55 protein-coding genes (2 of these 55 running past the window's edge) are annotated in these 55,541 nt (G+C 68.7%); 32 read left to right on the top strand and 23 right to left on the bottom strand.

Annotated elements, in window-relative coordinates:
• Positions 1-630 carry the 3' portion of a sensor histidine kinase gene (locus AMYAL_RS0112575; RefSeq protein ID WP_020631660.1) on the top strand. The gene continues 420 nt to the left of window position 1, outside the view, so only the last 630 of its 1,050 coding nucleotides appear in the window; its start codon lies off the left edge, out of view; it ends in the stop codon at positions 628-630.
• A gap of 54 nt (positions 631-684) precedes the next feature.
• On the top strand, positions 685-1,827 hold the full coding sequence (locus AMYAL_RS0112570) for a serine hydrolase domain-containing protein (protein ID WP_026467006.1): 1,143 nt from the start codon (positions 685-687) through the stop codon (positions 1,825-1,827).
• Here the strand turns inward: AMYAL_RS0112570 and AMYAL_RS0112565 are convergent, their stop codons facing one another.
• Together AMYAL_RS0112565 and AMYAL_RS0112560 are read right to left on the bottom strand one after the other, a co-directional pair.
• Positions 1,828-2,631, bottom strand: a complete 804-nt coding sequence (locus AMYAL_RS0112565; protein WP_020631658.1) for an MBL fold metallo-hydrolase — start codon at positions 2,629-2,631, stop codon at positions 1,828-1,830.
• Between the two features lie 71 nt (positions 2,632-2,702).
• Positions 2,703-3,764, bottom strand: a complete 1,062-nt coding sequence (locus AMYAL_RS0112560) for an NAD-dependent epimerase/dehydratase family protein (protein ID WP_020631657.1) — start codon at positions 3,762-3,764, stop codon at positions 2,703-2,705.
• 139 nt (positions 3,765-3,903) lie between these two features.
• Between AMYAL_RS0112560 and AMYAL_RS0112555 the strand changes: the two genes are divergently transcribed.
• A complete protein-coding gene (locus AMYAL_RS0112555) occupies positions 3,904-4,404 on the top strand; it encodes a MogA/MoaB family molybdenum cofactor biosynthesis protein (protein ID WP_005155592.1) in 501 nt (166 codons plus the stop codon).
• On the opposite strand, the gene AMYAL_RS0112550 is transcribed toward AMYAL_RS0112555, so the two are convergent.
• Complete coding sequence (locus tag AMYAL_RS0112550) at positions 4,401-4,679, bottom strand: Rv0909 family putative TA system antitoxin (RefSeq protein ID WP_039795439.1); 279 nt, start codon at positions 4,677-4,679, stop codon at positions 4,401-4,403. The two genes, AMYAL_RS0112555 and AMYAL_RS0112550, sit on opposite strands and share 4 nt — an antisense overlap.
• 55 nt (positions 4,680-4,734) lie before the next feature.
• On the opposite strand from AMYAL_RS0112550, the gene AMYAL_RS0112545 reads away from it, so the two are divergent.
• Positions 4,735-4,917: a hypothetical protein gene (locus tag AMYAL_RS0112545; RefSeq protein ID WP_020631655.1), complete on the top strand. Its 183-nt coding sequence runs from the start codon at positions 4,735-4,737 to the stop codon at positions 4,915-4,917.
• Between the two features lie 6 nt (positions 4,918-4,923).
• On the opposite strand, the gene mscL is transcribed toward AMYAL_RS0112545, so the two are convergent.
• From mscL to AMYAL_RS0112530, 3 genes are all read right to left on the bottom strand, one after another.
• On the bottom strand, positions 4,924-5,328 hold the full coding sequence (gene mscL, locus AMYAL_RS0112540) for a large-conductance mechanosensitive channel protein MscL (RefSeq protein WP_005155596.1): 405 nt from the start codon (positions 5,326-5,328) through the stop codon (positions 4,924-4,926).
• Positions 5,329-5,421: 93 nt separating this feature from the next.
• Positions 5,422-6,063 (bottom strand): SAF domain-containing protein, encoded by a 642-nt coding sequence (locus AMYAL_RS0112535; RefSeq protein WP_020631654.1) that lies wholly within the window; start codon positions 6,061-6,063, stop codon positions 5,422-5,424.
• 116 nt (positions 6,064-6,179) lie between these two features.
• Positions 6,180-6,521 carry an FmdB family zinc ribbon protein gene (locus AMYAL_RS0112530; protein ID WP_020631653.1) on the bottom strand — a complete coding sequence of 114 codons (342 nt, stop codon included), beginning with the start codon at positions 6,519-6,521 and terminating at the stop codon, positions 6,180-6,182.
• Between the two features lie 246 nt (positions 6,522-6,767).
• Between AMYAL_RS0112530 and AMYAL_RS48390 the strand changes: the two genes are divergently transcribed.
• Genes AMYAL_RS48390 through AMYAL_RS0112515 form a run of 4 tightly spaced genes read left to right on the top strand, consistent with a single transcriptional unit; the run spans position 6,768 to position 9,376 of the window.
• Positions 6,768-6,965, top strand: a complete 198-nt coding sequence (locus AMYAL_RS48390; RefSeq protein WP_245193382.1) for a type II toxin-antitoxin system HicA family toxin — start codon at positions 6,768-6,770, stop codon at positions 6,963-6,965.
• Positions 6,962-7,366 (top strand): hypothetical protein, encoded by a 405-nt coding sequence (locus tag AMYAL_RS0112525; RefSeq protein WP_020631652.1) that lies wholly within the window; start codon positions 6,962-6,964, stop codon positions 7,364-7,366. The genes AMYAL_RS48390 and AMYAL_RS0112525 overlap by 4 nt, the downstream gene beginning before the upstream one ends.
• Before the next feature lie 17 nt (positions 7,367-7,383).
• Positions 7,384-8,016: a class I SAM-dependent methyltransferase gene (locus tag AMYAL_RS0112520; RefSeq protein ID WP_020631651.1), complete on the top strand. Its 633-nt coding sequence runs from the start codon at positions 7,384-7,386 to the stop codon at positions 8,014-8,016.
• Entirely contained in the window at positions 8,009-9,376 is a 1,368-nt protein-coding gene (locus AMYAL_RS0112515; RefSeq protein ID WP_020631650.1) for a pyridoxal phosphate-dependent decarboxylase family protein, read from the top strand. The genes AMYAL_RS0112520 and AMYAL_RS0112515 overlap by 8 nt, the downstream gene beginning before the upstream one ends.
• On the opposite strand, the gene AMYAL_RS0112510 is transcribed toward AMYAL_RS0112515, so the two are convergent.
• Positions 9,340-10,602, bottom strand: coding sequence for an FAD-binding protein (locus AMYAL_RS0112510; RefSeq protein ID WP_020631649.1), 1,263 nt, complete (start codon positions 10,600-10,602; stop codon positions 9,340-9,342). The genes AMYAL_RS0112515 and AMYAL_RS0112510 overlap by 37 nt on opposite strands.
• A gap of 157 nt (positions 10,603-10,759) precedes the next feature.
• On the opposite strand from AMYAL_RS0112510, the gene AMYAL_RS0112505 reads away from it, so the two are divergent.
• Complete coding sequence (locus AMYAL_RS0112505) at positions 10,760-11,773, top strand: methyltransferase (protein ID WP_020631648.1); 1,014 nt, start codon at positions 10,760-10,762, stop codon at positions 11,771-11,773.
• A gap of 61 nt (positions 11,774-11,834) precedes the next feature.
• On the opposite strand, the gene AMYAL_RS0112500 is transcribed toward AMYAL_RS0112505, so the two are convergent.
• Positions 11,835-13,481, bottom strand: a complete 1,647-nt coding sequence (locus AMYAL_RS0112500; RefSeq protein WP_020631647.1) for a (2,3-dihydroxybenzoyl)adenylate synthase — start codon at positions 13,479-13,481, stop codon at positions 11,835-11,837.
• 176 nt (positions 13,482-13,657) lie between these two features.
• On the opposite strand from AMYAL_RS0112500, the gene AMYAL_RS45860 reads away from it, so the two are divergent.
• The 5 genes from AMYAL_RS45860 to AMYAL_RS0112475 all read left to right on the top strand — a co-directional run bounded on the left by AMYAL_RS45860 (position 13,658) and on the right by AMYAL_RS0112475 (position 24,305).
• Positions 13,658-18,991, top strand: coding sequence for a type I polyketide synthase (locus AMYAL_RS45860; protein WP_425332190.1), 5,334 nt, complete (start codon positions 13,658-13,660; stop codon positions 18,989-18,991).
• 68 nt (positions 18,992-19,059) lie between these two features.
• The gene (locus tag AMYAL_RS0112490) at positions 19,060-20,334 is read left to right on the top strand and encodes a cation:proton antiporter (RefSeq protein ID WP_020631645.1); all 1,275 of its coding nucleotides are present in this window, start codon (positions 19,060-19,062) and stop codon (positions 20,332-20,334) included.
• Between the two features lie 70 nt (positions 20,335-20,404).
• Positions 20,405-21,649: a glycosyltransferase family 2 protein gene (locus tag AMYAL_RS0112485; protein ID WP_245192899.1), complete on the top strand. Its 1,245-nt coding sequence runs from the start codon at positions 20,405-20,407 to the stop codon at positions 21,647-21,649.
• The gene (locus AMYAL_RS0112480; RefSeq protein ID WP_051137525.1) at positions 21,642-22,883 is read left to right on the top strand and encodes an MFS transporter; all 1,242 of its coding nucleotides are present in this window, start codon (positions 21,642-21,644) and stop codon (positions 22,881-22,883) included. Before AMYAL_RS0112485 ends, AMYAL_RS0112480 begins: the two co-directional genes overlap by 8 nt.
• A 180-nt stretch (positions 22,884-23,063) precedes the next feature.
• Entirely contained in the window at positions 23,064-24,305 is a 1,242-nt protein-coding gene (locus tag AMYAL_RS0112475; protein WP_020631642.1) for an HNH endonuclease signature motif containing protein, read from the top strand.
• A 65-nt stretch (positions 24,306-24,370) separates the two neighbouring features.
• On the opposite strand, the gene AMYAL_RS0112470 is transcribed toward AMYAL_RS0112475, so the two are convergent.
• Entirely contained in the window at positions 24,371-24,934 is a 564-nt protein-coding gene (locus AMYAL_RS0112470; RefSeq protein ID WP_020631641.1) for a carboxymuconolactone decarboxylase family protein, read from the bottom strand.
• 123 nt (positions 24,935-25,057) lie between these two features.
• Here AMYAL_RS0112470 and AMYAL_RS0112465 point away from each other — a divergent pair, with 123 nt between their 5' ends.
• From AMYAL_RS0112465 to AMYAL_RS0112455, 3 genes are read left to right on the top strand one after another with little or no spacing between them, the layout of a single operon-like run.
• The gene (locus tag AMYAL_RS0112465) at positions 25,058-26,041 is read left to right on the top strand and encodes a PDR/VanB family oxidoreductase (protein ID WP_020631640.1); all 984 of its coding nucleotides are present in this window, start codon (positions 25,058-25,060) and stop codon (positions 26,039-26,041) included.
• Between the two features lie 18 nt (positions 26,042-26,059).
• A complete protein-coding gene (locus AMYAL_RS0112460) occupies positions 26,060-27,265 on the top strand; it encodes a cytochrome P450 (protein WP_020631639.1) in 1,206 nt (401 codons plus the stop codon).
• 14 nt (positions 27,266-27,279) lie between these two features.
• Positions 27,280-28,551 carry an aminotransferase family protein gene (locus AMYAL_RS0112455; RefSeq protein WP_020631638.1) on the top strand — a complete coding sequence of 424 codons (1,272 nt, stop codon included), beginning with the start codon at positions 27,280-27,282 and terminating at the stop codon, positions 28,549-28,551.
• An 18-nt stretch (positions 28,552-28,569) separates the two neighbouring features.
• Here the strand turns inward: AMYAL_RS0112455 and AMYAL_RS0112450 are convergent, their stop codons facing one another.
• From AMYAL_RS0112450 to AMYAL_RS0112435, 4 genes are all read right to left on the bottom strand, one after another.
• Positions 28,570-29,367 carry an alpha/beta fold hydrolase gene (locus AMYAL_RS0112450; RefSeq protein ID WP_020631637.1) on the bottom strand — a complete coding sequence of 266 codons (798 nt, stop codon included), beginning with the start codon at positions 29,365-29,367 and terminating at the stop codon, positions 28,570-28,572.
• A 118-nt stretch (positions 29,368-29,485) separates the two neighbouring features.
• On the bottom strand, positions 29,486-30,268 hold the full coding sequence (locus AMYAL_RS0112445; RefSeq protein ID WP_020631636.1) for an SDR family NAD(P)-dependent oxidoreductase: 783 nt from the start codon (positions 30,266-30,268) through the stop codon (positions 29,486-29,488).
• On the bottom strand, positions 30,265-31,503 hold the full coding sequence (locus tag AMYAL_RS0112440) for a cytochrome P450 family protein (protein WP_020631635.1): 1,239 nt from the start codon (positions 31,501-31,503) through the stop codon (positions 30,265-30,267). The genes AMYAL_RS0112445 and AMYAL_RS0112440 overlap by 4 nt, the downstream gene beginning before the upstream one ends.
• Positions 31,504-31,538: 35 nt before the next feature.
• Positions 31,539-32,381, bottom strand: a complete 843-nt coding sequence (locus tag AMYAL_RS0112435; RefSeq protein WP_020631634.1) for an alpha/beta fold hydrolase — start codon at positions 32,379-32,381, stop codon at positions 31,539-31,541.
• Positions 32,382-32,677: 296 nt separating this feature from the next.
• Here AMYAL_RS0112435 and AMYAL_RS0112430 point away from each other — a divergent pair, with 296 nt between their 5' ends.
• Together AMYAL_RS0112430 and AMYAL_RS0112425 are read left to right on the top strand one after the other, a co-directional pair.
• Positions 32,678-33,106, top strand: coding sequence for an enediyne antibiotic chromoprotein (locus tag AMYAL_RS0112430; RefSeq protein WP_020631633.1), 429 nt, complete (start codon positions 32,678-32,680; stop codon positions 33,104-33,106).
• A 193-nt stretch (positions 33,107-33,299) separates the two neighbouring features.
• Positions 33,300-34,871, top strand: coding sequence for a tryptophan halogenase family protein (locus AMYAL_RS0112425; RefSeq protein ID WP_039793944.1), 1,572 nt, complete (start codon positions 33,300-33,302; stop codon positions 34,869-34,871).
• Positions 34,872-34,934: 63 nt separating this feature from the next.
• Here the strand turns inward: AMYAL_RS0112425 and AMYAL_RS45855 are convergent, their stop codons facing one another.
• Both AMYAL_RS45855 and AMYAL_RS0112415 read right to left on the bottom strand, forming a co-directional pair.
• Positions 34,935-36,389, bottom strand: coding sequence for an MFS transporter (locus tag AMYAL_RS45855; RefSeq protein WP_020631631.1), 1,455 nt, complete (start codon positions 36,387-36,389; stop codon positions 34,935-34,937).
• 29 nt (positions 36,390-36,418) lie between these two features.
• A complete protein-coding gene (locus AMYAL_RS0112415) occupies positions 36,419-37,822 on the bottom strand; it encodes an FAD-dependent oxidoreductase (RefSeq protein ID WP_020631630.1) in 1,404 nt (467 codons plus the stop codon).
• 191 nt (positions 37,823-38,013) lie between these two features.
• Here AMYAL_RS0112415 and AMYAL_RS0112410 point away from each other — a divergent pair, with 191 nt between their 5' ends.
• Both AMYAL_RS0112410 and AMYAL_RS0112405 read left to right on the top strand, forming a co-directional pair.
• Positions 38,014-38,352: a hypothetical protein gene (locus tag AMYAL_RS0112410; RefSeq protein ID WP_020631629.1), complete on the top strand. Its 339-nt coding sequence runs from the start codon at positions 38,014-38,016 to the stop codon at positions 38,350-38,352.
• On the top strand, positions 38,349-38,744 hold the full coding sequence (locus AMYAL_RS0112405; protein ID WP_020631628.1) for an SgcJ/EcaC family oxidoreductase: 396 nt from the start codon (positions 38,349-38,351) through the stop codon (positions 38,742-38,744). Before AMYAL_RS0112410 ends, AMYAL_RS0112405 begins: the two co-directional genes overlap by 4 nt.
• 341 nt (positions 38,745-39,085) lie before the next feature.
• On the opposite strand, the gene AMYAL_RS0112400 is transcribed toward AMYAL_RS0112405, so the two are convergent.
• The 3 genes from AMYAL_RS0112400 to AMYAL_RS0112390 are packed head-to-tail and all read right to left on the bottom strand — an operon-like array spanning position 39,086 to position 42,469.
• On the bottom strand, positions 39,086-39,910 hold the full coding sequence (locus AMYAL_RS0112400; protein WP_020631627.1) for an alpha/beta fold hydrolase: 825 nt from the start codon (positions 39,908-39,910) through the stop codon (positions 39,086-39,088).
• A complete protein-coding gene (locus AMYAL_RS0112395) occupies positions 39,903-41,117 on the bottom strand; it encodes an epoxide hydrolase family protein (protein ID WP_020631626.1) in 1,215 nt (404 codons plus the stop codon). Before AMYAL_RS0112395 ends, AMYAL_RS0112400 begins: the two co-directional genes overlap by 8 nt.
• Positions 41,114-42,469 (bottom strand): aminotransferase family protein, encoded by a 1,356-nt coding sequence (locus tag AMYAL_RS0112390; protein WP_020631625.1) that lies wholly within the window; start codon positions 42,467-42,469, stop codon positions 41,114-41,116. The genes AMYAL_RS0112395 and AMYAL_RS0112390 overlap by 4 nt, the downstream gene beginning before the upstream one ends.
• A 154-nt stretch (positions 42,470-42,623) precedes the next feature.
• Here AMYAL_RS0112390 and AMYAL_RS0112385 point away from each other — a divergent pair, with 154 nt between their 5' ends.
• Together AMYAL_RS0112385 and AMYAL_RS0112380 are read left to right on the top strand one after the other, a co-directional pair.
• Positions 42,624-44,165 carry a GMC family oxidoreductase gene (locus tag AMYAL_RS0112385; RefSeq protein WP_020631624.1) on the top strand — a complete coding sequence of 514 codons (1,542 nt, stop codon included), beginning with the start codon at positions 42,624-42,626 and terminating at the stop codon, positions 44,163-44,165.
• 25 nt (positions 44,166-44,190) lie between these two features.
• Entirely contained in the window at positions 44,191-44,481 is a 291-nt protein-coding gene (locus AMYAL_RS0112380) for a DUF1905 domain-containing protein (RefSeq protein ID WP_020631623.1), read from the top strand.
• Between the two features lie 57 nt (positions 44,482-44,538).
• On the opposite strand, the gene AMYAL_RS0112375 is transcribed toward AMYAL_RS0112380, so the two are convergent.
• The 3 genes from AMYAL_RS0112375 to AMYAL_RS0112365 are packed head-to-tail and all read right to left on the bottom strand — an operon-like array spanning position 44,539 to position 46,806.
• Positions 44,539-44,925, bottom strand: a complete 387-nt coding sequence (locus AMYAL_RS0112375; protein ID WP_020631622.1) for a YciI family protein — start codon at positions 44,923-44,925, stop codon at positions 44,539-44,541.
• A gap of 13 nt (positions 44,926-44,938) precedes the next feature.
• Positions 44,939-45,799, bottom strand: coding sequence for an ABC transporter permease (locus AMYAL_RS0112370; RefSeq protein ID WP_020631621.1), 861 nt, complete (start codon positions 45,797-45,799; stop codon positions 44,939-44,941).
• Positions 45,796-46,806 (bottom strand): daunorubicin resistance protein DrrA family ABC transporter ATP-binding protein, encoded by a 1,011-nt coding sequence (locus tag AMYAL_RS0112365; RefSeq protein ID WP_039795429.1) that lies wholly within the window; start codon positions 46,804-46,806, stop codon positions 45,796-45,798. The genes AMYAL_RS0112370 and AMYAL_RS0112365 overlap by 4 nt, the downstream gene beginning before the upstream one ends.
• A gap of 185 nt (positions 46,807-46,991) precedes the next feature.
• Between AMYAL_RS0112365 and AMYAL_RS0112360 the strand changes: the two genes are divergently transcribed.
• The gene (locus AMYAL_RS0112360; RefSeq protein ID WP_020631619.1) at positions 46,992-47,729 is read left to right on the top strand and encodes a class I SAM-dependent methyltransferase; all 738 of its coding nucleotides are present in this window, start codon (positions 46,992-46,994) and stop codon (positions 47,727-47,729) included.
• Between the two features lie 49 nt (positions 47,730-47,778).
• Here AMYAL_RS0112360 and AMYAL_RS0112355 read toward each other — a convergent pair whose 3' ends face one another.
• Positions 47,779-48,183: an arsenate-mycothiol transferase ArsC gene (locus AMYAL_RS0112355; protein ID WP_020631618.1), complete on the bottom strand. Its 405-nt coding sequence runs from the start codon at positions 48,181-48,183 to the stop codon at positions 47,779-47,781.
• A 198-nt stretch (positions 48,184-48,381) separates the two neighbouring features.
• Here AMYAL_RS0112355 and AMYAL_RS47785 point away from each other — a divergent pair, with 198 nt between their 5' ends.
• From AMYAL_RS47785 to AMYAL_RS0112325, 6 genes are read left to right on the top strand one after another with little or no spacing between them, the layout of a single operon-like run.
• On the top strand, positions 48,382-50,013 hold the full coding sequence (locus AMYAL_RS47785) for an NAD-dependent epimerase/dehydratase family protein (RefSeq protein ID WP_020631617.1): 1,632 nt from the start codon (positions 48,382-48,384) through the stop codon (positions 50,011-50,013).
• Positions 50,010-50,981: a selenoneine biosynthesis selenosugar synthase SenB gene (senB, locus tag AMYAL_RS0112345; protein ID WP_020631616.1), complete on the top strand. Its 972-nt coding sequence runs from the start codon at positions 50,010-50,012 to the stop codon at positions 50,979-50,981. The genes AMYAL_RS47785 and senB overlap by 4 nt, the downstream gene beginning before the upstream one ends.
• Positions 50,978-52,330, top strand: a complete 1,353-nt coding sequence (locus tag AMYAL_RS0112340; RefSeq protein ID WP_020631615.1) for a YcaO-like family protein — start codon at positions 50,978-50,980, stop codon at positions 52,328-52,330. Before senB ends, AMYAL_RS0112340 begins: the two co-directional genes overlap by 4 nt.
• 9 nt (positions 52,331-52,339) lie before the next feature.
• Positions 52,340-53,035 (top strand): TfuA-like protein, encoded by a 696-nt coding sequence (locus AMYAL_RS0112335; protein ID WP_020631614.1) that lies wholly within the window; start codon positions 52,340-52,342, stop codon positions 53,033-53,035.
• Complete coding sequence (locus AMYAL_RS49220; protein WP_020631613.1) at positions 53,032-53,178, top strand: hypothetical protein; 147 nt, start codon at positions 53,032-53,034, stop codon at positions 53,176-53,178. Before AMYAL_RS0112335 ends, AMYAL_RS49220 begins: the two co-directional genes overlap by 4 nt.
• A 58-nt stretch (positions 53,179-53,236) precedes the next feature.
• Positions 53,237-53,644 carry a VOC family protein gene (locus AMYAL_RS0112325; protein ID WP_020631612.1) on the top strand — a complete coding sequence of 136 codons (408 nt, stop codon included), beginning with the start codon at positions 53,237-53,239 and terminating at the stop codon, positions 53,642-53,644.
• A gap of 2 nt (positions 53,645-53,646) precedes the next feature.
• Here the strand turns inward: AMYAL_RS0112325 and AMYAL_RS0112320 are convergent, their stop codons facing one another.
• Positions 53,647-54,204, bottom strand: coding sequence for a helix-turn-helix domain-containing protein (locus AMYAL_RS0112320; RefSeq protein WP_020631611.1), 558 nt, complete (start codon positions 54,202-54,204; stop codon positions 53,647-53,649).
• A 77-nt stretch (positions 54,205-54,281) separates the two neighbouring features.
• Here AMYAL_RS0112320 and AMYAL_RS0112315 point away from each other — a divergent pair, with 77 nt between their 5' ends.
• Positions 54,282-55,415, top strand: a complete 1,134-nt coding sequence (locus AMYAL_RS0112315) for an MFS transporter (RefSeq protein ID WP_020631610.1) — start codon at positions 54,282-54,284, stop codon at positions 55,413-55,415.
• Between the two features lie 9 nt (positions 55,416-55,424).
• Positions 55,425-55,541: the 5' portion of a hypothetical protein gene (locus tag AMYAL_RS0112310; RefSeq protein ID WP_020631609.1), read on the top strand. 42 nt of this gene lie beyond the right edge of the window; only the first 117 of its 159 coding nucleotides appear in the window; the start codon lies at positions 55,425-55,427; the stop codon falls past the right edge of the window.

Below are 55,541 nucleotides of genomic sequence, written 5' to 3'. Positions count from 1 at the left end.
CAGGCGATGGCCGAGGCCGTCGCGGACGGCGTCGTCGCCGAACCCGTCGAGATCACCGGCTACGCGCGGCGGATCAGCGGCGAGACCACGCGGCTGTCCGGCATGGTCGGCGACCTGTTCGAGCTGTCGCGGATCACCGCGGGCGCGCTGGAACTGACCATGGCCGCCGTGCCGCTGCGCGACGTCGTGAGCGACGCCGTCGCCGCGCAAGCGCCGCTCGCGGAACAGAAACGCGTGCGGATGGTCGAGGACGCAGACGTCTGGCCGGTCGTTTCCGGCAGTGACCCGGAGCTGGCGCGGATCGTGCGCAACCTGGTGTCCAACGCCGTGCGGCACACCCCGCCGGACGGGACGGTCGCGGTGCAGATCGGCATCGAAGGCGGTGAGGCGCTGCTGGCGGTGTCCGACGGCTGCGGCGGGATCCCCGACGACGAGATCGGGCGTGTCTTCGACGTCGCGTTCCGCGGGACACCGGCGCGGACACCCGAACGAGGCGGTTTGGCGAGCGGCGGCGGACTCGGCCTGGCGATCGCGAAAGGCCTTGTCGAGGCCCATCGCGGCCGGATCGGCGTCCGCAACCACGGTCCTGGCTGCCGGTTCGAGGTCCGGCTGCCGTTGGCGATGCCCTGACCGTGTCAGTGCCGTGTCACCGCTGTGTCAGCGGGGATCGCGATCGTTGCTCCCATGACGACTTCAGCGAGCACAGCCAAGAAGATGTTCCGGCGGGCGGGGGTCACCGCCTTGGCGGCCGCGTTGCTGGCCGGGGTGGCCCTGCCCGGAGTGGCCGCCGCCGACGGACAGGACCGCCCGGACCTGCGGGCGATGGTCCAGGAGATCGCCGCTTCCGGATTCGCCGGGGCACAACTGCGCGTGCACGACCGGCGGGGCGAGTGGACCGGCAGCGCCGGGGTGCGTGAACTGGGCTCGGCCGCGAAGCCGCCGACGAACGGGCGGTTCCGGATCGGCAGCAACACCAAGACCTTCGTGTCCACCGTCGTGCTGCAGCTCGTCGGGGAAGGCAGGCTGGGCCTGGACTCCCCCGTGACCGGCTACCTGCCCGAGTTCGGCCTCGACCCGCGGATCACCGTGCGGATGCTGCTGCAGCACACCAGCGGGATCGCCGACTACACCGGCTCGATCCCCTTGGGCGGTCAGGAATTCCTGGACAACCGGTTCCACACCTACCGGCCGGAGGAGCTGGTGCGGTTCGGCCTCGCGCTGCCGCCGCTGTTCGCGCCGGGAACGGACTGGTCCTACACGAACATCAACTACGTCCTGGCCGGGCTGCTGATCAAGAAGGTCACCGGACGTTCCTACGGCGAAGAGATCGACCGGCGGATCTTGAAGCCGCTCAAACTGTGGGAAACCGAGGCGCCGGGCACACGACCGGGCATCTCCGGGCCGCACGCCCACGGCTACTACCGGTATGAGGTGGCCGGACAGTGGAAGACGGTCGACATCACCCGGCAGAACCCGTCCTGGGCGTCCAGCGCCGGTGACCTGATCTCGACCACCGAGGACCTCCACACGTTCTTCTCCGCGCTGCTGGGCGGAAAGCTCCTGCCCGCCCCGCTGCTCGCCGAAATGCGCAAGCCGCACCCGAAGGGCGCCTACGGTCTCGGGCTGTACGTCCAGGAAACGAGCTGCGGCACCGTCTTGAAGGGCATGGGCGGTTTCCACGGCTACGGGACACTGATGGCCAGCACCCCGGACGGCAGCAGGACCTACGAGCTGTCCATGACCTACGGCGACTCCGACGCGGACCTGGGAAAGGCGTACTACGCGGCGGACGGGATGCTCACCGACAAGGTGCTCTGCGGCAAGTAGTCACAGCCGCAGGAAACCCATGTCCGGGAAGTGGGCCGGCGCGATGATCGCGCCGGTCTCTTCGGCTTCGGCGAGAAAACGCAGCCGGGTGCGGAGCGCGAGATCCGGGTCGATGTCGCCGAGGAAACCCACCCGCGTGTCCGTCAGCTGCGCGGGCATGTGCAGCACGTCGCCGAGCAGCAGCAGGCGTTCGTCGTCCGCGGTGATGTCGAGGACGTAGTGGCCCGGCGTGTGGCCGGGGGCGTGCCGCGCCACGATGCCCGGCGCGATCTCGACGTCGTCGCCGCTGATCGCCTCGGTCAGGCCCGCGCCGCGCGCGGTCTCCATGCCGACGCGAGGCCAATCGCCCGTCCCGGCGGGCTCGATCAGGGCTTCCCAGTCGAGCTGCCCGAAGACGACCTGAGCACCAGGGAAGGTCAGGTCGCCTTCGGGCGCGATCCAGCCGATGTGGTCGTTGTGCAGGTGGGTGAGGAAGACGGTGTCGATCTCGTCGATCGGGCAGCCCGCCTTGTCCAGCGCGGCCGCGAGGTCACCGCCCGTGCCCATCGGCGGGGTCGGGTCGCCCTTGGCGGGCGTCATTCCCTTGGGGAAGGCGAACTCGCGCGGGCCGAGACCGGTGTCGACGAGGATCGTGCGGCCGTTGCCGCGGATCAGGTACGCGCCGGTCGGGACGTGCACGGTGCCGTCCTCGTCGAAGACATCCGGGTGGGCTTCGGGGTCGAGACCGGGGAAGAACGCGAGCGGCAGCCGGATCAGGCCGTCCCCGAGCGCTTCGATCTCGATGTCTCCGACGGTGATGCCCACCAAAACCCCCAAAAAAGTCGATTCCTCTGCCGGGAACGACAACCGGGCGGGGGCGCGGTCTGTTCCCGGTTTCAGGAAGCGACCGGTTCCCGCAGCTCAGCGGTGGCGAACCCGGCGATGCCCTCGGCGAAACCGGTTCGCGCGGTGAAGCCGAGCAGCCGTTCGGCGCGGGCGGGGTCGGCGACGACGTGCCGGACGTCGGCGGGACGCGCGCCGCCGGTGATCCTCGGAGCCGGGCCGTCACAGGCCTTCGCGAGTTCCACGGCGAGCTCGCCGACGGAGTGCGGTTGCCCGGAACAGATGTTGAGCGGGGTCAGGTCGCCTTCGGGGCCGTCGGTGGTCAGGGCAAGGACGTTCGCCCTCGCGACGTCGTGGACGTGCACGAAGTCGCGCTGCTGCCTGCCGTCCTCCAGCACTGTCGGCGCCTCGCCGCGCAGCAGCGAGGACCGGAACAGCGACGCGACGCCCGCGTACGGGGTGTTCTGCGGCATCCGGGGCCCGTACACGTTGTGGTATCGCATGGCCCAGACCGTCCCGCCCGTCTGTCGCGCCCACGCCGCCGCCAGATGCTCCTGCGCGAGCTTGGTGGCCGCGTAGGTGCTTCGCGGCTGAAGCGGCGCGCCCTCGGGGACCAGCCTCCAGTCGAGTTCGGCGCCGCAAGCCGGGCACGTGGGCTCGAAGCATCCGGCGTCCACATCGGACTGTTTCCGCGGCGACGGCGGGACGAGCCCGTGGATGGGGCATTCGTAGCGGCCTTCGCCGTAGACGACCATCGACGAGGCGAGCACCAGCTTCCGGACCCTGGCCCGGTGCATCGCGGCGAGCAGCACCGCGGTCCCGTAGTCGTTGTTCAGCGCGTACGACGGCGCGTCGGACGGATCGACGCCGTGGCCGACGACGGCGGCCTGGTGGCAGACCGCGTCGACCCCGTCCAGCAGTTCGGCGACCAGTTCGGCGTCGGTGACGTCGCCACGCAGGAACCGGTGGCGCCCGGTGTATCCGGGCGGGCGCGGCGAACCGTGGGCGGTGCGCAGGAGGTTGTCGAGGACGACGACCTCGTGACCCTGATCGGACAGCAGATCGGCGATGTGGGAGCCGATGAACCCGGCCCCGCCGGTTACCAGTGTTCGCACCTTCCCGACGCTAGGGGCGATCCTCGCCGCCTGCCCCGGATCGGCAGCTCATGTCAGAGAATCGTCACAACTGCGCCGTGCCTGGTGTCCCGCGGCACCACGGGAGCGAAGATCACCCGAAACCGGATACGGTGTGCCTATGGAACGGAGCGCACAACGGCTGGGCCGCGCACTGGTGGTCATCGTGGACGACAGGGTCGCCCACGGCGAACACGAGGACAACACGGGACCGCTGGTCACGGAGCTGCTCGAAGAGGCGGGGTTCATCGTCGACGGTGTCGTCGTGGTCGAGGCCGAGACGGCCGCGATCCGCAACGCGCTCAACACCGCGGTGATCGGCGGCGCCGACCTGGTGATCACCGTCGGCGGCACCGGGGTCTCCCCGCGCGACCGCACGCCCGACGCGACGGCCGGTGTCCTCGACCGCCCGATCCCTGGCATCGGCGAGGCACTGCGCGCGTCCGGCCTGGCCGCGGGCGCGGTGGACGCGGGTATCTCCCGCGGGCTCGTCGGCGTCTCCGGCAGCACGCTGGTGGTCAACCTCGCGGGTTCCCGCGCGGCCGTCCGCGACGGCATGGCGACACTCTCGTCGCTCGTACCGTACGTGATCGACGAGCTTTCCGGGCTCGAAGAGGCCTAACTCTTGGCGGCGGGTCCGGGCTCTGTTCCGGGCTCGCCCTTTTTGTCCTGGTGCAACACTCCTTCCACCTTCTCGGTGACCTGGCCGATCTTGTCCTCGAAGCGGCCGCCGGTGACCTTGTTCGCCCCGGCCGACGCGGCCGTGACGCCCTTGGCCGCGACGTCGCCCGCCTTCTCGGCCAGCGGCCCGGCCTTCTCGCGGACTTCACCCGCGACCTCTTCCGCCTTGTGGATGGCCTGCGCGGCCAGCCCCTTCGCTTTGTCGACAATGCTCATACGCTGATGGTCCCACCGCTCGGCGGACCCCGCGACCGGTGCGAAAATGGACGTCATGCCAGCTGAAGACAAGGACAAGCGCCCCTCTCCATCGACTCCGTCGACGCGGCGCCGGGTCGACGAGATCTTCGGCGACGTCCTGCCGGACACGACCTCCGACGAGCGAGAGCCGGGGCAGCGCACCCCGGACTCCGACTCGTGGTACCTGGAGAACCGGCCGCCTCATCACGACCGGTGATCCGGGTCAGCCCTGGCGGTTCTGCTGCGCGCGAAGCAGGTCGCGGATCTCGGTGAGCAGCTCGACGTCGGTCGGCTCCGCCGGGCCCGCCTCCTCACCGCGCTTGCGCCGCTCCTGGACGTGCTTCACCGGCAGCACGATCACGAAGTAGACGACAGCCGCGACCAGCACGAAGTTGATCGCCGCGTTGATCACGCCGCCGAAGTCGAGGAACGTGGCGTCGTTCTCGGCGAGGATGTTGAATCCCAGCCCCTTGGCCGCGTCCGAACCGCCGATGGTGTTGATCAGCGGTTTGATCAGGCCGTTCGTGAAAGCCGTGACGATCGCCGTGAACGCGGCGCCGATGACCACCGCGACCGCGAGGTCGACGACGTTCCCGCGCATCAGGAAGTCCTTGAAACCCTTGAGCAAAACGCTCTCCTCTTCACCGGGGACGGTTCGCCGACCGCCCCTCATCCGTACCGGGGGGACGCAGGCGCCCGCCGCCACCGTGGCAGGCGCGAGCTAGCGGAGGGTAACCGCTAGAGACCGTTCCAGCGAAGTGGCCGCCACCCGTGTCGCGATCGCGGAGGGCAGGGAAAGCAGCACCAAAGGTCCCTTGCTCCCGGCGCCGGGAGCTTTCGGATCGCGGGTGCCCTGCTCGCCGACGGCCGCCACGACGGCCATGCTGGCCAGCACAGACGCCTCTCGCCCGGCCTCGGCGGCCGCGACGACGTCGACCCGCTGGCCCGGCCTGAGCAGCTCGGCGACACCGGCGTCGCCGAGCCTCACCGGGACGGTCGAGCTCTCGGGATCACCCGATCCGGGGATGGCCGTGTTCACCAGGCGGACGTCGGTCAGCGGCTCGCCCGCCCGCGCGGCTCCGACGAGCATCCGGCCCTCGACCGAGGACTGGCTGCCGGTGGCGCCCTGTGGACGGACCTCGTCCGGGAGGTCGACGAGTTTGAGGTCCCCGGCACGCAGCACGGACCCGGCCGGGAGGTCACGCGCGGAGACCACGGTCGCGGTGCCGGGCGCACCACGCGCGGAGGCGGGCAGGAAGAGCGCGACCAGGCCGCTGAGCAGCAGGGAAAGGGCGAGCCAGCGGCGGAGCAGCCGCGCGGGCCTGCCGTGGAGTCTTCGCAGGACGGGCAGATCGTGGAACACGGGATTCCCCCTCGTCGATCGGTGATGATCTCGACGCTAGGGGCCGGTGCGCTGCCGGGGAAAGTACGAAAACCCCCGGCTGTGGATAACCGGGGGCTTGTGGACAACTCGAGACGTCAGGAAGCGGCGGCGGCCGTTTTCGTCGTACCCGTGGAGGAGGATGCCGAGCTCTTCGACTCGCTCTTGGTCTCCGACTTCGACTCGGTCTTCGACTCCGACTTGCTCTCGGACTTGGTCTCGGTCTTGGACGACGACGAGCCCGAGGTCGTGTTGGCCTTCGAGTCACGCGAATCGTTGCGGTAGAACCCGCTGCCCTTGAAGACCACGCCGACCGAGCTGAAGACCTTGCGAAGCGGGCCCGAGCACTGCGGGCACACGGTCAAGCTCGCGTCGGAGAACGACTGCACGGCCTCGAAAGCGTGGTCGCATTCCTTGCAGGCGTATTGGTAGGTGGGCACTGCTGCTCCTTCGTGCATTGGCACTCAGCCGACAAGAGTGCTAACGCCACACGGTACCGGGGCATTCCGACGCAGGTCAAACAAGGTTTCCCAAGGTCACATGAGGACCTGGTCACGCCCCCTCTCGCGTGCGGGATCGAGACCGGTTTCCGCCCGGATGACCTTCACCTGATCAGGCAAGACGTATCCAGTCCCTCTAGATCTTGAAAATCAAGGGGGGCTAGATTATCCTGCGTGGTAAAGGCGATGAAGTATCGAGATGTGCGGCGGGCACTCCTCGACGAGGGCTGCGCTCACAAATCGACTCGGGGAAGTCATGAGAAGTGGGTGTGTCCCTGCGGACGACATCAAGCGATCGTGCCCAACCACAAGAACGTCTCACCCGGAGTCGTGGACGACGTCATCAAAAAGCTCACGTGTCTCTCGAAGGGGTGGTTGCAGTGACCGACACCTACGTCGTCGTGGCCAAGCGATGGAAGCGCGGCTGGGAACTTCATGTCGACGGCGTCGGGGTCACGCAGGCAAGCACCCTGTCCAAGGCGGAGGCCGTCGCGCGTGAGTACATCACGTTCGCTCTCGACCTCGACGACGAGAATTCCTTCGAGGTTGATGTCGTACCTCAGCTCGACGCCAAGCTCGCGGAGCAGGTCAGGTCGGCTCGCGCCGACGTGCGGGACGCGGAGCGCAGGCAACGCGAGGCCGCGGCGAAGCAGCGCGACGTGGCGAAGCAACTCGGAACATCCGGCCTGTCCGGGCGGGAGATCGCCGCGGTGCTGGGTTTGACGCCTCAGCGGGTGAGTCAGCTGATCGGCGGCAAAGGGAAGGGCGCGACCGCGGGCGGTTGAGCCGAACGGAGGCAACCATGCCGGAAGATCCCTTCGGCGGCAGAAAACCGACCAGTCATGAGCGGATGACCGGCCTGCCCTGGGACGCGTCGTATCACGAAGGCCCCGCTCCCTGGGACTTCGGCGGTCCCCAGCCCGCCGTGGTCAGGGCGGCCGGAAGGTTCACCGGCACGGTGCTCGACGCGGGCTGCGGATCCGGTGAGAACGCCCTCCACCTCGTCTCCAGAGGACTCCCAGTGCTCGGCGTCGACGTCGCCGAGACAGCTCTCGAAACCGCACGCGAGAAGAACCGGGAACGCGGGCTCGACGCCGAGTTCGCCACGGCCGACGCGCTCCACCTGGAGCGGCTCCAGTGCAGGTTCGACACGGTGCTCGACTGCGGCCTCTTCCACGCTTTCGACGCCGACGAGCGCGTGGCGTACGTCAAAAGCCTCGAAGCGGTCACCAAGGGGACGCTGTACATCCTGTGCTTCAGCGAGGGCGAGAGCGCCGGGCCGCATCCCGTAAAACGTGAAGCGCTGACAAAGCCCTTCGGTGCAGGATGGCGCGTGAAAAGCATCGAGGTGGAGCGCGTCCAGACCAGGTTCCATGACGAGAGTGGCGCTCCCGCCTGGTTCGCGACGATCGAAAGAGAGCCCGCGCGTGAGTGACCTCAGAGATCTCCTGGCCGACGTCGCCGCCCGCGTGGCCGGCTACCGCGAGAGCGTGGCCGACGCGCCGGTCTTCCCTGACGACACGGCCGGTGTCCGCGAAAAGCTCGGCGACCTGCCCGAGAAACCCGTCCCGCCCGCCGACGTGGTCCGGCGGCTGGCGGACGCCGTCGAGCCGGCGTTGGTGGCGAGCACCGGGCCGAGGTACTTCGGCTTCGTGACCGGTGGGGCGCTCGACGCGGCGACGGCGGCCGACCTGCTCGCGACCGGCTGGGACCAGCCCGCGTTCAACAAGGTCACTTCGCCTGCGGCGGCGATTGTCGAGGACGTGGCGGGCGAGTGGCTCAAGGACGTTCTCGGCCTGCCGTCGCACGCCTCGTTCGGGTTCGTGACCGGCGGACAGGGCGCGAACACGGTCGGCCTCGCCGCCGCCCGGCATCACGTGCTGGCGCAGGCGGGCTGGGACGTCGAGCGCCGCGGGCTGCACGGGGCACCGCCGTTGCGGGTCATCGCCAACGAGGAGCGGCACGCGACGATCGACCGCTCCCTGCGTCTCCTCGGCTTGGGCACCGACGCTGTCACGCCGGTGCGAGCGGACGACCAGGGCGCCATCGACATCGCGGCTCTCGAAAAGGCGCTCGACGGGCCCGCAATCGTTTGCCTTCAGGCCGGGAACGTGAACACAGGCGCGTTCGACGACTTCGCCGCGGCGACGGAGATCGCCCACCGGCACGGTTCCTGGGTCCACGTCGACGGCGCTTTCGGGCTCTGGGCGGCCGTCGCGCCGGCGCTCAGGCGGCTGACCGCGGGGCTGGAAACGGCTGACTCCTGGGCGGTCGACGGCCACAAGTGGCTCAACGTCCCGTACGACAGCGGCTATGTCTTCTGCGCCCATCCCGAGTCGCATGTGGCCGCGATGTCGCTCACCGCCGCGTACCTGACCGGCCAGGGGGACGGCGGCGTGCGGGCGCCGAGCGACTTCGTCCCGGAGTCGTCCCGCCGGGCGCGGGGGTTCGCCACCTGGGCGGCGCTCAGCGAACTGGGGCGCACGGGGATCGCCGAGCTGGTCGAGCGGTGCTGCGCGCTGGCCCGAAGGTTCGCCGGGCAGCTCACGGATGCGGGCATCACCGTCGTGAACGATGTCGTGCTGAACCAGGTTCTCGTCGACTTCGGCGAGGACACGGAACGCGTGGTCGAGGCTGTCCAGCGGTCCGGCGAATGCTGGATGGGCGCGACCACGTGGCGCGGCAAGCGCCTGATGCGGATCTCGGTGTCCAACTGGAGCACCACCGAAGCCGACGTCGACCGCAGTGTCGCCGCGATTCAGGCCGCCTGGGCGTCCGTCGCGTCCAGCGGATAGGCATAGCTCGCCCCGCCGAGACGCCGCGCTGTCGCGTGCAGGGCGGCGTTGGCCTCGCGCATCCGCCGCAGCGTCGTGAGGTCTCCGGGCGGCGCGGTCCGCTGGACGCCGAAGAGCACGGTGTACGGGTCCCGCGCGGTCGGGACGCGGGGAGCGGACACTCGCGCGGTCGGGAAAAGATAGAGGAGCACGCTGCCGCCGTCGCCGAGAAGCTCGGGCGTCAAGCCGTCCAAGGCGTCACCGAGCACTTTTTCGGCCTGAGCGCCGGGAAGCAGGACGTTCGCACGGGGATGCGGGTGATACCACGAACCCGTCGACCGCAGATGCGCTTCGATCGGCAGGATCCGGTCGACGAACTCCCGGTACGTCGCCTCGGTGATCTCGGCGGAATCGTGCCGGAGGTCGTCGATCGGCGGCGACTGCGCGGAAACGGCCTCCAGCACGAATCGCCAGCGTCCGTCGACATACCGCGCCTGGCCGTCGACGTGATCGAACCGGAGCTCGTCCACCAGCCGCCGCTGATCGCCGAGATACGCGCCGAGATCGTGATACGTCAAGCGATGCCGCCGGACCTTCGAAGGCGCGCGGGTCAGCGCGACGGTGGCCCGCGTGATGATCCCGTGCCGCCCCTGCGTCCCGCGCACGGCGTCGAAGAGCGCCGCGTTGCCGGTGGGCGAGCAGGTCACCAGTTCCCCGTCGGGGGTGACGACGTCGAGATCGTGGACGTTGTCCGCCTGCGAGCCGTACCGGTGGCTCGCGCCGCCGAAACCGCCGGTGGACAGCAATCCGCCGACGGAGAGATCCAGGTAGTCGGGGAGCACGGGCGGGACGGTGCCGGTGCGCAGCGACGCGTCGACGACCGCGCGCCAGCGTGCGCCCGCGTCCACGCTGATCCGGTCCGGGCCGAACGGGCGGACCCCGCCGAGTGACGACATGTCGACGACGATCCCGGCGTCGACCAGTGCCTGCCCGTCGACCGAATGCCCGGCCCCGCGCGCCACGACGGGGATTCCGTTCTTCCGGCCGAACCGGACGAGTGTCGCCACGTCGACAGCGGTGGCGGGGAAGGCGACGGCGAGCGGACGGCGGTGGACGTGACCGCCGAAGTCCCGCTCAGCGTCCGCGAGGTCACGGTCGCGGACGCTGAGCGTTCCGGCGAGTTCGGGCAGTGCCACGGCTCCGCGTCCGGGGATCGCCAACCGGGGTTCGAATTCGTGGTGTGCCACGGGATGCGACCTCCGGGTCCGGGGAACTGCCTTCTCCTCGGACAACGACGTTAAAGGTCACCTGCGGTGGCTGGCCTCTCCCCGATTGCGAGCAGTCGTGGATAAGCCCCGGCGCGCGTCTCGCCCCTAGCCTGACCGAAGGGCGAAGGGAGCACAAATGTCGGTCGACGACGCGGGACGGCTCGGGCTGAGGGCGTTGGCGGATCTGGCGACACCGATGGCGGTCCGGGTGGCGGCCACCTTGCGGGTCGCCGATCACATCGCGGCGGGGGCGCGGACCCCGGCCCAGCTCGCCGCGGTCACCGGCACGCACGCGGGGGCGCTGGACCGCTTGCTGCTGCACCTGGTCACCGTCGGCTTGTTCACCAGGGACCACACGGGCGCCTACGCGGTGACCGAGGTCGGTGCGCAGCTCCGTGACGGTCACCCGCGCAGCAAACGGAAGTGGCTGGACATGAACGGCGCCATCGGCAAGGGGGACCTGAGTTTCGTCGACCTCGCCCACGCGGTGAAGACCGGCGAGGAGTCCTATTCGGTGCGCCACGGCGTCCCGTTCTGGGACGATCTCAGCGGCGACGCGGAACTCTCGGCGTCCTTCGACGCGCTGATGGGGCATCACATCGCGCTGGACAACTCGGGCATCGTCGACGCCTACGACTGGGCGGATCTCGGACACGTCGTCGACGTCGCGGGCGGTAGCGGCGCGCTCCTGGAAGCGTTGCTCACCAAGCATTCCGGGTTGCGCGGCACGCTGGTGGACCTGCCGGGGCCGTCGGCGAACGCGCGCGAGAGATTCGCCGGGAACGGGCTAGGCGAGCGGGTCGACGTCGTGTCGGGAAGCTTCTTCGACCCGTTGCCCGACGGCGCGGACGCGTACGTGCTCTCGGCGATCATCCACGACTGGGACGACGGGCCGTCGGTCCAGATCCTGAAGCGCTGCGCGGAGGCGGCCGGGGACGACGGTGTCGTCCTGCTCGTCGAGGCGATCGGTTCCGACGGCGAGACCCCGAACACCGGTATGGACCTGCGCATGCTCATCTACAACGGCGGTAAGGAACGCGGTCTCTCCGAGCTGGCGGAGCTGGCGCGGATGGCCGGGCTCAAGGTGCGCGGGACGCACAAGGTCGGCCAGAAGTCGTATATGTCCATTGTGGAATTGGTCAAGGCTTAGCGCGTTCCGTGAAGGCCTCCTTCACTACCTTGAGGGTAGGGAAGGAGGCCTTCACGGACTTTCAGGCGGCCAGGCGTGACGCGATGTCGGCCCGCAGAGCTTTCTTGTCCACCTTGCCGATTCCGGTGGCGGGCAGGGCATCGACGACTACTAGGCGTTCCGGAAGCTTGAATCGGGCCGCACCTGCGGCGAGCATCAGCGAGTGGACGTCTTGCAGTGTCACAGGGCCGGTGGCGACGACGTAGAGGCAGACGGTCTCGCCGAGTTCCGGGTCCGGCATCGCGACCGCCGCCGCGTGGTCGACACCGTCCACCTCAAGGGCGAAGGTCTCGATTTCCTCGGCGTTGATCTTCTCGCCGCCCCGGTTGATGACGTCCTTCTCCCGGCCGGAAACCACCAGATAGCCCTCGGGGGTCACGCGGACGATGTCGCCGGTGTTGTACCAGCCGTCGACGAACGACCGCGCGTTCAGCTCAGGAGAACGATAGTAGCCACGCGTCGTGTACGGGCCCTTCACCAGCAGGATCCCCGGCTCGCCCGGCGGAACCGGCGCGCCTTCCTCGTCGACCAAGCGGATCTCGTCGTGCGGTGAGATCGGCTTGCCCTGGGTGTGCAGCACGAGCCCGTCCGGGTCGTCGAGCCGCGTCAGGCACAGAAGTCCTTCGCCCATCCCGAAAACCTGCTGCAGTGTGCACCCGAGCTTCGGTCGCACCTGAGCGGCCAGCGAAGGATCGAGTTTGGCCGCGCCGATCTGGATCATCTCCAAAGTGGACAGATCGATTCCCGGATCGGTGTCCAGGTACTCGATCCACCGGTGCAGGATCGCCGGCACCGCGGAGGTCGCGGTGATCCGCTCGCTCTCGATCAGCGGCAGCGCCTGCTGTGGCGCGGGTGACGGCGCGATGACGACCCGGCCGCCGGACAGCAGTGCGCCCAGGATCCCCGGTCCGGTGTTCGCGAACCCGTGTCCCAGCGGCAGCACCACCAGATACGCCGTGTCCGGCCCGAACCGGCAGATCTCCGACGCCGTCTTGATCATGTACGTCAGGTCGTTGCCGCTGCGCGGGATCAGCTTCGGCAGTCCCGTCGTCCCGCCCGAAAGCAGGAAGGTCGCGACGGAGTCGCCGTTCGGCGCGGCGGCGTCGAGCGACTGGGTGACCTCGGCTGGCTCGTCCGCGACGAACAGCCCGCGCAGGTCGATGTTGCCGGGGGCGACGTCCTCGCCGACCACGAGCACGAGCCCGTCCGGCAGCACTTCACGGGCCAGCGCCTGATGGTCGAATCCTTTGTGGACATCCGGCACGACGATCGCGTTCGCCTCGGCGTTCGCGAGAATCCCGCCGATCTCGTGCTCGCGGAACTGCGGCATCGTCCACACCGGGACGGCACCGAGCCGCAGGCAGGCGAACGTGGTGACGACGAACTCCCAGCAGTTCGGCAGCTGGATGACGACGCGGTCGTCGCCGCCGACACCGAGCGCGCTCATCCGGATCGCCGCGCCGTCGGCCTTGGCCAGCAGTTCCCCGAACGTCATCCGCACGTCCCCGTCGACGAGGCAGACCTCGTCCGGGTATTTGCGCGCGGTCTCGGCCAGCTGTGTCCCCAGCGACCGGCCTTCCCAATAGCCCTCGGCGAAATAGCGGTCCGCGTCGGCGCGCGGCCACGGCACGACCCCCGACCCGGTCGACCGCCCGGCTGATCCCGGCATGGCTCCTCCTCGATGTGGGTCCCGATCGGACACTAAAGGCGCGTCGCGCGCCGGGCGTCTCGAACCTTGCGCCGCACACTCGAAGATCGCTCGAGGATCGCGCGCAAGCAGTCGAGGAGATGCCGGAGTCACACGCCAGGGCAGACGCTGTCCGTACAACGAGGCGCCGGAATTTTGTGTTGTCTCCGGTCGGGCGACCTATTTCGAGGAGCGAGGACTTGAGCGAGTACAAAGCACCCGACGAAGCCATTGCGATCATCGGTATGAGTTGCAGGTTCGCTCCCGACCTCGACTCTCCGGAGAAGTTCTGGGAGTTCCTCGCCGATGGTAAGAGCACCGTCAGCGACATGCCCGAGAAGCGATGGAAGTCCTACGCGGCGAGCAGCCCGCAGGCGACCGCGATCCTGAGGGGGACCACGATCCGCGGCTCCTTCCTCGACGACATCGAGGGATTCGACGCCGACTTCTTCGGCATTTCCCCGCGTGAGGCGGACTTCCTCGACCCGCAGCAGCGGTTCATCCTCGAACTGGCCTGGGAGGCGCTGGCGGACGCGGGGGTCCCGCCGCTGTCGCTGCGCAACTCCGACGCCGGGGTGTTCGTCGCCGCCAACTCGAACGACTACGGCCGCCGCCTGCTGGAGGACATCCCCCTCACCGGCGCGTACGCGGTCAACGGCACGACGTTCTACGGGATCGCGAACCGCGTTTCGTACTTCCTCGACGTCCGCGGCCCGAGCATGGCCGTTGACACCGCCTGCGCCGGTTCGCTGACGGCGCTGCACATCGCGGCGCAGAGCCTGCGCACCGGTGAGACGTCGATCGCGCTCGTCGGCGGCGTCAACATCATGGCCACCCCGGCGCTGAACGTCGCGCTGGAGGGCGCGGGCGCGATGTCGCCGGACGGCACCAGCAAGGCGTTCGACAAGAACGCCGACGGCTACGGCCGCGGCGAGGGCGCCGGCGTCATCGTGCTGAAGCTGCTTTCGGACGCGGTCCGCGACGGCGACCCGATCCAGGCCGTGATCCGCGGCAGCGGCGTCTTCCAGGACGGCCGGTCCGAGGGCATGATGGCGCCGAACGCCGAGGCGCAGGCCCACATGCTCCGCGAGGTCTACGAGCGCGCGGGCGTCGACCCGTCCACTGTGGACTACGTCGAGGCGCACGGCACCGGAACCCCGACCGGCGACGGTGAAGAGGTCGAGGCGCTCGCCGCCGTCATCGGTTCGGTGCGGTCGACGGAGAACCCGTGCCTGGTCGGTTCGGTGAAGCCGAACATCGGGCACGTCGAGGGCGGTTCCGGGATCACCGGCGTGATCAAGACCGTGCTGGCGCTGCGCAACGAGCAGATCCCGCCGAGCCTGCACACCGAGCCGAACGACGCGATCTCCGACCCGTCTTCGGGCCTGAAGCTGGTCGGCGAGACCACCCCGTGGCCCGCCGGCGAGAACACCCGCCGTGCCGGTGTGTCCAGCTACGGCGTCGGCGGCACCATCGCCCACGTCGTCCTCGAAGAGGGCCCTGCGCAGCCGGAACTCAAGCGGGACAAGGGAACCAGCGACGGCACGCGTAAGGTCTTCCCGATCTCCGCGATGTCGGAAGCGGGCCTGCGCGCGCTGGCCGGTTCCGTCGCGGACTGGATCGACGCCAACCCCGGCGCGTCGCTCGGCTCCATCGGGTACACGCTCGCGCGGCGCCGTTCGCACCTTCCGCAGCGCGGCACCGTCATCGCCGCCTCCACCGAGCAGCTGGCCGAGCGGCTCCGCGCCCTCGCCGTCGACGAACCCGCGTCCGGCATCCTGATCGCCCGCGCGGGACAGCAGAGCGACGGCGCGGTCTGGGTCTTCTCCGGGCACGGTTCGCAGTGGTCCGGCATGGGCCGCCAAATGCTCGCCGAGCACGCCGGATTCGCCGCCACGATCGACTCGCTGGCAGGCGTCTACCGCGAGGAACTGGGCTGGACGCCCCGCGAGGCGATCCTCGACGGCGGCCCGTGGACCGCCGCGCACGTCCAGGCGCTGACCTTCGCCATGCAGGTCGGCCTGGCCGGGGTGTGGCGCAGCCGCGGTGTCGAGCCGGGCGCGATCATCGGGCACTCCGTCGGCGAGATCGCCGCCGCGGTGGCCGCCGGTTCGCTCGACATCCTCGAAGCCGCCCGCTTCGCCTGCCGCCGCGCGGCCGCGTTGCAGCGGCTGGAGGGCGACGGCGGAATGGTGCTGGCGAGCCTGTCGTTCACCGAGGTCCAGGCCAAGCTGGGTGACCGTGCCGACGTCGTCGCCGCCATCTCCGCGAGCCCGACGTCGACAGTCGTCTCCGGCGACAAGGCCGCGATCGCGGAACTCGTCACGCAGTGGCGTGAAGAGGGCATCGACATGCGGGTCGTCGACACCGACATCGCGTTCCACAGCACGCATGTGGACGCGGTGCTGGAAGAGGTCGCGGCCGCGGCCCGGCAGCTCAACCCGCGCACGCCGTCGGTCAGTCTCTACAGCACCGCGCTGACCGACCCGCGTTCCGACGTGGCCCGCGACGGCGACTACTGGGCGGGCAACCTGCGCAACCCGGTCCGCTTCGCCGAAGCCGTCGAGGCCGCGTTCTCCGACGGGCACCGCGTGTTCGTCGAGATCTCGTCGCATCCGGTCGTCTCGCACTCCATCATCGAGACCGCCGAGAGCCTCGGCATCGACGACCTGGCGGGCTGCGCCACCTTGCGCCGCAACACCGACGAGGTCGGCACGCTGCTGCACAACCTCGCCAAACTGCACGTCCAGGGCGTCGAGATCGACTGGACGCGCGACTTCGCCGACGGTGACCTGCTGGGCATCCCGGCCGCGGCGTGGCAGCACAAGCCGTATTGGATCTTCCCGGAGACCGGCGCCGACGCCGGCCTCGGCAGCGGGCACGACCCGGAGAGCCACAGTCTCCTCGGCGGCCGGATGACCGTGTCCGGCGCGCCGTCGCGGCAGGTCTGGCAGACGCGGCTCGACATGGACAGCCGTCCGTACCCGCAGAGCCACGGCCTGGTCGGGGTCGAGGTCACCCCGGCGGCGTCGATCATCAACACCTTCGCCCTCGCGGCGGAGGAAGAGGTCGCGCCCGCGCTGACCGACATCGTGCTGCGCACCCCGCTCGCCGTGCAGCCCGCCCGGATCGTCCAGATCGTCAAGGAGGGCCGGTCGCTCGCGCTGGCCACCCGGATCGCGGACGAGACCAGCGCCGACAGCGACGAGTGGATCACGCACACCACCGCCACTATCGACACGGGCGCCAAGGCACCGGAGGGCCGGATCGACTTCGCCACGATCCGCGACCGCCTGCCCAGCGGGTCGCTCACCAAGGCCGACGAGATGTTCGGCCGTATGGGTGTGGAGGGCTACGCGTTCCCGTGGGACATGAGCGAGCTCTACTACGACGACGTCGAGCAGCTCGCGCTGATGGACTGCGTCGCGCCGCCCGCGAAGCTGGCCACCAGCTGGGCGCACGTGATCGACGCCGCGCTCACGATCAGCGCGATGGTGGTCTCGCCCGGCCACGCCACCGTGCTGTGGATGTCGCGTGGCATCGAGAAGGTCGCGTGGAAGGGTGAGCCGCCCGCGCGGATCATCGTGCACGCCACGCGTTCGCCGAAGTCGCCGGAGGACACCGTCGACGTGCTGGTCGCCAACGAAGACGGCGACATCATCAGCGAGGTCATCGGCCTGAAGTTCGCGGCGGTCGAGCACCTCGGCACCGCGGTCCTGCCGCGTGACCTGGTGCACGAGGTCACCTGGCACGAGCTGCCCGAGGCCACGCTGGCCTCGGACCTCGACCAGATCGTCGTCGTCGGCCCGCCCGCCACCACCGGCACGCTGGTGGAGCAGTTCACCGCGGCGGGGGTCAGCGCCACCGCGGTCGAGGTGGCGATCGACGGCGAACCGCTCGACCTCACCGCCGAGATGTTCGCGAACCCCGGCGCGGTCGTCGTCGCGCCTTCGCGGGCGGCGGAAGGCGAGCGGCTGGAGGACTCGACCGAACGCACCACCTGGTCGCTCATCCGCACCGCGCAGCGCATCGCGGAACTGCAGGCGACGTCGAAGGGCAAGGTCGCGACCCAGCGGATCTGGGCGATCACCAGCGGCGTCCGGCAGGGCACCGACGAACGTTCGGTCGCGCACGGCCCGTTGTGGGGTGTCGGCCGCATCATCGCCGGCGAGCACCCGGAACTGTGGGGCGGCACGATCGACGTCGAGCACTGCACGGCGCCGGACCTCGGCTCTCGGCTGCTCGAGATCTTCCGCGGCCCGGCCGGTGACGAGGACGTCATCTCGCTGACCGGCGGGGGCGCGGAAGTGGCCCGGTTGAACCAGATCACCCGCAGCGCCGACGGTTCCCCGCTGCACTGCTCGCCCTCGGGCACGGTGCTGATCACTGGCGGTCTCGGCGGGCTCGGGCTGGAGGTCGCCCGCTGGCTGGTCGACCGCGGCGCCCGCCGCCTGCTGCTGGCAGGCCGCCGTGGCCTGCCGCCGCGCGCGGACTGGGCTTCGGTGACCGACCCGGACGTGCGGCACCAGATCGACAGTGTCCTCGGGCTCGAAGCGCTCGGTGTCACGGTCGGCGTGCTGGCGCTGGACATCACCGACGAGGACGCCGTCGCCGAGGCGCTCGCGCCGGGCGCGCTGGGACTGCCGCCGGTCACCGGCGTCATCCACGCCGCCGGTGTGGTCAACGACGCGCTGGTGGACAAGGTCGACCAGGACGGGCTGCGCGACGTGTTCGCGCCGAAGGTGGGCGGGGCGCTGGTGCTGCACCGGCTCTTCCCGGCGGGGTCGCTCGACTTCTTCGTCCTGTTCTCCTCGTGCGGCCAGTTCGCCCGTCTCTCCGGGCAGGCGAGCTACGCGGCGGCCAACTCGTTCCTCGACGCGCTGGCCACGCACCGCAACTCCGGCGGTACCAACGACACCATCAGCCTCGGCTGGACGGCGTGGCGCGGTGTCGGTCTGTCGCAGGACATCGCGACGACCATGCTGGAAGCGAACTCCCGTGGCCTGGAAGCCGTTTCCGCTTCGGAGGCGTTCCGGGCGTGGGCGTTCGGCGACCGGTTCGCCTCCGACTACCAGGCGGTGCTGCGGGTCCTGCCGACCCCGCCGCACCAGCGGAAGCTGCCGATGTTCCGCGAGCTCACGGTGGTCGACGAGAACGCCGAGGCCAACGCGGGCAACGGGTTCACCGTCGACTTCGCGAATCTGTCCGAAGAGGAGACCCGCGAGAAGGTCACCGGCGACGTCCGCGAGCAGGTGGCGGCGGAGCTGAACCTGGAGGCCGGTGACATCGAGCTGAAGCGGCCGCTGGTCGAACTCGGCGTCGACTCGGTGATGACGGTGGCGCTGCGGGTGCGGCTGCAGCGGCGCTACGGACTGGACCTCCCGCCGACCATCCTGTGGGCCAAGCCCACCGTGGCCGCGGTGTCCGACCACATCCACACCAGCCTCGCCGAACTGGCGGCGGGCGACGAAAACCAGGCCGAAGCGGCCTGATCCCCGAACCGAAGGGCGTGGGCGGCCTCGATGGCCGTCCGCGCCCTTCGGCGTCAGAAAGGTGTCCCATGGCCATCGAACCGATCACCCGGTTCCTGCTCGCCGTCGGCGCGATCCTGCTGGTCAGCCATTTCTGCGGGGAGGTGCTGCGAAGACTCGGGCAGCCGCCGGTGCTCGGCGAGATCGTCGGCGGGCTGCTGCTCGGCCCTTCGGTGCTCGGCCTGATCTGGCCTTCGGGCGGCGCCTGGCTCTTCGCACCCGAAGTACTGTCCAGTTTGGACAAAGTCGCGCAACTGGGCCTGGTCGTGTTCATGTTCCTGCTCGGCTGCGAACTGCGGACCGACCGCATCGAACGGAAATCCCTGGTCGGCGCGGTGGTGCTCGGCGGGATGGGGCTTCCGTTCGCCGCCGGGATCGGGGTCGCCTTCGCCGCGTCATCCGTGCTGGCGGGCGCGGGTGCCCCGACGACGGGCTACGTCCTGTTCTTCGCGCTGGCGATGGCCGTCACCGCGTTGCCCGTACTGGCACGGATCCTGGTCGACCTCAAGATGGAACGGACCGGGCTCGCCGCGCTGTCGATCACCAGCGCGGCGATCGGGGACGGCGTCGCCTGGCTCACGCTCACCCTGATCCTGGTGGGCACCGGGGTCCACGGCAGCGGAAGCCCCGCCACGACGGCGATCCTGGCCGTGGTGCTGGTCATCTTCACGTCACTCGTCGTACGGCGGGCGCTGAGCGCGCTGGTCACGCGGATCGAGTCCGAGAAGGTCATGACCGTCGTGCTGCTCGTGGGCGCGCTCGGCTTCGCCGTGATGACCCAGATCCTCGGGCTGCACGCGCTGCTCGGCGCCTTCCTGTTCGGCACCGCCGTCCCGAGGGACTGCCCGCTGGTCGAGCGGATCAGTGAACAGCTGCGCGGCTTCACCCTCGTCGTGCTGCTGCCGCTGTTCTTCGCGCTGGTCGGGCTGAGCACATCGATCGGGCTGCTGGGCACGAACGTCTCGCACTGGCTCCTGTTCGCCGGGATCCTCGCCGTCGCACAGCTCACGAAGTTCATCGGCGCGGGCGGCGCGGCCCGGCTCGCCGGGCTACCGGGGGACCAGGCGATCCAGCTCGGCACGCTGATGAACTGCCGCGGCGTCACCGAACTCGTCGTCGCCACCATCGGCCTGAAATACGGACTGGTGAACCAGCTGGGCTTCACCATGCTCGTCATGGTCGCCGTCGTCACCACGGCCATCACCGGGCCCCTGATGCGTTTCCTCACTCGTCGGCAATCAAGAAGACGTTCCGCCCCGCGACCGGCTGTCACGCTCGGTGTCCGAACAACCAAGGAAAACTAGGGACGGAGGAGCAGTGCAACCGCATCCCTGTGACTGCAGCCCGATGTGCGTGTTACGGGCGACCAATCCGATGCAGATCCGGCCGACCCGTACGGGCGGCAAGACCTTCGCCTCGGCATCGGCTTATTGGAAGGCCGAGCCGGGGAGCGCGGATCTCGCGGGGCGGATCGTCCGGTACGTCGTACTGGCCAACGACCCCGCGGTGCCGGACGTCGCCGCCGACTACTGGATGCACAGCGAACGCTTCTATCGTGCCGTCGTCGACCCGCTCGAGGCCGAGATCGGCCACGACACGGCGTACCGGCGGCTCGTCGCGCAGCCGACCGACACGTTCGCCGAACGCCGGCTCGAAGAGCGCGTCGTCGCGTTGCTCGACGAAAGTCCCAGTCTGGCCGAGAAACTGGGGCGCGAAGCCGACGCCGCGGACGACAACGTCTACATCAACTACTTCCGGGGCAGGCTCTACGAACCGGAGGCCGAACCCGCCGGGCTCGACAGGCTGACGGAACTCGCCAAGGGCGTGCGCTCGCGGCCTTCCGGGACCGGCGACGAGATCCTCGTCGTCGTCCCGCTGTCCGACCGGGACGGCGCGGGCCGGATCCGGAACCTGACCGCCTGTCTGCTCGCGTTGCGCGATCAGACTTTCCCTTCGGACCGGTACCGGGTGACCGTCGTCGAGTTCGACGAGAAGCCGCGCTGGAAGCACGTCGTCGAGCCGCTGGTCGACCACTATGTGCACATCCAGGGCGAAGGGCTGTTCAACAAGTCCTGGACGCTGAACGTGGGCGTACGCGAGACCCTCGGCGCGGCGCGGACCCTGTGCCTGCTCGACGCCGACATCCTGGTGGACCGGGAATTCCTGGAGCGCAACCACTCGCGGTTCGTCGACCAGCGCGCCGACGCGCATCTGCCGCACACCGAAATGCTGTCGCTGGACGGCCCTTCGAGCGACTGGCTGATCGAACGCCGCTGCGGCGAGAGCACGCCGGAAGCACCCCTGGCGGGCGCGCGCGGGCTGCTGCTTCGCGACGTCCCCGGCGCCTGCCTGTGGACGCGACCGGAGATCTTCACCCGCATCGGCGGCTTCGACGAGCGCTACAAGGGCTGGGGCGGTGAAGACGAGGACATGCTCTACCGCATCTCCGCGGCGGGCGACGTCACCCAGTACGACGACGTCTTCCTGCACCTCGCGCATCGGCGGCCGCCGATGCGCAACGCCGAGGGGAAGCCGTTCAACGCGCACGTCGAAGTGGGCAGCTGGACCGGCGAGTCCGGCTTCGGGGACACGGCCGGTGTGACGAGTGGCGATGAGTAGCGGGCTGGAGATCCATCCGGTGAAGGACGTGCGGCGCCAGCGGATCGCGATCTCGGGGATCTTCCTGATGATCGGGATCATGCTGGGCTCGTGGTTCGCGCGGGTGCCGCAGCTGCGGATCGAACTCGGGCTGAACTTCGCGGAACTCGGCATGGTGCTGCTGAGCCAGACCGTCGGTGTCCTGCTGGCGATGCAGCTGGCCGGTCACCTGTCGAACCACCTCGACAGCCGGGCCGTCATCCGTGTCACTTCCCTTGTCCTGCCGTGGTTCCTGCCGCTGATGGCGGCGATGCCCGGCGCGGTCACCGCCGGTCTCGGGATGCTGACGTGGGGTGTCATCGCCGGTCTGCTGGACGTGTCGATGAACGCACAGGGCGTCGAGGTCGAACGGCGGGCGCGGCGGCCGGTGCTCAACAGCCTGCACGCGGTGTGGGGCATCGGCGCGCTGCTCGGCTCGGGCGGCACGGTGCTCGCCGTCCGGGCGGAACTCTCGCTGAGCGCCCATTTCTGGGTCGTCGCGGTGGTTCTCGTCGTGATCGCGCTGTTCAGCGGCCGTTGGCTGCTGACGGAATCGCGCGGTTCTGTGCAGGCCAAGGAGAAGGCGCCGAAGGTCGGCTTCTTCTCCGGCTGGACGCGCGCGGTGATCATCCTCGGCGGCCTCGGCGCGGCCGTCGCGCTGTGCGAAGGCGCCGTGTCCAGCTGGGGCGGCGTGTTCCTGAGCGAACAACGCGGCGCGGCGGCGAACATCGCTTCGCTGGGCTATTTCGCGTTCATCGTGGCGCAGACCGGGACCCGGCTGATCGGCGACCGGCTGCACCGGCGATTCGGCGCCGTGGCACTGGTGCGCTGGAGCATGGCGATGACCGCGGCCGGCGTCCTGCTCGCCGTGCTGGTGCAGAGCGTGTGGTTCGGCCTGGCCGGGCTCGCGATGGCGGGCGTCGGGCTCGCCGTGGCGATCCCGATCATCTCCAGCGCGGTGGGGCATGGCACGAAGTCCAACACCAGCCTGGCGATCGCGCGGTACAGCACGCTGCACAACGCCGGTGTCCTCGCCGGACCGGCGATCTTCGGATGGCTCGCGCAGACCTTCGGGATCAGTACGGCGCTGACGTTGCTGCTGGTGCCGCTCGGGGTGATCGGGCTCTTCGCTTCGGCCACTTCTCCCGCTTCGGTACGGGCTTCCTCGGCACCGCCGGAGCCTGGGCCTGAGCCTGTGGTGCCTCGGGCCGCTTAGGGGCTCGTCTCGTGAGTGGTAAGGATTGTTCTAACCGGTCCTTGCCACTCACGAGACGTATTACGAGCTGTGCGTTACCGGCCTTGTGGTGTGGTTTCACTCGTCAGTGGTCAATATGCAATTAGCGTTGTCGCTTAAAATTACGAACAATCAACGGTCGTATTTCGGTAATATGGTGGGGTGTCCGAGACTCTCATTCCCGAACTGCCGCAGGAGCTGTGGCGTGCCGGCAAGCTGGAGCTTGCCCATGGCGCGACGCATCTGGTGCAGGTGATCCGGGTCGCGTCCGCCTGCCTGGGGATGTATCTGGCGGAGGTCGAGACACGGGGCGCGGAAGACCTGTTCGGCCACGGGAACGCGGCGTCCTGGTTCGCTGAGATCGCCCGGATTTCGCTGGGGGACGCGCGGGACACGGTGAACCGGGCCCTGGCCCTGAACCCCGTCCCCGTGGCCGGTGGTGAGACGGCGGTGTTCGCGCCCGCGACCGCCGCCGCGGCCGAGGACGGCGCGATCGGGGACCAGCACATCGACCTCATCCTGGACATCCTCCGGAAAATCCCCGCCGGTGAGCGGGAGGGCGCGGACAAGATCCTCGCCGGCCTTGCCCGCCACGCCGGACCCAGAGAACTCGCCGAAGCCGGCGCGAACCTTCTCGCGCACCTGGACCCCGACGGGAACGAACCGAAGGACCCCGAACCCGCCCCGCCACGGCGGGAGGTGTTCGTCGAGCGCCGCGGAGACGGGTTCTGGAAACTCTCCGGTCTGCTGGACCCCGAGACCGGGGCCCGCACCGCGGCCATCCTGGACGCCCATGGGGCACGGCGGCCGGTCGATGAGTCCGGCCAGGCCGACCACCGGACCATGCCCCAACGCTACGGCGATGCCTGGGCCGACGTCCTCGACCTCGCCACCGCCTGCCCCGACCAGCCCGGCACTGCCGGCTACCGCACGCTGGTGCACGTCACCGTCGGCCTCGACGCCCTGAAAACCGGGCTCGGGACCGCGTGCCTGGACTTCGTCGGCACCATCACCGCCCGCGAAGCCCGCCTGATGGCCTGCGACTGCCTCATGATCCCCGCCGTCCTCAGCACCGCCGGTGAACCCCTCGACGTCGGGCGGATGCGACGCTTCGTCACCCCCGGCCAACGCCGAGCACTCAACATCCGCGACGGCGGCTGCGCGTTCCCCGGCTGCCACCGGGCGCCGAAACACTGTCACGCACACCATATTCAGCACTGGGCAGACGGCGGACCCACCGACCTCCGCAACCTCGTCCTGCTCTGCTCGTTTCACCACCGGCTGATCCACCACGGCGACTGGCAGGTCCGGATCGCCGGAGACGGCATACCCGAATTCCTGCCACCCCAATACCTCGACCCCTTGCGACATCCTCGACGCAACACCCTCCACCACGTCACCTGACCCCCACATCACCGAGGAGCCCGCCAGCCACACCGGCGACGGGCCCCTCGGCATGCCCAAAGCGATCAGGCGGCCTGAGCCTGCGCGGCACCCGAGATCGCGGCGTACCCACCGGCGACCAGTGCCTGCGCGGCACCGGCGTACCACTCGGCCTGGTCGGGGGCGTGGGTGGCGAGACCGTCCACGTACCGGTTGAACAGCGAGAAAAGCGAAGCGATCAGCACGGTGTCGTGGATGTCGGCTTCCGAGGCGCCGGCGGCCTTGGCGTTGTCGACCAGGGCGGTGGTGACCGAGTGGCCGCTTTCGCGCGTGGCCAGCGCGACCTTCAGCAGCGCGCGCAGCTTGTCCGAGATCGGCGCGGTGTCGATGTCCTGCTTGGCCGAGTCGACGGTGGCGTTGCCGCCCTCGATCTGCGCGGCGGAGAAGGCGCCGTGCGCTTCGGCGCAGAAGTAGCAGTCGTTCTCCTTGGACACGACGGCGCCGATCAGCTCACGCTCGCCGGTGGTCAGCGAGCTCGGGCCGCGCAGCAGGGTCTCGACCAGTTCGCCGAGCGGTTTCGCGGTCTCAGGGCGGAAAGCGAACAGGCCGATGATTCCGGGCTTGGTGGGATCCACCGTGATATGCGACATGCGTCCTCCATGGATCGACGTAGAATCCGATGGTCCGCCCGTCACACCCCGCCGAACAATATTCCCGATTGCTCAAGCACCCGAGCATTCAGGGAGACGTACACCCGAGCCCGCCGTGGAACCGTGGAGAGCACGAACGAGCGGAGGGCGGGCACGATGCAGGCGCAGGTGCAGACGACGTTGCGCGTCGCGGCCAAGGACGTCGTCGCCGAAGGGGTTGTTTCGCTGCTCCTCAGGGCCCCGGACGGCGCGCGCCTGCCCGACTGGACGCCCGGTTCGCATATCGACCTGGTGCTGCCCGGCGGGCTGACCCGGCAGTACTCCCTGTGCGGAGATCGTTGGAACGCCTGCGAATACCGGGTCGGGGTCCTGCGCGAGCCCGACGGCCGCGGCGGTTCCGCGTACGTCCACGACAAGCTCAAGATCGGCGACACCGTCGGAGTGAGCCGCCCCCGCAACAACTTCCCGCTCGTGCCCTCGAAGAACTACCTCTTCATCGCGGGCGGGATCGGGATCACCCCGCTGCTTCCCATGATCCATCAGGCAGAGCTCGTCGGCGCGGACTGGAATCTCGTCTACGGCGGCCGGACGCGAAACTCCATGGCGTTTCTCGGCGAACTGGCCTCCTACCAGGAAAAGGTCCACATCGTCCCGGAAGACGAACAGGGACGGCCGGATCTTCAAGCCTGGCTCGGCGAAGTCCGCGACGGACTCCGCGTCTATTGCTGCGGCCCGGAGGGATTGCTCAAAGCCGTCGAGAACGCTTGCGCTCCTTGGCCCGCGCCCACCCTGTGGACGGAACGCTTCTCGGCGCCGGAGCAGGGCGCGCCGGTGCGCGACGAGCCGTTCGACATCGTGCTGGCGCGACGGGGCGCGACGGTCACCGTCACGCAGGACATGACCGTGATCGACGCGATGCGCACGGTCGGCGTCGACCTGCTTTCGTCCTGTATGGAGGGTGTCTGCGGCACCTGCGAGACCACGGTCTTGGACGGCGTCGTCGACCACCGTGACGCCCTCCTCACCGCCGAGGACCGCGCGGCGGGGGACTGCATGTACCCCTGCGTCTCACGTTCGTGCACCGACCGGCTCGTACTGGATCTGTAAGCCCCGGAGGCCGTGATCATGACGTCGTTGCCCGTCATCGACATCGACCCGTTCGGCACCGAGGTGCTGACGGATCCGTACCCGCTCGAGCACGCCCTGCTCGACGCGGGACCGCTCGCCTACCTGAGCGCGCACGACATCTACGCCGTCGCCCGGTACGACGCGGTGTACGCGGCTTTGCGGAACTGGCAAGGGTTCCAGTCCGGTGCCGGGGTCGGGCTCTCCAACTTCCGGACCGAGAAACCGTGGCGCCAGTTGAGCATCGTCGTCGAGGCGGACCCGCCGCACCACGACGCGCCGCGCCGGGTCCTCGCGAATCTGCTCGGCCCGCGCGCCCAGCGCAGGCTTCGCGCCGAATGGATGGCCAAGGCGCACAAGATGGTCGGCCAGGTCCTCGACGGCACCCCTGGCGGCACGATCGAGTTCGACGCGGTGACGGCGATCGCGGAGAAGTTCCCGCCGCGCGCGGTCGGCGACGCGCTCGGGCTGCCCGAGGAAGGCCGCGAGAACCTGTTGCCCTTCAGCGACTTCCTCCTCAACGCTTTCGGCCCACGCAACGAACTCGTCGCCGCGGGCGCGCCGCACGCGAAGTTCCTGACGACGTGGGTCATGGAGCACTGCCAGCGCGACGCCCTCACCGAAGATGGTTTAGGCGGGCAGATCTGGGCGGCCGCCGATCGCGGCGAGATCACCCACGAGCAGGCGCCGGGCGTCGTGCGCTCGCTGTTCGCCGCCGGATTCAACACCACCGTGCACGCGCTCGCCGCCGTCATGCACGCGCTGGTCACGCATCCCGAGCAGTGGGCCCGGCTGCGCGCCGAGCCGTCGCTGGCGCGGATCGCGTTCGACGAGGCCGTGCGCTGGGCGTCCCCGGTGCAGACGTTCTTCCGCACCGCGGTGGGCGATGTCCCGGTCGGTGACCACGTCGTGCCCGACGGCGCGAAGGTGCTGATGTTCCTGGGCGCGGCCAACCGCGATCCCCGGCGCTGGGCCGATCCGGAGAAGTTCGACCTCTCCCGCGACCCGTCCGGGCACGTCGGCTTCGGGTTCGGGCTGCACCAATGCGTCGGGCAGAACCTGGCCCGCCTGGAGGCCGAATGCCTCATCACCGCGCTCGCGGAACGCGTCGAGACGCTGGAACTGGCAGCTCCTGGCGAACGGCGGCTCAACAACACCTTGCGGGCCTGGCATTCCATCCCGGTCCGTGCCCGGCTGGCGAACTGAGAGGCAAAGCGGAAATGAGCGAAACCGAGGGGCAGGCCGAACTGCTCGCCATCGACGCCGAGTACCTGTGGCACCCGTGGTCACCGAGCCGGGTCAGCCCCGACACGCTCGTCGCGGTGTCCGGCAAAGGCTGCGAGGTCACCGACGCCGACGGCCGCACGTACCTGGACGCGAAGTCGTCCGGCTTCAACGCGACGCTGGGCTACGCCTGCGGGCCGGTCGTGGACGCCATCTCGGCACAGGTCGCGAAGCTGATGACTTACGACATGGGCGAGGGCGCCAACATCCCCGCGATCCGCCTGGCGCAACGGATCGGCGAGCTCGCCGGCCCGGCACTGACCCGGACCTTCTTCTGTAACAGCGGTTCCGAGGCGATGGAGGCCGCGATCCGCATCGCGCGCTTCTATCAGGCCGTGCTCGGCTCGCCCGACCGCGGGCTGATCGTCTCGCTGCACAACGGTTACCACGGCGCCACGATGGCAGGCGCCGCGACCGCCGGGGCGCCGTCGCCGATCTCCGACGACCTGACGCCGAGCGGGTTCATCACCGTTCCCGGCCCGGAGGAAGGCATCGGCGCGCTGAAGGGTTTCCTCGCCGATCACGGGAAGCGCACGGCGGCCGTCCTCGTCGAACCGGTCCAGTCGCGCGGCGCCTACGTCATGCCGGAGGACTATCTGCGCGGCGTGCGGGAACTGTGCGACGAGCACGGGATCCTGCTGGTCCTCGACGAGGTGACCACCGGTTTCGGCCGGACCGGACGGATGTTCGGCTACCAGCACGCCGGCGTCCAGCCGGACATCCTCGCCACCAGCAAGGGGCTGGCGGCCGGCTACATCTCGCTCGGCGCTGTCACCACCACCCAGCACGTCTTCGAAGTGTTCGACAGCAACAAGAAGATGGCCGGTTTCGTGCACGGGCACACGCATTCCGGGCACGCCACCGCCTGCGCCGCCGGGCTCGCGGTGATCGACCACATCGAAAGAGAACAGCTCCTCGCGAACGTCCAGGCCCGTGGCGAGCAGCTGCTCGCCACACTGGAACCGTTGCGGGAACTGGACTGCGTGACCGACATCCGCGGCCGCGGCCTGATGATCGCCGTCGAGATGGACCGGTCCCGCCGCGCCGCCCACGTCAGGAAACTGATGCGCGACAACGGCGTCCTGGTCCGGCGCACGGTCAAGAACGTCGTGCTCGCGCCGCCGCTGATCCTCACCGCCGAGCAGGCGGACCGGATCTCGCGCGAGCTGCTCGACGCCGCCCGCAAGGCCGCCCTCGTCGAATTCTGAGGGCGGCCCCGCCGGGGGTCAGACCAGGATGTCGCCGAGCAGTTTGGCGAAGCCTTCCGGGTCCCAGATGAAGCCGCCGTGATCGCCGGGGAACTCGACCACCTCGACGCCGAGTTCGTCGGCGAGCGCGGCGCACGTCCGCTTGGTGAGCAGGCCGCCGGAGTCGGCGCCGAGACCGACCACGATCCGGAACGGCCCGTCGCGCAACGCGTCGAGCTCGGGGGTGTAGCGCGTGGTCGTGCGGAGCTCGTGCACGAAGAACCGGCGGCCGTCCTCCTGGTCCTGCTCGGGGGAGTCGCTCGGCGGCGGGCCCGCCTCGTCCTCCTCGAAGCCCGAGGTGCCGAGGAACTTCGTCCAGGCCGCTTCGAGGCCTTCGGTCTCGAAGGCCTTCACAATGTCGTCGACGTCGGCGTGCCGCTCGGCCGCGTCGGGCAGCAGGGTCAGCGCGGGAGGCTCGTGCGCGACGACCGTCCGGATCCGGCCGGGGTGGCGGGCGGCCAGCGCGAGCGTGGTCATCGCGCCACCACTGGAGCCGAAGACGTCGGCCGTCTCGGCGCCGAAGTGGTCCAGGATCGCGATGACGTCTTCGGCGCGCTTCTCCGGGCTCGAATCCTCGTTCGGGTCGTCCAGGGGGCTCCGGGCGATGCCACGGGGGTCGTGGGTCACCACGGTGAAGCGGCTCGCCAGCGCGTCGGCCAGCGGGGCGAAGGCGTCCGCGGCCATCGGTGAGCCCATGGCCAGCAGCACTGGTCCGTCGCCGCGGACCTCGTAGTGCAGCCGGCCGCCGGGGATGGTGATCTCGTTCGTGCTGGTCATCTCGGTCGTCCTTCCTCGATCTTCCGCCCGTCGGGTGGCGGCGTCACAGGTTGGACTCCGGGCCGGGCGCGAACTCATCGCTCGCGCCCGGCAATTCCGGACATTCACCCGATAGTGGTCATCCGGCGGTGAAGATCTTGCCCATGATCCGGCGAGACAGCGCCCGCGGGGAGTAGGCCAAGAACGCCGTGAGCAGGCGTGCGACGGTTCCGGGCACGGTGATCGCGCGCCCCTTGTCCCACGCCTTCAAACCGCCTCGCACGACCTCTTCCGCGGTCGTGAAGCCAGGTGTCTTCTCGACCGTGTCACCGAGACCGGCGACGTCGCCGAACTCGGTCGAGGTCGCGCCAGGGCACAGTGCCATGGCCCGTACCCCGGTCCCCGCCAGCTCCGCCGAAAGCGACTCGGTGAAGGACAGCAGGAAGGCCTTCGTGGCGCCGTAGACGGCCATGTTCGGGGTGGCGAAGAAGCCGAGGTTCGACGCGACGACGATGATGCCGCCCGAGCCGCGCGCGACCATCTTGGGGACGGCCTGCGACACGAGGTCGACGTTCGCGGTCACGTTGAGCCCGATCATGCCGAGCGCGTCGGCCGGATCCGATTCGTGGATCCGGCCCCTCGATCCCCGGCCGGCGTTGCAGACGAGGAGGTCGGCGCCGCCGAGCTCCTCCGCACGCCCGAGGATCGCTTCGGCCGCGCCCTCGGAGGTGACGTCGCGGACGAAGGGGACGATGAAGCCGTTCGATCCCTTCGCCAGCTCGTCGAGCCGGTCCGCGCGGCGGGCGACGGCGAGCACGCGGTAGCCGCGGTCCCGCAGCACCCGCGTGAACTCCGCGCCGATCCCCGACGACGCGCCGGTGACGACCGCCAGCGGCGCGTCGTGGACGGACCCGCCGGTCATGACCGCACCAGCGAGGGCTCGCCCAGCCGCACCGGGACCTCCTTGTGGCCGTTCATGATGAACGTGCCCTGGCCTTCGAGCTCGTCGACGCCGACAGCGAGCTTCAGGTCCGGGTAGCGGGCGAACAGGGCGGGCAGCGCGATCCGCAGCTCCAGCCGCGCGAGCGGCGCGCCGAGGCAGAAGTGCGCGCCGTGTCCGAACGACAGGTGCGTCTTGTCGGCGCGGGTGGCGTCGAACTGCCCGGCGGTCTCGCCGTGGTTCTCCGGGTCGCGGCCGATGGCGGTGAAGCCCATCAGCACCGGGTCACCCTTGCGGATGGTGACCCCGGCGACCTCGATGTCCTCGGTCGCGTACCGCAGCGGCAGCTGCGCGACCGGGGCGTTGACCCGCAGCGCCTCTTCGATGACGTCGTCCCAGGAAACCTGGCCGCTGTCCAGCAGTTCCTTCTGCTCGGGCTGGCTCAGCAGCGCGACGACGGCGGCGCTGAGCGCGTTCATCAGCGTCTCGGAACCGGCGCCCAGCATGAGGTGCAGGGTGCCGACCATCTCCTCGTCGGTGAGCCTGCTGCCGTCCTCCTCGCGCGCGGCGAGCAAGAGGCTGGTCAGGTCGTCGCCGGGGTGCTCGCGTTTGAACTCGGCGAGGTCGGTCAGTTCCTGGTGCCACAGCTCGACGTTCGCCTCGGCCTCGTCACCGGTGGTGGTCGTGGTGACGTTGACGCCCGCGCCGCGCAGCGCCGACGCGCGGGCCGACTCCGGGACACCGAACATGTCGCAGATGACGCGGGCGGGCAGCGGGGTCGCGAAGCGGCCCTTGAGGTCGACGACCTCGTCCGCGCCGAAGCCGGAAAGGCCGTCGAGGAGGTCGTCGACGATCTTCTGGATCAGCGGCCGGGTCAGCTCGACCTGCTTCGGCGTGAAACCACGGGAAACCAGCTTGCGCAGGCGGTTGTGGTCCTCACCGTCGTTCGTGGTCATGTTGTCCATCAGGAGCCAGCCGATCAGCGGCCAGTTCGACGGGATCTCGCCTTCGGTGTATTTGGTCCACTTCTGCGGGTCCTTGGCGAACCGGTTGTCGGCCAGCACCTGGCGCGCCGCCTGGTAGCCGGTCACCGACCACCCGATCACCCCGCCGGGCAGCTCGACCTGGGTGATCGGCCCACGGGCGCGCAGAGCCTCGCTCTCCGCGTGAATGTCCGTACCCGCGATGTCCAAGGTGTAAGGGCAGCGGCTTTCCATCGGATCTTCTCCTCAACGATCGAAAAGGGTTGTGCTTACTGGGACCGGAAGAACACCGTGAGCAGCGGGGCGCCCGCCTTCTGGTTGAACAGATGCCCCTCGTTCATGCAGACGTACTGGCCGTTGGGGAGCCCGTCGGCGAGGGCGTGGCAGTTGTCGATCAGCCACGAAGGGCTTTCCCTGCCGCCGATCACCAGGGTCGGCACCCCGATGCCCGGCAGCTCGCCGAACGGGACGGCCTCGTGGTTCGCGTCGAGGATGGAGTCGTAGAGCGTCGTCGGGGCCATGGCCTCGAACGACGGCCAGATGGGAAGGGATTTGAAGCCCTCGATGGTTTCCTGGCTGAACCGGACGTTCTCTCTCAGGAACAGCGCGACCGCGTCGGTGCGGTGATCGGCGGCGACCATCCGCTCCAGATCGTCCATATAGGACTCTGGCAGCTGGTGGCCGCCGTAAGTGGGTTCGTACAGCGCCATTTTGCCCATCGGGACGCCGTTCGCCGCCGCCCGCATGGCGATCAGGCCGCCGGTGCAGTTGGCGAAGATCGCCGCCTCGGGGCCTGCCGCATCGAGGACCGCCGCCAGGTCTTCGACCTCGCGGTCGATGGTGTACCCGGACAGCCCGCCGTTGTCCTCGCTGTTCCCGCGGCCGCGGCGATCGTAGTTGTAGACGGTGAAATCCTCCGAGAGCAGCTCGGCGAGGTCGGCGAACATCGCCTTCTCGTTGAGCCCGCCGCCGAGAATGATCACCGGCGGGCCTTCCCCGGACTTCTCAAAGGCGATCCGCGTCCCGTCCGCCGACGTCACGTGTTCGAGTACGAGACCCCGTGTCCCGAACCCGATGTTGTCGAGACTGGCCGCGGTTTCCTGGTTCGCCATCACGAATCTCCCGCCTGTCGAAACCCGCTTCCCACGCTAGGTCGCGCTCACCTCCATGCCATCTCCCTGCTTGCCCGCATGCTTCGCGACCGGGCCGCCCGAGCGGGGCGAACCCGACATAGTGCGCAAAGGGTATCCGGCCTCAAGATTGCTCCGCTTCTCCTCGGTTGCGAACAGAATTCGTTGACAAGCAACCTCGAAGATCCGTAAATTCATTACCGGAAGCGCCGGGGAACAATACGAAAATATCCCCCGCCATTCATTCCGTCCTCACCCCGATGAAGGAGTAAAAAGTCATGCGCAAAAGCGTTTTCGTGAAGACCGTCGCCGGTACCGCCGCCGCTCTCGGCATGCTTGTCGCCTTCCAGGCGCCCGCGTCGGCCGACGCCCCTTCGGCAACGGTGACGCCGTCGTCCGGGTTGGCCGACAACGCCGTGGTCCAGGTGGGTGCGTCGGGGCTGACGGCGGGGACGGCCTACACCGTCGGCGAGTGTGCCGAAGTGTCGTCCGGCGTGCTCGCCTGCAACGCTTCGGGCCGGGTCGACGTGACGGCCGCGGGCGATGGAACCCTTTCCACTCCGCTGACCGTGAAGAAGAGCTTCGAGGGAATTCTTTTCGACGGCAGTTCGTACGGTACGGTCGATTGCTCGGCGGTCACCTGCGTGATCGGTCTGGCGGACGCCGCGGGTAATGGTCCCGCCGGTGTCGCCATTTCTTTCCAGTAGTGGCGTGACCCCTGAGGGCACGGGTCGCCTCGCGGCGATCCGTGCCCTTATGTCCGCTTGAGGCGAAGCTCATGATCGAGACGGTGTAACTCATCGGGAAGGGATGAGCCGGACCCTGCCCGATCGTGCGATCGGAACCTACGCTCGTTTGCGCAGCTTAGTGGGGGTTTCTGGACCGCAAAGGAGCATTTCCGTGGCACGTCCAATACAGAAGATCGTGATCGTCGGGGGTGGCACGGCCGGCTGGCTGTCCGCCGCCTACCTGAACCGCGCCTTCGGCAGAAAGGTCGACATCACCCTGATCGAGTCGCCGCGGATCCCGCGGATCGGCGTGGGTGAGGCCACGGTCCCGACGTTGCGGACCACGTTTTCCTTCCTCGGCATGAAAGAAGAGGACTGGATGCCGAAGACCAACGCGGTCTTCAAATCCGCCGTCCGGTTCAACGACTGGCGCAAACCCCACGAGGGCCGCGACAGCCACACCTATTATCACCCGTTCTTCGACGTTCCCGAACCCGCGGTGCGGAACTACGAGCAGCCGTTCCACAAGCGATTCGGCCGCGGCGTCTCACTCGCGCACTTCTGGCTGAAGCAGCGGCTGGCCGGGGACACGCGCGTACGCGAGACCTTCGGCGACGCGGGAATGGCCCTGCAGCGTCTTTGCGAGCTCGACAAGGCGCCGAAACCGTTGCCCGGCACCGACGCACCGGACCCCGGCTACCGCTACGCCTACCACTTCGACGCCGCGCTGATCGCCAAGTACCTCCGTGACCTGGCGACCGGCCGCGGCGTGAAGTTCGTTTCGGCGGACGTGAAGTCGGTGACCGTCGACCCGCGCGGCGTGATCGAGAAGGTCGTCACGGACACCGCCGGCGAGATCGAAGCCGATCTTTTCCTGGACTGCACGGGATTCCGCGGCCTGCTGATCAACCAGACGCTCAACGAGCCGTTCGTCAGCGCCAACGACGTCCTGCTGTGCGACTCCGCCGTCGCGCTCCCGGCGGAACACCAGGAAGGCGGCCTGCGGCCGTACACTTCCGCCACCGCGAAACCGGACGGCTGGATCTGGGAGATCCCCCTGGCCGACCGTGACGGCACCGGTTTCGTCTACTCCAGCGCGTTCACCACACCCGAGAAGGCCGAACAGCAGCTGCGGCAGCACCTCGGCGGCCGGGGGCACGACATCGCGGGTAACCACATCAAGATGCGCGTCGGGCACAACCGGCGCTCGTGGGTGAACAACTGCATCGCGGTTGGCCTGTCGAGCTGCTTCGTCGAGCCGCTGGAGTCCACCACGATCGCGCTCATCGAGTACCAGCTCGCACTGCTGGTGCTGCACTTCCCGGACTCGGACTTCGACGAGCGCCGCAAGGCCCGCTACAACGAACTCATGGTCAGCGCGTTCGAGGACCTGCGCGACTTCATCGTCATGCACTACACGCTCACCGACCGCGACGACACCGAGTTCTGGCGTGCCGTCCGGGAGGCGCCGATCCCGGCGAGCCTGGAGGAGAAGCTCACCGAGTACGCGGAGAGCGTCATCATCCCCGACGGCAGCCAGCTGCGGCTGTTCGAGACCCGCAGTCTCTGGGCGATCCTGTCCGGAATGGACTTCGACTTCAAGAAGGCCCCGCCGTCGGTCGAGCTGATGAACGACGCCGCCGCGTGGGAGATGTTCGAGCAGATCGACAAGGAGCGGGAGATCTACTCCGCCGGCCTGCCCAGTCACCGCGAGTACATCGATGCCCTGCACCGAGGCCTCTAGAAATCCGTGAAGGCCTCCTTCCCTACCTTGAGAGTAGGGAAGGAGGCCTTCACGGATTTCAGGTCAGCCGGCGAGCGGGAGATCGTCCCGGTCGGAGCGGTTCTGGCCGTCGACGCTGTGGAGGTGACGCTTCTTGTTGCCGCGCAACAGGGTGAAGGTCACGCCGAGGCCGATGACGGCGAAGATCACGCAAGCCACGAACGAAGCCTGAAGCCCGGCGGTGAACTCCGCGGGCCCGCCCGGCGCGGCGGTGAACGACGTCGACACCGAGGTCACCACCGCGACCCCGAGCGCGCCGCCGATCTGGAACGACGCGACGTTGATCCCCGACGCCGCCCCGCTGTCGGCCTGCGGCACCTTGGACAGCGCGGCCACCGACGCGGCCGCCATGCCCGCGCCCAGCCCAGGGCCGAAGACGACCAGACCCCACAGGATGTCGGCCCCGTAACTACCGTTCACCGGCACCTGGGAAAGCAGCAGGCAGCCGGCGCCGAGCAGCACGAGACAGGCCGCGACGACCGGCCGGACCCCCAGCCTGGTCACCACGGACTGGCCGACGTACGCGCCCACGAACGCCAGCGTCGGCATGACCGATTGCAGCACGCCGAACTCCAGCGGGCTGTAGCCGAGGACGACCTGCCCGTACATCGAGATGGTGACCGAAAGCCCGAAGGCCGCCATGCCCATCGCGACGGTGACGAGGTTGCCGCCCGCGAGCGCCGGACGGCGGATCAGCGCCAAGGGCACCAGCGGCGCCGACGAACGTTTCTCTACCACCACGAACAGCGCGAGCAGCCCGGCGGCGACGGCGAACAGGATCAGCGTCGGCGCGCTCGTCCAGCCCCATACCGGCGCCTGGACGACGGCGAGGATGATCGCGACGAGTGCGAGTGTGCTGACTACGGCTCCCGCGACGTCCTGGCTGCGACGCTTGCCGGAGTCCCGGCTCTCCTGCAGCAGCACCGGCGCCAGCAGCATGACCAGCACCGCGATCGGCACGTTGACGTAGAACACCCACTGCCAGCCCAGGGTCTGCGTGAGCAGCCCGCCGACGAGCAGGCCCGCCGTGGCGCCGATCCCGCCGATGCCGGACCAGCCGGCGAGCGCGGTGTTGCGGCTCTTGCCCTCGGGGAAGGTGTTCATGAGGATCGACAACGCCGTCGGCACCATCAGCGCCGCCGCGATCCCGCTCAGCGCCCGCGCGGCGATGATCACCGCGGGGCTCCATGCCAGTCCACAGAGGACCGATCCGACCAGGAACAATGCCGTGCCGAGCACGAACACCCGGCGCCTGCCGAAGTGGTCGGCCGCCCGGCCGCCGAGGATGAGCAGCCCGCCGAAGGTGATGAGCTTGGCGCTCAGCACCCACTGCGCGTCGGCAGGCGACATCCCGAGGTCGGGTGCCAGCGAAGGCAGCGCCAGGATGACGCTCTGCGAATCCAGCAGGACCGCGAAGTTGGCCGCGCACAGCAGGACCAGCGCGGCCCAGCGGAAGCGGACGGCCTGAAGATTACTCACCGGAACTCCTCGTGCTCGTGACGAAAGGATCAGGCCGCGGGACGCTCGGCCTCGCCGGTGTCCGTCTTGGCGGTGGGGAGTGTCGTCACGGTGGCGTTCTTCTTGCCACCGCCGGAGAACAGCACCCGGCGCATCATCGACGGCTTCATCAGCGCCTGCGGCGGGTCGATCAGCGAGATGGTGCGCATGAACCCGCGCGCCACCACAGGGTCGTTCGCGGCCGCCGCCATCACCTTCGACATGTAGGCGTTGCCGATCTTGGTCGCCAGGGTGCGCTTGCCGCGCACCGTCTCGTAGCCGAGGTCCGCCGACGCGGACATCATCCACGGGGAGTCGGTCTCCTTGGCCAGATCGCGGAAGTAGCCCCGGAACGACGGCTCGACACCCTTCTCCAGGTGCTTGCGCAGCACGTTCGCGCCCATCGCGGCGACCGTCATGCCCTGGGCGTAGACGGGGTTGAAGATGCAGGCGGCGTCACCGAGGATCAGGTACCCGGCGGGGAAGCGGGTCAGCTTCTCGTAGTGGCGGCGGACGCTGGCCGGGAACCGGAACGAACCGGCGGGCGCGCGCTGCTCCGCGTTCTCGATGGCGTTGTAGACCTCCTTGACCGGCAACGTCTTGGCGTAGGCCAGGAAGCCGTCGTGGTCGGTCGGCGCCCGGTCGCCCGCGATGCCGGTGAGGGTGAGGGCGTACCGGTCGGCCAGGCGCGCGAAGATGCCGCCGCGTGGGAAGCCGGGGGTCGCCGTCGGGACCAGCGCGATGTCCTCGCCGAGCGGGTCGACGGGCAGCGGGCCGACGAAGTCCATCGTCGTGTAGGTCAGGTCCATCTGGACCTTCTCCTCCGGTGCCTTCTCGTAGCCGAGCTCCTCGAGCCAGCGCGGGGAACGCGAACCGCGGCCGGAAGCGTCGACGATCAGGTCCGCGCTGATGACCTCTTCGCCGCCGCCGTCGCGGCTCTGCACGCGGACCCCGGTGATGCGCTCGTTGCCCTCGTTCGCGACCAGGCCGACGATGTCCGTGCGCTCACGCAGGACGACACCGGGACGCGGCAGCGTGCGCGACCGCAGGAAGTGCTCGATAACCGGCCGGTTCGCGGCCACACAGGCCATCCCGGTGTCGGTGACGGCGAACATGTCGCCGTTGAAGTAGTAGTGGCAGGTCGACCCGTAGTCGCCGACCGGGACACCGGCCGCGATCATGTCGTCGACGAAACCGGGGAACAGGTCCTCGATGATGATGCGGCCCCGTTCGAGCAGGGCGTGGATGTGGATCGCCCACGAGATCGCCGGGCGCAGATCCGTCCCGGCCGCGGTGAGATCGTCGCGTTCGATGACGGTCACCTGGCGGTAGGCGTCGGAAAGCACGCGGGCGGCGAGCATCCCGGCGATGCTGCCCCCGAGCACGACGGCGTGATCGCCGATCTTCGTTCCCATTGGCGTGTGCCTTTCGGTGGTCAGGCGAGTGGACGAATACGGAAAACGCTATGCCGGTCGGCCGTGCCGCTCTTCTCCCGCTTTGCGTAGCGCTTCTCCGGGGTTGCGAGCTTGTCCCGCGGTGGTATTCCGGCGGCAGGCGAACGCGTAGTTTCCGTTGTGGACCTCCGCGCCACGAGGAAGGAGCACGAATGGGTTCGGCGTTCGTCGTCCGTTATCAGACGACCCCGGAATCCGCCGGTGAGAACGAAAAACTGGTGGAGGCCGTCTTCGCGGAATTGGCGCGGGATCGGCCAGACGGGCTGAGCTACGCGTCGTTCAAACTCGACGACGGGGTGAGTTTCGTCCACGTCGGTGTCGTCGAGGGCGACGGCAATCCCCTCGCCGCGTCGACCGCGTTCCACGAGTTCCAGCGGGGCATCCGCGAGCGGGCCCCCGAAGGACCGGTACCCAGTGGGGCCACGCTCATCGGCTCCTATGGCTTCTCCACCGCCGAAAACGGAAACCGAAACGAGGAGACAGACCGATGACCGCTACCGCCGACACCGCCACCGGCGTCGCCGCCCTGCCCGGCCAGATCGTCGCCGCCTGGGCCCGCCACGACGCGGAGGCCTTCGCCGACGTGTTCGTCGAGGATGGCACGATGATCCTGCCCGGCGTCCACGTCAAGGGCCGCGACAACATCGCGAAGTTCATGGCGGGCGCGTTCGCCACCGCCTACCAGGGCTCCCAGGTCACCGGCACCCCGTTCGACGCGCGCGAGATCGCGCCCGGCGTCGTCGTGCTGTACACCGAGGGCGGCGTGATCCAGGCCGGCGACACCTCGGTCGCCGAGAACGCCAAGGTGCGTGCTTCGTGGACCGCTGTCCTGCGGGACGGCGAGTGGAAGCTGGCCGCGTACCAGAACACCCCGCGGGACTGACGCTCTCGCAACGTAGGTCCGTGAAGGCCTCCTTCCCTACCCTCACGGTAGGGAAGGAGGCCTTCACGACATCGGGTTGTGTTGAGTGCCCCCGTTGTGGCATTGGGGGCATCAGGTGCGCCGCCACGGGTGGATCGCGATCGGTGGAGCGTCCGTGGATGCCGCGAAGGACCCCTTCGGGACGTTCAACGTCTCAAGGGGGGCCTTCAGGACATCGGGTTGTGTTGAGCGCTCCCAAAGTAACATTGGGGACACTCAGCGTCGCGCCGCCACGGGGGATAGCGCCGTGAAGGCCTCCTTCCCTACCTTTCGGTGGGGAAGGAGGCCTTCACTCGTTCGTCTCAGCGGAAGAACTTCGTCAGAAGCTCAGCGCCCAGCGTGTCGTCCATCAGGTGCCCGGCGGTGTCCATGGTGACGTACTCGCCCCGTGGGATCCCGTCGGCGACGGCCTGGCACATGTCCTTCATCCACTGTGGACTCTTGTTGCCGCCGAGCACAAGACTCGGCACCGTGATCGCGCCCAGCTCCTCCACCGGGACGCGGTCCGCGTCGTCGGACAGGATCGAGTCGTACGGCATCGAATGCGCCATCGCCTCGAACGCGGGCCAGATCGGATGCGTCGAGAAGAACTCGATCTCGTCGTCGGTGAAGAGCGCGTCCCACTTCAGGAACAGGGAGACGGCGTCCTTGATCCGGTCCTGCGCCAGCAACTCCATGAGCTGTTCGGTGTAGCCCGGCGGGACCTTCGGGCCGCTGTACGGCGGTTCGTACATGGCCAGCTTGAGCATCGGGACGCCACGGGCGGCCGCCGGGACCGCGATCATCGAGCCGGTGCAGTTCGCGAAGACGTGGGCGGTGCCGCCCGCGGCGCCGATCACCGCGGCCAGGTCCTCGATCTCACGGTCCACTGTGTACGGTCCGACGCGTTTGTCGTCGCTGTCGCCACGGGCGCGACGGTCGTAGTTGTACACCGTGAAGTTCTCGGACAGGCCCTCGGCGAGTTCGGCGTGCATCGCCTTCTCGTTCAGGCCGCCGCCGATGATGATCACCGGCGGGCCGGTGCCCGACTTCTCGTAGGCGATGGTGGTGCCGTCGGCGGACGTCACCTTCTCGATCGGGAGGTCGCGGTTGCCGTAGTCGAGGTTCTCGATGTTGGCGTCAGTCACTGGTGCCCCTCGCGCGCAAGGCCTGCTTGAACTTCCGGAGGTCGTCGAGGAAGAGGTCGGGTGCCTCCAGGCCGGGGAAGTGCCCGCCCCGGTCGAGCCGCCGCCACTGCACGATGTCGGAGAACGCCCGCTCCGCGTAGGTGCGGATCGGCTCCATGATGTCGTACTTGTAGGCGGCCACGCCGATCGGCGTCGAGATCGGCGGCAGGGGAGCGACGAACGTCTTGTACTCCTCGAACCGCGGATGCGCGACGGCCAGTTCAGGGTGCGGCGTCGCCGTCGTCCGGGTGAAGGCCGCGTTGTCGCAGTAGAAATGCGCCGCGTTGCCCGCCGAACCGGTGAGCCAGTACAGCGTCACGTTGGCGAGCAGGTCGTCGCGGTCGAAGACCTCTTCGGGCGAGTTGACCGCACCCGACCAGCCATGGAACTTCTCGATGTACCAAGCGAGCTGCCCGACCGGCGAGTCCGCCAGGCTGTAGCTCAGCGTCTGCGGCCGCGTCGCGTGCTCGACCATGTACCCCGGCGCGGGGAGCATGTACGGGTCGAGCAGTTCGAGTTCCTCCTGGCTCAGGCCTTCGAGATCACTCGCGTCGGCGGGCTGGGTCACGAGGAAGTTCACGTGCGCCGCGATGACGTTCTCCGGCTTCATCGCGGCGAGGATGATGGAGATGAACGAACCCCAGTCCGCGCCCTGCACGATGTAGCGCTCATAGCCGATCTCGGCCATGAGCTTGCCCCAGATCTCCGACATCTTGGGCACCAGCCAGCCGTGCTGCGTCAGCGGCGTCGAGAAACCGAAGCCAGGCAACGTCGGGATGACGAGGTGGTAGGCGTCCTTCGGGTCACCGCCGTGGGAGCGCGGGTCGGTCAGCGGCCCGATGAGGTCCAGGTACTCGATGATCGAACTCGGCCAGCCGGTGGTCATCACCATCGGCGTGGCGTCGGGTTCGGGCGACCGCACGTGCAGGTAATGGATGTTCGCCCCGTCGATGTTCGTGACCACCTGGGGGAACTGGTTGATCTTCGCTTCAGTCGCACGCCAGTCGTACTCGGTGCGCCAGTACTCGACGAGCTCTTTCAGGTAGGACTGCGGAACACCGCGGGTCCAGCCGACGTCGGGAGTCTTGGCGGGCCAGCGGGTGTCGTCGAGGCGTCTGCGCAGGTCGTCGATGGCTTCCTGCGGGATGTCCACTTTGAACGGTGTCATGACCGGTTCCTCAGTACGTCGGTGATGGCGGCGGAGATCTCCGCGGCCTGTTCTTCTTCGAGCACGAGCGGCGGGCCGACGACGAGGGTGGGCCCGTAGTCGCGGGCGAGGACGCGGTGCTTGCCGCGCAGGTCGTCGATGACGGCGACCATGCGGTCGAACGGCATCGGCTCCCCGGTACTCGGGTCCGCGGTCAGTTCGATGCCGACCATCGCGCCGTGCACCCGCACGTCGTGGACGATCGGCAAGTCACGGATGCCGTCGAGGCCCTCGACGAACCAGCTCTCGATCTTCTTGGCCTGGCCGAGGATGTTCTCCCGCTCGATGATGTCGAGGTTGGTCAGCGCGAGCGCGCACGCGACCGGATGCCCCGAGTAGGTCAGCCCGTGGAAGAAGAACTTCTCCGGGTTGCCGACCATGACCTCGCCGATCTCGTCGCGCATGAGGACGGCGCCGAGCGGCGCGTAGCCGCTGGAGATCCCCTTGGCGGTGACGATGATGTCCGGGCTGTAGTGCGCGGAGGCGAACCAGTCGCCGGTCCGGCCGAACCCGGTGATGACCTCGTCGGCGATCAGCAGGATGCCGTATTTGCTCAGTAGCGTGCGGATCCGCGGCCAGTAGTCCTCCGGAGGGACGATGACGCCGCCACCGCCCATCACCGGCTCGCCGATCATCGCGGCGATCTTCTCCGGTCCGACGCGGAGGATCTCGGTTTCCAGTTCCTGCAGGAGGAAGTCGGTCGGGTCCTGGCCGCCGAACATCTCCGGGTGGGAGATCATGGGCGGGCTGACCTTGGTCACATGCGGCATGGTGGGCCCGGCGCCGAAGTGCATGTCGTCCATGCCGCTGACCGAACCGCCGGCGAGGGTCGTGCCGTGGTACCCGAACTGTCGCCCGATGATCCAGGTCCGCTCGGTGTTGCCGCGTTCGAAGTGGTACCGCCGCGCGATCTTGAGCGCCGCCTCGGTCCCGTCCGAACCGCCACTGGTGAAGTGGATCTTGCTCATCCCCGCGGGCGCGAGTTCCGCGAGACGGGCGCCGAGCCGGATCGCCGGTTCGTTCGAGTATTCGCGCCACAGCGAGAAATACTCCAGCTTCTCCGCCTGCGACGCCGCGACCTCGGCGAGTTCGGCGCGCCCGTGGCCGACGGCGACCACCCAGTTGCCGCCAGCCATCCCGTCGATGAACGGGACGTCCGCGGCGTCCCAGACCACGGATCCCTTGCCGCGGACGAAGATGTTGCGCTCGGTCCGCGTCGGGTTCTGGTGCGGGTGGATGAGGTGCTTGCGGTCCAGGGCCTGGAGCGCGGCCGCGTACTCCGCGCTCCCTTGCGCCTCGCTGGCGATGGTCATTTCGGCGTTCCCTCCGCGGGTTTCCGGCAGCAGACACGAACCACGCTAGGGGAGCCGGGCAAAGCGGTCTTCTCGCTGATTGCCGCAGGATTCAGGAGTTCTTGCCGCAACCGAGGAGAAACCGGGCCCTCGTCGATCTTGATAAATTCCCGTTATGGTCGATTTTGTCGTGGTTGGGGCCGGTGCGTCCGGTTGCGTCCTCGCTAACCGGTTGAGCGCGGACCCCTCCGTCTCCGTCGTGCTGATCGAAGCCGGGTCGTCCGACGATCATCCGAACTTCGTGGTCCCCGTCGCCGGTGGGAAATTCTTCAAGACCCGGTACGACTGGGACTTCGACACCCATCAGGAGCCGCATTGCGAAGGGCGGCGGGTCTACCTGCCGCAGGCGCGTGTCGTCGGCGGCGGGAGTTCGGTGAACGGCGGCGCCTACGTGCGCGGCAATCGCGCCGACTTCGACGAGTGGGGCCAGCCGGGCTGGGATTTCGCCGGGATACTCCCGTATTTCCGGCGGTCGGAGGACAACGAACGCGGCGAGGACGAGTTCCACGGCGTCGGCGGGCCGCTGCGGGTCAGCGACGGCAGGGCGGGGAACCCCAGTTCCGCCGCGTTCACCGCGGCCGCGCTCGAAGCGGGTTACCACCACAACACCGACTTCAACGGTGTCACGCAGGAAGGGTTCGGCGCGTTCCAGGTGACCCAGCGGGACGGCCGCCGGGCCAGCACCGCGTCGGAGTTCCTGCGTCCCGTGCTGGACCGGCCGAACCTCACCGTCGAGACCGACCTCGAGGTGCACCGGGTGCTCGTCGAGAACGGCCGCGCGGTCGGGGTCGTCGGCAACCGGCTCGACGAACTCGTCGAGATCCGCGCCGACCGCGAAGTCGTCATCAGCGCCGGCACCTACAACTCGCCGAAGATCCTGATGCACTCCGGGATCGGCCCGGCCGAGCACCTCCGCGGGTTCGGCATCGACGTCGTCGTCGACCTGCCCGACGTCGGGCAGCAACTCCAGGACCATCCGCACGTCTGGCTGAGCTTCGGCCACGACAAGCCGGTGAGCCTGCTCGCCGCCGGCGAGCCCGAACACGCGCTGGCCTATGAGCGCGACGCGACCGGCTTCCTCACCTCGGGCGGCCCGGAGACCGGTGGTTTCGTGACCATCACCGGCGACGCACCGGATCTGCAGTTCATCTGCATGCCGCTGATGATCTCCGACGGCTTCCTCTCTCCGCCTTCCCGGCACGCGATCTCGTTCGGCGCTTCGGTGGCGAAACCGCGCACGCGCGGGAACGTGACCCTGTTCAGCCCGGAACCGACCGCCAAACCGAAGATCGTCCAGAACTATCTCGCCGACCCGGCCGACCTCGCGATGGCGATCGAAGGGGTGCGGATCAGCCTCGAACTTTCCCGTCAGGTCGCGCTCAAGCCGTACACGCTCGACGCCATCGCGGCCCCCGCCTCCGGCACGGACGCGGATCTCGCGGATTTCACCCGCCGGAACGTGCTCACCGGCCATCATCCGGTGGGGACCTGTGGAATGGGCCGGGTCGTGGATGCGCAATTGCGGGTTCTTGGAATAGAATCACTGCGTGTCGTGGACGCTTCCGTCATGCCGGCGATCGTGCGGGGCAATACCAACGCCCCGGTCATCGCCATCGCCGAAAAGGCTGCGGACTTGATTCTCCACCCTGGCTCATGAACTACGACGAGGAAGATCTGAGAGTATGGCTGAGAAGACTGCACCGCATGCGATCGACGTGACTTTCACGGCCGAGGTGATTCCCGACGGGAACAGCGGCTGGCCGTGTGTGAACATGCCGGACTCCGCGGAGTTCTTCGGCACAGGCAAGGCCGTCAAGGTCAGCGGCACCGTGGACGGCCACGACTACGAGGCGAGCATGCTGCCGATCGGCGGCGGCGTGCACATGATGCCGCTGCGCAAGCCGTTCCGGAAGGTCATCCAGAAGGAGATCGGCGACCAGGTCACCGTGCACCTGACCAAGCGGATTTCCTGACACTGCAACCAAAAGGGCCGGACCGGGGATTCCCGGTCCGGCCCTTTCGCGCAGGCGCTATTCGCCGCCGGTCCAGATCGGCCGCAGTTCGACGCTCTGTCCGGGAGCGGCGAACTCCTCGGCGATCTCGTCGGCGCGGGCCTGGTCCTTGGCCTCGATCAGGAAGAAGCCGGCGAGGTGGTCCTTCGTCGACGAATACGGGCCGTCGCTCTTCTTCTTCGAGCCGTCCGATCCGACCTCGTAAAGGCTTGCCTTGGCGGGGTCGCCGAGCGCTTCCCCGCCGACCAGCTCACCGTTTTCGTGCAAACGGCCGAGCAGCGCCTCGAATGCCTCGAAGTGCTTCTTCCGCTCGTCCGCGGAAAGACCGGAGAACTCCGGGGTGAATTCCTCCACGGGGTGTCCCCACGGCTCGGGGTGCGAGTAGAGGAGGACCATGTACTTCATTTTCTTTCCCTTCTTACTTACGCTTGTAGGCGGCCATCGTGGCGGAACCGAAGCCTGCGATCAAGACGACGCTGGCGACCAGCACCCAGATGATCTCGCCGGCGTTCGGGCTGCCGCTCATCAGGCCCCGCATCGCGGTGACCAGATGGGTGATCGGGTTCCAGCTGACCGCGGCTTCGAGCCAGCCGGGCATCGTGGACGGCTGAACGAACACGTTGGACAGGAAGGTCAGCGGGAACAGCGCCACCATGCTCACGCTCATCACGGTCTTCTCCGACCGCATGGACAGGCCGAGGAACGTCCAGATCCAGGAGAGCGAGAACGAGAACACCAGCAGCAGCGCCACCGCGCCGACCGTACCGGCGACACTGCCCAGGTTGTAGCCCATGATCAGGCCGACACCGATGATGACGACACAGCCGATGAGGTACCGCAGGAAGTCGCCGAGCAGGTAGCCGACGATCGTGGCGGGGCGCCAGATCGGCAGCGTCCGGAAGCGGTCGAAGACGCCCTTGGCGATGTCGCTGTTCACCGCGACACCGGTGTACATCGTGATCATCACGACGGTGATGGCGAGGATGCCCGGCAGCAGGTAGTCCAGGTACGCCTCGGTCGAACCGCCGATGGCGCCGCCGAACAGGTAGGTGAACATCACGGTCATGATGATCGGGAAGCCCGTGACGTCGAACAGCTGCTCGGGCAGGTGCTTGATCTTCAGCGCGGCCCGCCAGCCGAAGGTCAGCGAGGCGGAAAGAGCGCTGGGGCGCTTGGGCCGGTCGACCGACGCGAGCACGGCGTCGAGCGCGTCGACGTCGGCGGGCCGGGTTTCGTCGGCCTCTTCGGTCGTTTCGGTCGGCTTGATGGTGGAAGTCATCGGTTCGCCCCCTCCTTGGCGGCGTTCTCCGGCGTCGCGGGCCGGTCGGTGAGCGCGAGGAACACCTCGTCGAGGCTCGGCTGCCCGAGCGAGAACTCGTCGACGACGATGTCCCGCAGCGAAAGTTCATGCAGGGCCTTGGAAGCCCATTCGGCCATGCCGGCGTCGCCCTCCACACCAGGGATGCGGGCGCTGACCAAAACCTCGTCGTGCTCCGAAAGCGTGGGCTGCTCCAGGAAACGGGCGAGCACGTTCTGCGCGTCGGTCCGCTGGTTGGAATGCCTCAGGCGCAGGTGGATCGCACCGACGCCGATCGACGCCTTCAGCTGGCCCGGTGTGCCCTCGGCGATGACCTTGCCGTGGTCGACGACCGCGATGCGGCTGGCGAGCTGGTCGGCCTCGTCGAGGTACTGGGTGGTCAGCAGCACCGTGGTGCCGCGTTTGACGACCGCGCGCACGATGTCCCACACCTGGTTGCGGCTGCGCGGGTCGAGACCGGTGGTCGGCTCGTCGAGGAAGAGCAGATCCGGGGTGTTCACGATGCTGGCCGCGATGTCGAGCCGCCGTCGCATACCGCCGGAATAGTTCTTCACCTGACGACCGGCCGCCTCGGTCAGCCCGAAGGCGTTGAGGAGCTGCTCGGTGCGCGCCTTCGCGGCGGCCTTGCCGTGGCCGAGCAGACGGCACAGCAGGATCAGGTTTTCGGTGCCCGTCAGGTCGTCGTCCACCGAGGCGTACTGACCTGTCAGGCTCACCCGTGCACGGACGGCGTCCGCCTCGCGCACGACGTCGTGACCGAAGACCTTGGCCTGTCCTCCGTCGGGACGCAGCAGCGTCGCCAGCACCTTCACGGACGTGGTCTTTCCCGCCCCGTTGGGGCCGAGAACGCCGTACACTGTCCCCGCGGGAACTGTGAGGTCGAGCCCGTCGAGAGCTCGTTTCTCGCCGTAGATCTTGGTCAACCCGGACGCTTCGATCGCGGGATCCCCGTCGCGGTCCTTTGTCATGATCGAACCCTTCTGGTTCTGTTTACCTTCCATTCTGGCGACGGCGGACCATCACGAACAGTGATCAGGCCACGACCACGATGTGAAGAGTTCATGGTCGCCGGTCGCAGTCGAGGAGACGTCTCACGGAGGGAAGCCGCCGAGAATCGGGGCATTGCCTGATGGCGCCCAAGGGAGGACGAAAAATGACCTGGTACTCCGACGATGGCCTGTGGTCGGGTTTCTCCGAACTGATGTGGCCGCAGTACCTGACCGTCGAGGCCGACGAACTCGTCCGGGAGTCGCCGCTGCTGGCGTTCCCGTCGGGTTCGCGGGTGCTCGACCTGTGCTGCGGGCCGGGCCGGTTCGTCGTTCCCCTCGCCCGCAAGGGTTACCAGGTGACCGGGGTCGACCTCAACGCGCCCGTCCTGGACCGTGCCAAGCAGGCCGCCGCCGACGCCGGCGTCCCGGCCGAACTGATCCAGGGCGACATGCTCGAATTCGTGCGCCCCGGCGGTTTCGACGTCGTGCTGAACATGTACACCTCGTTCGGCTATTTCGACGAAGCCGAGAAGAACTTCCAGGTGCTGCGCAACGCGCACACCAGCCTGGCGCCCGGCGGGAAGCTGCTGCTTGAGGTGTACGGCAAGGAGATCGTCGCCAAGAACATCGGCCGTACACACGCTTTCCCGCAGCCCGAAGGCATCGCGTACATGCGGCACAGCGTCCTCGAAGACTGGACGAAGCTGCGCACCGACTGGACGCTGGTCGACGGTGACGTCGCGCGTTCGGCGCACATCCAGTCGTTCATCTACAGCGCGGCCGAACTGCGCCGCCTGTTCGAGGACGCGGGTTTCACCGACATCGAGGCCTATGGCGGTTTCGACGGCGCGCCCTACGACAAGCGCGCCAAACGCCTGATCGTCCAGGGCGTCAAAGCCTGACGGTCGCGGCGCGAAGGGCCCTTTCCCGATTCGGGAGAGGGCCCTTTCGCTATACGTGCGCCGGAGTGTCCACAAGGGACGCGAGTAGTTCGCGCACGCGGCGGTCCATGTCGTCCCGCAGCGGCCGGATCCCGGTGATGCCTTCGTGTTCCGGATTGGGGACGACCCATTCAACATAACGCGTCCCTTCGGCGACCGGATAGGTCTTGCAGCCCATGGTGATCACGACGTCGGCCGCCGCGACGTCCTCGTAGGTGACCTGGCTCGGCACCTCGCCGGTGATGTCGACGTCCCATTCCGCCAGCGCGCCAGCCACCAGCGGATTGATCCGGTCCGCCGGTTCGCAGCCCGCGGACCGCACGGTCACCCGGCCGAAACCATGGTGCTTCAGCAGTGCCGCGGCCATCTGCGATCGGCTCGCGTTGTGCACGCATACGAAGAGGATATCCGTCATCGCCCGCCCATTCTGTCCGTATCGGTGACTCGCTACCGAGGCTACCCGTGAAATCCTCATCGGAATCGCATGAGGAAAAGGGCGGCAATCGAGGAGAACTTCACCGGCGGCGTCCCATTCGCAGCATGGGAGAAGAGGCGGGCGCGGATGCGCTGCCACACTTTCCCGGTCCGCGAGAAATTGACGCTGGGGGTTGCGATGACGGAGATTCGGGTGTGCGGCGCCGTCATGGCGCACCCCCGGCGCCGGGAGGAGGCGGAAGCGCTCGCGCGGCTCGATCCCGACGGCGCGACGAAGGTGGTGCTGGATCCCGATCCGGACGGTCCGCCGACGGCCGCGCGCACCACGAAACTGGCCTGGAGCAGCGTTCCCGGCGACGCCACGCATTTCCTCGTCCTGCAGGACGACGTCGAGCTCGCCGACGGGTTCTTCGAGCACGCCAGGAAAGCTGCCGAGCAGCTGCCGGACGACGCGATCGCGTTCTACGCCAACTGGAACTCGCGCAACGGCGCGGCCGTGCGGATGGCCGCGGCCTCAGGGGCGGACTGGGCGACGGCGGTCAACGAGTACGCGCCCTGTCTCGCGCTGATGCTGCCCGCCGAAATCGCCCGCGGCTATGCCGGATACGCCCTTCGCGACAGGGACGGCTGGCCGTGCGACGTGCTGATGTTCCGCTATCTGAAAGCGCTGGAAGTGCCGATCCGGATCGCGGTGCCGAACACCGTCGAGCATTCCGGCCTGCCCAGTGTCGCCGGAAACGACGCGCACGGGCTGCGGCGTTCCGCGTGTTTCTCCGGTGTCGCTCCGGCGTCGGTGGGCGGCGTCGTCGCCGAGCACGAAGTGATCCCTTTTCACAAGCACATGACTTCCGAATGCGCGCTGCGCGGCGACGGGTACTGGGAGTACCTTGGAACGAACCGGCTCCTGCGGCGATCGGGGATTTCGCCGCAGGAGTGCCGGGTCGAGTTCGAGCGCGGCCCGGAGCTGTCCGAAGGCGCCTGGCAGACCTGGCTGACCGCGTTCACCATGGGTCTGTCCACTGTGGAACACAGCAGCGCGGCGCTGGATCAGGCTCTCGCGACCATCGGCCCCGGCGGGCTCTGCGATCGGCTCCTCGTGTCCGAGATCGAGGCGATCACGCGTTCGCACCACGATGTGGCCGTGCGAGGCTTCGCCGCCGGACGTGAACGGGCGGCTCGCCCTCGGCGTCCGCGCCGGGGGACGGGCGTCGAGGTCGCGATCACCGGCCCCGGCGGCACCCTCGCCGAGCATCTCGCGAGCCTGCTGGCCGAACTCGGCCACGACATCGTCGACAGCGCGGGGGTTTCCGGCGATACGCGGCTCGTGCATCTCGGTGACACAGCGGATCCCGGCGACGTCTTCTGCGCCATTGTCGACACTGGGCCACGCGAACACGTCCTGCGGTTCGCGACGCCGATCGGGCCGCACACCTCGGCTGATTCCCTGGTGGCGCACTGGATCGAGCTGGCATGGACCCGGCGGGCCCTGCCGGTCGATCCCGACCGCGTCCACCAGTTCACCGACGTGCGGGACATGGCGAGCGCGATCGACGCGGTGCTCACCGGGGGACCGGTCGCGCCGGTGTACGACATCGCGACGGCGACGCTCACCGGGAACGAACTGGCGAAGGTCGTCTGCTCTTCGGTCCGCTCCGTGCCGGCCGAATACGTCACCTCGCCGTCGGAGACATCCGTGATGAAACTCGGCCTCGCGGCGGCGGAACTCGGCTGGACGGCCACGATCCCGGCCGACGAAGCCGTCCGCGCCTTCGGAAAATGGCTCGCCTACGACGAGGACCGCGTCCGATGAGGATCCTCGTCGCGGGCCCCGTCCCCGAAGCCAGCGATTACGGCAACGGCGTCACCGCGCGCCGCTGGGCACATCTGCTCCGCGACCTCGGCCACGAGGTCCGCGTCGTGCAGGATTACGACGGCGGGCGCTACGACCTGCTGATCGCACTGCACGCACGCAAAAGCGAGGCCGCGATCCGCGCCTTCCTCGCGGCGTGCCCGGACGCGCCGATCGTGATCGCGTTGACCGGCACCGATCTCTACCCGGATCTGGCCACCGCCGGTGTCGACCTGACCCTGCTCGAACGCGCCGCACGCATCGTCGTCCTGCAATCCAAAGGGGTTCTGCAGGTCCCGCCAGGCTTGCGGAGCCGGACCAGGGTGATCACCCAGTCGATGCCGCCGATCTCGGGCGAGGCACCCGCCGAGGACCGGTTCGAGATCGCCTTCCTCGCGCACGCCAGGCCGGTCAAGGATCCGCTGCGGCTGAGCGAGGCGGTGCGGCTGCTGCCGTCGTCGTCACGGATCGCCGTCACGCACGTCGGCGGCGTTCGGGAGGACGACATCGGCGACCGGCTGCGCGCGGAGAACCCGCGCTACACCTGGCTTGGCGCGCTGCCGAGACCGGAAGCGCTCGCCGTCCTCGCGCGCAGCCGTCTGCTGGTGCTGACTTCCCTGCACGAAGGCGGGGCGAACGTCGTCACCGAAGCACTCGCCGCCAGGGTCCCGGTCGTCTCCACCCGCATCCCCGGCTCGGTCGGGCTGCTCGGTGAGGACTACGCCGGCTATTTCCCCGTCGGCGACACGGCCGCGCTCGCCGCCGTGCTCGACGCGGCCGAACACGACCGAGACGGGCTTTACACCCGGTTGCGGCGGCAATGCGCCGCCCGCCGCGCTTCGGCGGATCCGGAGCGCGAAACCGAAGCATGGGAGCGACTGCTCGCCGAAGCGGTACCAGCGAACGCCGGATACGAAGGAGTGCGATGAAACTCAGGAAGAGCGTTCCGAAGGTCGGTGGCGGCGGGGTGCACCGGGAGTTCACCGCCGAACAGACCTACGCGCGGATCGAGCCGCATCTGCGGCGCGCCGGGGTCACTCGTGTCGCGGAGATCACCTGGCTCGACCGGGTCGGCATCCCGGTCTACAACGCCATCGCGCCGCGCTCCAACGACATCATCTCCGTCTACAACGGCAAAGGCCTGACGAACACCGACGCCAGGACGTCCGCGGCGATGGAGGCGATCGAACGCTTCTCGGCCGCTCTCCCGGTGCGGCCGCAGGTCATCGCGTCCTATGAAGAACTGGTCGCCGAGGGCCGCACGGTGCTGGACCCGCGCGAGAACAACGCGGAGCTTTCCGCGCATTACCGCGACGATCTCCCGATCTCGTGGGTCGAGGCGTACGACCTGATGAACTCCGAATCGATCCTCATCCCGCAGGCCTCCGCCGTCTACGGCCTCAAGTTCCACGAACCTCCTTGCTACAAGGTGCTTTCCACCAACGGCCTGGCGTCGGGGAACAGCCTCGAAGAGGCCATCTGCCACGCGCTCACCGAACTCATCGAGCGCGATTCGATGACCAACGCCGAACTCGTGAGCAGCCAGCTCGCGCAGGTGCTGGAGAAGGGCATCTTCGTCGAACCGCAGCCCGAGCACATCACGTCGTACCTCCGGGAACTGCATCCGCACGTCGACCTCGAAACGCTGCCGCCGCTCGCGAAGTCCCTTGTGGACAAATTCCACGACGCCGGGCTGAAGATGCGGATCGTGCACATCACCTCGGATCTGGAGATCCCGAGCTTCCTCGCCGCCACCTCCGAGGACCTCGGCCCGACGACTTCGCAGGGGCACGGCGGTTTCGGCACGCATCCCGACGCGAGTGTCGCGCTCATCCGCGCCATCACCGAATGCGCGCAGGGCCGCGCCGTCGACATCCAGGCGATGCGCGAGGACATCCGGCTCCCGACCGAGAACGTGTCCAAGTACCAGAATCACGTCCAGCGGTCGGCGACGATCGACAAGGGCGCGTGGGCGTGGCAGCCGATGCGCAAACAGGTCGCGTTCGACGAGATCCCGTCGTGGACCACCGACGACGTGATGACCGACATCAAGCTGATCCTGGACCGCATCCGCGCCGCGGGCATCGACCGCGCGCTCGCCGTCGACCTCTCGCCGCCGGGGATCCCGGTCAGCGTCGTGCGGGTGATCGTCCCGCGGCTCGAATCGTGGGCCGTCGACCACTGCAAGATCGGCCCGCGCGGCGCGGCGGTCTGGAACGACACGCTGCTGGAACTGTCCGCCCGCATCCGGGCCGCCGAACTTTCCAAGCCCGCTTAGGAGATCGTCATGCGCGCAGTGGTTTTCATCGGCCCGAGCATCGACCTCGAATCGGCCTCGGCCGAACTCGACGTCGAGTTCCTGCCGCCGGTCAAACGCGGTGACCTCGCCGAACTACTGGCCCGGCCCGAGCCGCCGGAGGCCATCGGCATCGTGGACGGCCGCTTCCTGCAGAGCCTGTGCATCTCGCCGAAGGAGGTGCTCGAAGCGATGGATCGCGGCGTCACGATGTTCGGCTCGTCGAGCATGGGCGCGCTGAGGGCGGCGGAATGCTCGCCGTTCGGCATGGTCGGCGTCGGCAAGATCTACGAGGAGTACTTCTCGGGCCGGATCGACGCCGACGACGAGGTCGCCGTCACCTACGACGAGGAGAACCTCTCGGCGCTTTCGGAGCCGATGGTGAACATGCGGTTCGCCATCGCCGCCGGTATCGAGGAAGGCGCGTTCGCCCCCGAAACGGGGGAGCGGTTCCTCGAAATCGCCAAGGAGCTGTACTTCCCGCAACGCGTCAACCGGACCGTGCTCATGCTGCTGCGCCGGGAGATCCCGGAGGACGAGCACGCCAGGATCGCCGCCTTCTTCGCAGGCGGTGCCCCCGACACCAAACGCGAGGACGCGCTGCTGCTCCTCGCGGCGATGCGGGACCACCTGGAGCCTGCCGTCAAACCACAGATCACATCCGTCGAAGCCCGAGGTGCGCTGTGAACATCGACCCGTCGCTCGCCCCGCTGTCCGGGTTCAGCCCCGAACAGCTCGAACGGTTCCTGGAGGCCGTGCGGACCTCGTCCGACGGCGTCCAGGGCACGCTGGAGTCCCTGACCATGACGATCATGACGTCCATCGAGTGACCCGAGGCGATCAGGAATCGAGAAGCGCCGCAAAGCGATCTCACCTAGCGTAATCGGCATGGACATCGCCATTCACGGGAGCTTCCTCCCGCAGACCGACCCCGAAGCCGCCATCGCGTTCTACCGCGACCTCCTCGGTTTCGAGGTGCGCAACGACGTCGGTTACGAGGGACTTCGCTGGATCACCGTCGGCCCGCCGGGGCAGCCCGTTTCGATCGTGCTGCACCCGCCGGCCGTCGATCCCGGCATCACCGAGGACGAGCGCCGCGTCATCGGCGAGATGATGGCCAAGGGCACCTACGCGGGCATCCTGTTCTCCTCGGACGATCTCGACGGCCTCTTCAAGCACCTCGCGGAGGGCAACGCCGAGATCATCCAGGAGCCGACCGACCAGCCGTACGGCCTGCGTGACGGGGCCGTCCGCGACCCGGCCGGGAACCTGATCCGTATCCAGCAGCGCGTCTGACGTCACCGGGTGCGGGCGCGGACATGGACCCGTTCGCCCTGCTTGCCGAAGAGGCTGAGCACCTCGACCCGCCCGCGGCCGGTGGCGCCGAACCAATGCGGCGTCCGGCAGTCGAACTCGGCCGCCTCACCGGGCCCGAGGACGACGTCCTGCTCGCCGAGCACGAGCCGGAGCCTGCCTCGCAGGACGTAGAGCCACTCGCGGCCGGTGTGCGTGCGCGGGCGGGGTTCGGCGTCGCTCGCCGGGATCGTCATCTTGTAGGCACGGGGCCCGTCCTCGTGCCGGGTGAGCGGGATGAGGATCCGGCTGTCTTCGGGCTGTTCGAGCACTCTCGGTGACGACACGACCTCGTCGACGCGCAGGCCCAGCGCGGCGATGACCGGGAGCACCAGTTCGAGGCTCGGTTTGCGCTGCCCGGATTCGAGCCGGGACAGGGTGCTGGTGGAGATGCCGGTGGCGCGGCTGAGCTCCATCAGCGTCGTCCCCTTCTTCTCCCGTGCCCGGCGCAGGCGGGGCGCGATCAGCTCGATCGCCGCGGTGACGGCGGGTTGGCTCTCCATGGCGCCAGCACAGCAGCTCGTCCCGATTCCGGCAAAGTTCTTTGCCGAAACAGCCAGAAGCCGCCGACGCTGGCGCCATGATCGAAACCAGACGGCTCCCCACCGGGGTCTACCTCCTCGCTTTCAGCCTGTTCGCGATGGGGAGCGCCGAGTTCCTGATGGCCGGGGTCCTGCCCTCGGCCGCTGAAGATCTCGGCGTCTCCCTGTCGTCCGCTGGCGCGCTCATCACCGCGTTCGCCCTCGGCGTCGTCCTGGGCGGCCCGCCGTTCGCCGTCCTCAGCCTGAAGTGGCCGCGACGGACGGCGCTCATGACCACGCAAGCCGTCTTCGCCGCCGCCATCGCGACCGGCCTGCTCGCCGGCGACTACTGGGTCCTGATGGTCACCCGGTTCGTCGCGGGTCTCGCCTACGCCGGTTTCTTCGCCGTCGCCACCGTGACCGCGATCGGCCTGGTGACCCCCGACCGCAACGCCCGCGCCACCGGCGTCGTCGTCGCCGGGCTCAGCGTCGCCATGGTGGCCGGGGGACCGGCGGGCACCCTGCTCAGCAACCTCACGGACTGGACCGGCGGCTTCTGGGGCGTCGTAGCGCTCACCGTCGTGGGCGTGATCGCCTGCGCCGTCGGCCTGCCCGCCACCACGTCCGCCGCCCCGAGCCTTTCGGGTGAACTGCGCGCGATGCGCTCCTGGCGTCTGTGGGGCGTCTTCGCCGTCACGATCCTGAGCACCGCCGCGTACATGGTGTCTTTCAACTACCTGGCGGCGATGCTGGCCGACGTCGTCCCCGCGGTCTGGATCCCCGCGATCCTCGCGCTGTTCGGGATCGGCGCCTTCGCCGGGTTGTCCGTCGGCGGCCGCGTCTCCGACCGCCGGCCGCACCACGCGCTGCTCGGCGGCGTCCTCGGCATCGCGGTCTTCTCGGCGCTGCTCGCTCTCTTCGCCGACTCGGTCTGGGTGGTCGTGCCGTCGGTGTTCCTGCTGGGCGTCGCGGCCTTCGTGCTCAACCCGGCGCTGTACGGACGGGTGTTCACGATCGCCGCCTCCGCCCCGACCCTCGCCGGCGCGACCACGGTCTCGGCCTTCCAGCTGGGCATCAGCCTCACCCCGGCCTTCGCCGCCGGGGCGCTGAACCTGGGTGCTCCGCTGACCGCCATCCCGTGGATCGGCGCGGCACTGGCGCTGGTCACGGTGCCCCTTGTGCTCATTTGCTAGCATGCGAGCATGGAGCAGGTCGCGAAACGGCAATTCAACGTCTATCTGCCGCCCGACCTCATCAAGCGGGTGAAACACGCGTCCGTCGACGCCGACGAGTCGCTCTCGTCGTTCGTCGAACGGGTG

Source organism: Amycolatopsis alba DSM 44262 (assembly GCF_000384215.1).
Taxonomy (GTDB): Bacteria; Actinomycetota; Actinomycetes; order Mycobacteriales; family Pseudonocardiaceae; genus Amycolatopsis; species Amycolatopsis alba.
This window is presented reverse-complemented; position numbering and strand designations above follow the sequence as displayed.

Bases quoted from the DNA above. Each gene is read 5' to 3' on its own strand.
- AMYAL_RS0112360 (WP_020631619.1), top strand. From the start codon at position 46,992: ATGACCTGGTACTCCGACGATGGCCTGTGGTCGGGTTTCTCCGAACTG.
- AMYAL_RS0112385 (WP_020631624.1), top strand. From the start codon at position 42,624: ATGGTCGATTTTGTCGTGGTTGGGGCCGGTGCGTCCGGTTGCGTCCTC.
- AMYAL_RS0112395 (WP_020631626.1), bottom strand. From the start codon at position 41,117: ATGACACCGTTCAAAGTGGACATCCCGCAGGAAGCCATCGACGACCTG.
- AMYAL_RS0112520 (WP_020631651.1), top strand. From the start codon at position 7,384: ATGCCGGAAGATCCCTTCGGCGGCAGAAAACCGACCAGTCATGAGCGG.
- AMYAL_RS0112505 (WP_020631648.1), top strand. From the start codon at position 10,760: ATGTCGGTCGACGACGCGGGACGGCTCGGGCTGAGGGCGTTGGCGGAT.
- AMYAL_RS0112365 (WP_039795429.1), bottom strand. From the start codon at position 46,806: ATGACAAAGGACCGCGACGGGGATCCCGCGATCGAAGCGTCCGGGTTG.
- AMYAL_RS0112410 (WP_020631629.1), top strand. From the start codon at position 38,014: ATGGGTTCGGCGTTCGTCGTCCGTTATCAGACGACCCCGGAATCCGCC.
- AMYAL_RS0112455 (WP_020631638.1), top strand. From the start codon at position 27,280: ATGAGCGAAACCGAGGGGCAGGCCGAACTGCTCGCCATCGACGCCGAG.
- AMYAL_RS0112335 (WP_020631614.1), top strand. From the start codon at position 52,340: ATGCGCGCAGTGGTTTTCATCGGCCCGAGCATCGACCTCGAATCGGCC.
- AMYAL_RS0112550 (WP_039795439.1), bottom strand. From the start codon at position 4,679: ATGAGCATTGTCGACAAAGCGAAGGGGCTGGCCGCGCAGGCCATCCAC.
- AMYAL_RS0112370 (WP_020631621.1), bottom strand. From the start codon at position 45,799: ATGACTTCCACCATCAAGCCGACCGAAACGACCGAAGAGGCCGACGAA.
- AMYAL_RS0112485 (WP_245192899.1), top strand. From the start codon at position 20,405: ATGCAGATCCGGCCGACCCGTACGGGCGGCAAGACCTTCGCCTCGGCA.
- AMYAL_RS0112545 (WP_020631655.1), top strand. From the start codon at position 4,735: ATGCCAGCTGAAGACAAGGACAAGCGCCCCTCTCCATCGACTCCGTCG.
- AMYAL_RS0112340 (WP_020631615.1), top strand. From the start codon at position 50,978: ATGAAACTCAGGAAGAGCGTTCCGAAGGTCGGTGGCGGCGGGGTGCAC.
- AMYAL_RS0112315 (WP_020631610.1), top strand. From the start codon at position 54,282: ATGATCGAAACCAGACGGCTCCCCACCGGGGTCTACCTCCTCGCTTTC.
- AMYAL_RS0112325 (WP_020631612.1), top strand. From the start codon at position 53,237: ATGGACATCGCCATTCACGGGAGCTTCCTCCCGCAGACCGACCCCGAA.
- AMYAL_RS0112375 (WP_020631622.1), bottom strand. From the start codon at position 44,925: ATGAAGTACATGGTCCTCCTCTACTCGCACCCCGAGCCGTGGGGACAC.
- AMYAL_RS0112440 (WP_020631635.1), bottom strand. From the start codon at position 31,503: ATGGAAAGCCGCTGCCCTTACACCTTGGACATCGCGGGTACGGACATT.
- AMYAL_RS0112390 (WP_020631625.1), bottom strand. From the start codon at position 42,469: ATGACCATCGCCAGCGAGGCGCAAGGGAGCGCGGAGTACGCGGCCGCG.
- AMYAL_RS0112355 (WP_020631618.1), bottom strand. From the start codon at position 48,183: ATGACGGATATCCTCTTCGTATGCGTGCACAACGCGAGCCGATCGCAG.
- AMYAL_RS0112500 (WP_020631647.1), bottom strand. From the start codon at position 13,481: ATGCCGGGATCAGCCGGGCGGTCGACCGGGTCGGGGGTCGTGCCGTGG.
- AMYAL_RS0112570 (WP_026467006.1), top strand. From the start codon at position 685: ATGACGACTTCAGCGAGCACAGCCAAGAAGATGTTCCGGCGGGCGGGG.
- AMYAL_RS0112460 (WP_020631639.1), top strand. From the start codon at position 26,060: ATGACGTCGTTGCCCGTCATCGACATCGACCCGTTCGGCACCGAGGTG.
- AMYAL_RS0112470 (WP_020631641.1), bottom strand. From the start codon at position 24,934: ATGTCGCATATCACGGTGGATCCCACCAAGCCCGGAATCATCGGCCTG.
- senB (WP_020631616.1), top strand. From the start codon at position 50,010: ATGAGGATCCTCGTCGCGGGCCCCGTCCCCGAAGCCAGCGATTACGGC.
- AMYAL_RS0112380 (WP_020631623.1), top strand. From the start codon at position 44,191: ATGGCTGAGAAGACTGCACCGCATGCGATCGACGTGACTTTCACGGCC.
- AMYAL_RS0112405 (WP_020631628.1), top strand. From the start codon at position 38,349: ATGACCGCTACCGCCGACACCGCCACCGGCGTCGCCGCCCTGCCCGGC.
- AMYAL_RS0112415 (WP_020631630.1), bottom strand. From the start codon at position 37,822: ATGGGAACGAAGATCGGCGATCACGCCGTCGTGCTCGGGGGCAGCATC.
- AMYAL_RS0112555 (WP_005155592.1), top strand. From the start codon at position 3,904: ATGGAACGGAGCGCACAACGGCTGGGCCGCGCACTGGTGGTCATCGTG.
- AMYAL_RS0112320 (WP_020631611.1), bottom strand. From the start codon at position 54,204: ATGGAGAGCCAACCCGCCGTCACCGCGGCGATCGAGCTGATCGCGCCC.
- AMYAL_RS0112445 (WP_020631636.1), bottom strand. From the start codon at position 30,268: ATGACCGGCGGGTCCGTCCACGACGCGCCGCTGGCGGTCGTCACCGGC.
- AMYAL_RS0112450 (WP_020631637.1), bottom strand. From the start codon at position 29,367: ATGACCAGCACGAACGAGATCACCATCCCCGGCGGCCGGCTGCACTAC.
- AMYAL_RS48390 (WP_245193382.1), top strand. From the start codon at position 6,768: ATGAAGTATCGAGATGTGCGGCGGGCACTCCTCGACGAGGGCTGCGCT.
- AMYAL_RS0112490 (WP_020631645.1), top strand. From the start codon at position 19,060: ATGGCCATCGAACCGATCACCCGGTTCCTGCTCGCCGTCGGCGCGATC.
- AMYAL_RS0112480 (WP_051137525.1), top strand. From the start codon at position 21,642: ATGAGTAGCGGGCTGGAGATCCATCCGGTGAAGGACGTGCGGCGCCAG.
- AMYAL_RS0112430 (WP_020631633.1), top strand. From the start codon at position 32,678: ATGCGCAAAAGCGTTTTCGTGAAGACCGTCGCCGGTACCGCCGCCGCT.
- AMYAL_RS47785 (WP_020631617.1), top strand. From the start codon at position 48,382: ATGACGGAGATTCGGGTGTGCGGCGCCGTCATGGCGCACCCCCGGCGC.
- AMYAL_RS0112435 (WP_020631634.1), bottom strand. From the start codon at position 32,381: ATGGCGAACCAGGAAACCGCGGCCAGTCTCGACAACATCGGGTTCGGG.